Source organism: Streptomyces sp. NPDC035033 (assembly GCF_040636735.1).
Taxonomy (GTDB): Bacteria; Actinomycetota; Actinomycetes; order Streptomycetales; family Streptomycetaceae; genus Streptomyces.
Window position 1 is genome coordinate 1 of sequence record NZ_JBEZUZ010000056.1, and the last position, 49,008, is coordinate 49,008.

A 49,008-nucleotide genomic window follows, 5' to 3' on the forward strand; every position below is an offset into this window, starting at 1 on the left:
CCTCCGGGGCGCGGGCCGCCCCCCCCCCCCCCCCCGCCCGCGCCGCCCCGGCGGCGGCCGAGCGGGCCGGCCGGGGCGGCGGCCGTCAGTCCTTCCGAGGCCATCAGACCTTCAGGGCCTTGCCGGTCTCGTCCAGGAGGTGCTGCGCGGACAGCGGCCCGCCGAAGAGCCAGGTGCCCGGGTCGAGCGCCAGCACCTTGTCGTTCTTGACGAAGGGCAGGCCCTTCCACACCGCGTTGCCGGCGAGGTCGCCGGTGAACGGGTTGTCGTTGTCGGCGGCGACGTACAGGAAGGTCGCGTCCTTCTCGACCTGCGTCAGCCCCTCGATGCCGACGGTGGTCATGCCCCACGCGTCGGCCTGGCCCTTCCAGCCGTTCTTCAGGCCGGCGAGGTTGAGCACCTGCGGGGCGATGGCGCCGTCGGCGAGCATCCGGATCGAGGCGGCGCCGTTGGCGGTGAAGCCCTGCGCGAGGGCGTACTTGAGGCCGCCCTTGCCCGCCTTCTCCAGCCGGCCCTTGAGGTCGGCGGCCTTGGCGTCGATCCGCGCGTTGACCTCGGCGGCCTTGTCCTCCTTGCCGACCGCCTTGGCCAGCTCGGTGAAGTTCTTCTTCATCGTGGCGAGCTGGGGCTGGGTGGTGTACGTGAAGGACAGCACCGGGGCGATGGCCTGGAGCTGCTTCAGGTTGGCCTTGGAGCGGTCGTTGTCGATGACGATGAGGTCGGGCTGGAGCGCCTTGATCTTCTCCAGGCTGGGCTCGTTGCGGCTGCCGACGTCGGCGACCCCGGCCGGAAGGGCGGCGCCCTCGGCGGTGATCCAGGTGCCGTAGCCCTTGTTGTCGGCGTTGCCGATGGGGGGCAGGCCGATGGCGACGAGCTCCTCGGCGTACGTCCACTCCAGGGTGACGACCTTCACGGCGGGCTTGTCCAGCGAGACCTCGCCCTGCGCGGTGTCGACGGTGATCTTGGCGCCGGAGGTCGCGTCCCCGGTCTTCTTCCCGTCGTTCGTCTCGCCCACGGTGCCGCCGCCGCAGCCGGTGGCGGTCAGCGCGAGGGCCAGGGCGGCACCGCCCGTGGCGAGGGCGCGCAGCATTTTCTGCATGGTGAACATCTCCTTGTGGACAGGGCTGTACGGGCGGTGCGGACGCCGCTTCCGACGGAACGCCGGGAGGAACGCCGGTGCCCTCGGGGCGCGTTCGGGAGCGGTCAGGAAGCGGCGGAGGTCTCGGACCGCGCGGGGAAGCACGCGAGGTATCCCGTCGCGGGGTCGCGGACGACGTTGACGCGCAGGCCGAAGGCGCGCTGGATGACCTCGGGGTCGAGCACCTCGTCGGGGGTGCCGGAGGCGGCGACGCCGCCGTCGGCGACCACGACGACCTCGTCCGCGTAGGCGGCGGCCTGCATCAGGTCGTGCAGCACCACGCCGCAGGCGATGTCGTGTTCGCGGGCGAGCCGGCGGACGACGTCGAGGACGTCGAACTGGTGCCGCATGTCGAGGTAGGTGGTGGGCTCGTCCAGGAGGAGGACTCCGGCCCGCTGGGCCAACACCATGGCGAGCCAGGCGCGTTGGCGTTCGCCGCCGGACAGTTCGTCGAGCCGGCGGTCGACCAGGGGCCGCGCGTCGGTGACGTCGAGGGCCCAGTCGATCGCCTCGGTGTCCTCGGCGGTGTGCCGGGCGAGGGCGCCGCGGTGGGCGTAGCGGCCGTGGCGCACGAGTTCGCGGACCGTGACCCCGGCAGGCGCCTGCGAGGTCTGGGGAAGGAAGGCCAGGCGCTGGGAGAGCGCGCGGCGGCCGAGCGAGCGGAGCGGTTCGCCGTCGATGCGCACCTCTCCGCCGAGGGGCGGGAGCAGTCCGGCCACGGTGCGCAACAGCGTGGACTTCCCGCAGCCGTTGGGGCCGACCAGGACGGTGATCTCACCGACCCGTAACGACAGGTCCACCTGCTTCAGCACCGTGCGGCCGCCATGACCGACGTCCAGACCGTTCGCCATCAGGCGGACGTCTCCCATGGACACCACTGCCCTTCCCGTCGTCGAACCGACCGCGCCACCATACAACTTAGGTAAGGCACGCCTTAGGGATCGGGCAACTTCCGGCCCGGCTTGTGACCATGTCGAGATCTCCCGCACCTCCGTGCGCCCCTCCTCACCCGAGTAACCCCCTTGCCCTGCACTCCATATGGGGTAGGGCGGAGGCCGGCGACGGGCGCCCCAGGAGCCGGCCGACGCGGCCGACGTGGCCGTCCCGACCGGAGGCCGGCGGTCCGGGGCCCACCACCGGGCGGCCCAGCAAAACGTCTCCGGCGGGCACGCCCGGTACGGCCGTCGCCGGACGGATCAGCGCGACGAAGGGGGCCACCACCTCGCCCGGTTCGCGCCGCATCCGGTTCGCGCCTCACCCGGTTCGCGCCGCATCCGGGCCTCGACGCGCAGGCCGTCGAGAGAAGTGACGCGCTCGCGGACCTCCGCCACGGTGTCGACGAGGGCGCGGGCGACCGCCCGGGTGTTCGCCTCGATCTCCGGGTGGACGTCGTACGCGCCGAGGCGGACACACAGCGCCACGCGCATCCCCGCGACCGGCGCGGCGGAGTCGAGCAGGGCGCTGCCGGCCGCGGTCGCCCGAAGCGGTCAGCCGCGCCCTGGCCGCCATGCCCAGGAGCTTCGGCAAGGGGCGCGGGAATGAAGAGGTGGTGCCGTCGGCGGCCGCGCGGCTGCGGGGAGGGGCCGCTCATCCCTCCCCGCAACCGCGCGAACCACCGGAAGCCCGCCCTCGCCCTCCTTGCCCCTGCGCCCCCGGCCGGCGAGAGGGAAGCGCGGGTCAGCGCACGCGGCCCCGGGCCTTCAGCTGCGTCGCCGGGACCTCCGGCGCGTCCAGGCGGTCACCGTCGTACCCCTTCACCCCGCCGAAGCGGTCGCCCGTCATCCAGTCCTGCCGGGCCTTGCGGATCTCCTCGTCGGTGCGGCCGACGAAGTTCCACCACATGACGATCTCCTCCTCGAAGGGTTCGCCGCCGAGGAGCATCAGGCCCGCGTCGGAGTCGGCGCGGAGCGGGAGGGAGGCGCGGCCGCAGCCGAGGTAGAGCATGGAGCCGGGCAGGACGGGGACGCCGTCGACGTGGGCCTCGCCGGACATGGCGAGGACGGCGTACTCGAAGTCCGGGTCGAGGGGCAGGTCGGTCTCGGTGCCGGCGGTGAGCGCGAGGTCCGCGCCGACGATCGGGGTGTACGTGGTGCCGGGCGAGGCCGCGCCGTCGAGGGAGCCGAGGATCACCGTGGCGGTGAGGCCCGGGGCGGTGACCCTGGGCAGGTCGGCGTGGTGCTGGAAGTGCGGCTCGACGTGCCGGTGGGCGTCGGGCAGGGCGACCCAGAGCTGGGCGCCGTGCAGGAGGCGGGCGTGCGGCCGGGGGCTCTCCTCGGAGTGGGAGATCGCCCGGCCCGAGGTCATGAGGCCCAGCTCGCGGGGGCGGATCGTCTGGAGGCTGCCGGTGGAGTCGCGGTGCAGGACCTCGCCCTCGTGCAGCCAGCTGACGGTCTGCAGTCCCATGTGGGGGTGGGGCGGGACCTGCATGCCGGGCTCGTCGGCGATGTCGTCGGGGCCGTAGTGGTCGACGAAGACCCAGGCGCCGACCATCCGCCGGCCGAGGTTCGGCAGCAGCCTGCGCACCTGCGTCGACTCGCCGAGCTGGACGTGACGGGGGCTGAGGAGTTCACGTACGGGCTCGGCGACGACGAAGCCGCGGCCACCGCACACGGCGAGCTCGGCCTGACGGTCGAGGTTGCTCATGGGGATCGACACCTCTCCAGTGGGGGGACCGGCTCTCCAGCGGGGGATCCGGAGGAGGAAACCAGTGGTGGAATGTTCAACTACTCTTCGGTGTTGACGAGGGCGGACCACCCCACAGGGTGGCAGATCCGGCCCCCCGGAACAGGGAGAGCAAGTGAGCGACACGTACTACGAGTTCGGAACGGCCGCCGACCGCTGGAGCCGCGCGCAGCTGTTCTTCGACGCGAAGGAGTACCAGACCGCCGTCCGCATCCTGCGCGGCCTCGTCGCCGAGCACCCGGACCAGACGGCCCAGCGGCTGCTGCTCGCCCGCGCCTACTACCACTCGGCCCAGCTCCGGCTCGCCGAGGCCGAGCTCCGCGCCGTCCTGGAGCGCGACCCGGTGGAGCACTACGCCCGGCTGATGCTGGGCCGCACGCTGGAGCGGCAGGGCCGCGAGGCGGAGGCCGCCCCGCACCTGCGGATGGCCGCCGCGATGAGCGGCGAGCTGCCGTCCTGACGCGGATCTGATACCCCGGCACGGTATGGTCGGGCCCAGGAGGTCCTGATCATGCCCACACCCCGGCCGCGCCACGGCGAACGAGCGGAAGGTGCCCTCGCGCACCTCCTGCTCGTCGTCGTGCTCGCGCTCGGGGTGTTCATGATGCACGCGGTGGGACACCCCGAGGGGGCGTCCTCCGGCGACACCGCCCACGCGGGCAGCGGGGCGGTCCACGCGGCGGGCGCCGCGGGCGTCGGTGCCGCTCCTGGGGCCTCTGACGCCTCTGAGGCACCTGGCGCTTCTGACGCCCACGGCGCTTCTGACGCCCACGGCGCTTCTGACGCCCACGGCGCTTCTGACGCCCACGGCGCTCCTGACTCCCACGGCTCCGCCGATCGCGACGAGAGTCACGCGCCCGGTTCGGGGATGGACATGACCACGCTCTGCGTGGCCGTCCTCGCCGGCTGGCTGCTCGCCGGCCTCGTCCGGGCCGCGCTCCGCCGCCGCCCCGACTGGCTCGTCCTGCTCCTCGCGCGGCTCGCCCCCGCGTCCGGGCCGCACGCGCCGCCTCGCCGGCCGCCCGACCTCGCCCTGCTGTCCGTCCTGCGCATCTAGGCCGTACCGCCTCGCCGCGGGCCGCTTCGCGCCGCCCGCGTCCCACCGGTATGAGCCCATGACCGTACGTACAGCACACGAGGAATCACCATGCGTACCTTCCGCAAGCGCGCCCCCCGCACCCTCGCCCTGACCGGCGCCGCCGCCGCGGCCGCCCTGCTGCTCGCCGCCTGCGGCGACGACGAGCCGATGAACGGGATGGACCACGGCGGCACGAGCGCCTCGTCCTCCGCCTCCGCCCCGTCCTCCGCCGCCCCGTCGGCCTCCGGGTCCTTCAATGACGCGGACGTGATGTTCGCCCAGATGATGATCCCCCACCACCAGCAGGCCCTGGAAATGGCGAAGCTCGCCGACGGGCGCGCCGAGGACGCCGACATCAAGAAGATCGTCGCCGCCGTCGAGCAGGCGCAGGACCCCGAGATCCAGAAGATGAAGGCGTGGCTCAAGGGGTGGGGCAAGCCCGAGTCCGCCGGCGCGGGCCACTCGATGGCCGGAATGATGTCCGAGCAGGACATGAAGGACCTCGCCGCCGTCCAGGGCAAGGACTTCGACCGCAAGTTCGCCGAGCTGATGATCGCCCACCACGAAGGAGCCGTGGAGATGGCGAAGGAGGAGCAGAAGAACGGCCGCAACGCCGAGGCCAAGACCCTCGCCGGTGAGGTCGTCCGCGCCCAGGAGGCCGAGATCGCCGAGCTGAGGAAGATCCTCGACCGGCTCTGATCCACGCGGCCCCGGGCGGCTCCGGCCCGCCCTGACTCCTCGGGGCGGGCCCGCCCGGGTATTGGATCCAACATCCCGGATCCGGATCCAGGCTCTTGGATCCAAGAGCCAAGAGCCAGGCTTCTGAATTTTGGATCCAACATCCGAAATTTTGGACCCGGATTTCGGATCCGGGTTCCGGGATCCGGGATCCGGGATCCGGGATCCGGGATCCGGGATCCGGGATCCGAAGCCCTGGATACCGGATTTCGGATCCGCTCCTCCGCGACTTCCTCCCTCCTCCTCTCCCTCCCGGCAGACGAAAGAACCATGACCAAGCTCCGTCTCCCCCGGACCGCGACCGTCTCCGCCGCAGCCGCCGTCCTCTCCCTCTCCCTCGCCCTGACCGCCTGCTCACGGCCCGCCGACCCGGGCGACGAACCGGCCTCCGCCCTCAGCCACATCCACGGGCTCGGCCTCCGCGACGGCATCCTGTACGTCGCCACGCACGAGGGGATCCGCTCCCCCGGTGCCGGGGGCGCGCCCGTTCTCGTCGGTGACCGGCGGGACGACTTCATGGGCTTCACCGTGGCCCGCGACGGCACCTTCCTGGCCAGCGGCCACCCGGCCGCCGGCGGCGACGGCCCTTCCGACCTCGGGCTCATCGCCTCCACCGACTCCGGCCGCAGTTGGACGGAGAGGTCCCTCGGCGGCGAGGTCGACTTCCACTCCCTCGGCACGGCGGGCGGGACCGTCTACGGGTACGACAGCACGAACGGGCGGCTGCGGGTCACCCGCGACCAGAAGACCTGGGAGGACCGCGCCTCCCTCCGCGCCCTCGACATCGCCGTCTCCCCCACCGTCCCGGACACCGTGCTCGCCACCACCGAGACGGGCGTCGCCCGCAGCACCGACGGCGGCAGGACCTTCGCGCCCGGGGCCGGGCAGGTGCTCGCGTACGTCTCCTGGGGCGCGGCCGACGCGCTCTACGGCGTCTCGCCGGACGGGGAGCTCTTCCGTTCCGGGGACGGCGGCGCCGCCTGGAACCGGATCGGTCCCGTGCCCGGCGGCGCGCCGCAGGCGCTCACCGCCGTCGACGCGCGCCGGCTGCTCGTGGCGACGGGGGACGGCGTGTACGAGTCGAGGGACGCGGGCCGCTCGTTCGTCCGCCGGATGGAGGTGACGTCCGGGGCGGACGGGCACTGAGCGGAGCTCGTACGGGGAGGCGCGCCGGACGGCCCCGGCGCGCCTCCCGGGCTCACGCCCCCGTGACGTCCACCACGACCTCGCCGCCCACGACGACGGTCTCCGCGACCGTGCCGGGGATCTCGTCCGGGGCGATCCGCAGGATGTCCCGGGAGAGGACCACGAAGTCGGCGAGCTTGCCGACGGTCAGCGAACCCCGCTCGTGCTCCAGGAAGTTGGCGTACGCCGAGCCCATCGTGTAGCCCTCGACGGCCTCGGTGACGGTGAGGGCCTGGCCCTCCGTCCAGGGCTCGCCGCCGGCGAGCGGGCGGCGGGTGACGGCGGCGTGGATGCCGACCATGGGGTCCATCTCGGCGACGTTCCAGTCGCTGGAGAGGGCGAGCACGGCGCCCGCGTCCCGCAGGTCGCGCAGCGGCCACGCCTTGTGCCAGCGGTCGGGGCCGATGTTCTCGGCCCAGTCCTGGCCGGGGCCCGCGATGTCGGGGGCGGCGTGCCGGGGCTGCATGCAGGCGACGACGCCGAGCTCGGCGAAGCGCGGGGTGTCGTCGGGGTCGAGGCACTCGACGTGGACGACCTGGTGGCGGGCGTCGCGCGGGCCGTTGACGGCGCGGGCGTGGGCGACGGCGTCGAGGACCGTCCGGATGCCGCGGTCGCCGGTGGCGTGCACGAAGCACTGGAAGCCCCGGGCGTCGAGCCGGGCGAGCAGGTCGGCGAACTCCTCGGGCGGGTAGAAGGTGTCGCCCCGGTGGTGGGCGCAGCCGGCGTACGGCTCCAGGAGGGCGGCGGTGCGCGGTTCGACGACGTCGTCGATGTACAGCTTCAGCGGACCGACCCGGAAGCGGTCGTCGGCGTGGGCCCCGGCCGCCGCCTCGAAGGCGTCGAGGTCGGCGTCGGTGGTGCCGCGCGGGTGGAAGAGGGCGGCGACGATCCGGGAGCGGAGCCGGCCCTCGGCACGCGCGCGCGTGAAGAGGGCGAGGTCGTCGAGGGAGTTCTGGGGTTCGACGACGGTGGTGATGCCGAAGCGGATCGCGTCGTCGAGGCTCTTGGCGAGGCGGCCGTACTGGCGGTCGGGCGAGGCCCAGGGGACGCCGAGGTCGCGCAGGGCGCGGTGGCCGTCGCGGGAGAGGCCCTTGACGGCGAAGTCCTTGACGAAGCCGGTGGGTTCGCCGGTGGCGGGGTCGGTGACGGCGCGGCCGAAGGGCAGGTCGGTGCGGTCGCGGTCGACGCCGAGGGCGCGCAGGGCGGCGGTGTTGAGCCAGGCGGTGTGGACGTCGTAGCTGAGGACGAGGGCGGGGGTGTCGCCGGTGGCGGGATCGAGGTCGGCGGCGGTGGGCATGCGGCCGTCGGGGAGCGCGGAGTAGTCGAAGGCCTCGGCCTCGATCCAGGGGGCGTCCGGATGGGCGGTGCGCCAGGCCCGTACGCGCGCGTGGATCTCGTCGAGGGTCCGGGCGCCGGCGAGCTGCACGCAGGCGTCGTCGGAGCCGAGCCGGACGTGGTTGTGGGCGTCGACGAAGCCGGGCAGGACGAGCCGCCCGCCGGCATCGAGGACGCGGGTGCCGGGTCCGGCCCAGGCGGCCGCGTCCGCGTCGGCGCCGAGCCAGACGATCCGCCCGTCCCGTACGGCCAGCGCCTCCGCCTCCGGCAGGGCGGGGTCGACGGTGTGGACGCGGGCTCCGGTGAGGAGCAGGTCGGCGGGGGCGGGGGTGGTGCCGTTCATGCGGGGCGTGTTCCTTGTCGTACGGGAGGGGTGGCGGCCGTCGGCGGTCAGGCGGCCGGGTGCGGGGTGGCGGTGCGGCGGGCCAGGAGGACGTACACGAGTGCGGCGACGGGCGCGCCGAGCAGGGTGAGGTCGGCGCCGCCGAGCGGGGCGACGAGGGGCCCGGTCCAGAGGGCGGAGTCGCAGGTGAGGGCGGAGAAGAGGCCGCCGGTGAGGAGGGCGGCGGCGCCGGCGGGGTGCCAGCCGGAGCGGTACCAGTAGGCGCCGCCGGGGCCGGTGCGGTGGAGGGCCTCGGAGTCGTACCGGCAGCGGCGCATGACCATGTCGGCGAGGAAGACGCCGCCCCAGGGGGCGAAGACGATGATCAGGAGGGAGAGGAAGGAGAGGAGGGAGGTGGTGAAGTCGGTCAGGAAGAGGGCTCCGAGGGAGCCGGCGGCGGTGACGGCGGCGCTGACCGCGAGGGCGCGGGCGCGGCTCCAGGGGATGCCGAGGACCTGGAGGTTGAGGCCGGAGGAGTAGAGGGTGATGACCGAGTTGGTGACGGATCCGCCGAGGACGAGGGCGAGGAAGACCGGCCGGAACCAGCCGGGCAGCAGGCTCTCGGCGCCGGCGACCGCGTCGGTCATGTCGGTGCGGGTGGCGGCGGCGACGCCCGCGACGCCGAGGGCGACGGAGGAGAGGAAGCCGCCGAGGGCGCCGCTGACGGTGACGGCCCGCAGGCTCGTGGTGCGGGGCAGGTAGCGGGTGTAGTCGGCGGGCATCGGCAGGTACGAGAACGGGCCGGCGAGCATCACCACGAAGGCGAGGCTCCAGCCCGCGGCGCCGGGCCCGGTCGCGGGGGCCGAGGTGTCGGCGCCCGGCACCAGGAGGACGACGAGGACGCCGAAGCCCGCGGCGAGGACGTACGCCATCCAGCGCTCGGCGAACTGGACGGTGGCGTGGCCCCAGAAGGAGATCGCGAAGGTCAGGGCGAGGGTGACGGTGAGGGCCAGGGCTCGGGGCACGGGGCCGCCGGACCAGCCGAGGGAGGCGAGGAACGCCTCCAGGGCGAGGGTGCCGACGACGGTGTTGACGACCGTGTAGCCGATGCTGACGACCCAGTTGAGGGCGCCGGCGGGGCGGTTGCCGCGGGGCCCGAAGGCGGCGCGGGAGAGGACGAGGGTGGCGGTGCCGGTGCGGACGCCGCCGAGGCCGGCGGCGCCGATGGCGAGGAAGGAGAGGCCGCCGAGCACGACGACGGCGGTGGCCTGCCAGAAGGAGAGGCCGAAGGCGACGGCGAGGGCGCCGTTGATGACGTAGGTGAAGGTGAGGTTCGAGCCGAACCAGACCCAGAAGACGTCCTTGGCGCTGCCGTGGCGCTCGGCGTCGGGGATGGGGTCGATGCCGTGCTCCTCGACCTGGAAGACCTCGTCCCGGGGGGCGGTGCCCCGGGTGGGGGTCGTCGGCGCCGTCTCGTGATCGAGCACACCACGCTCCTCTGTTCGCATGCCTGCTCGCATGCCTTGATCTTGAATGACGTTCTAAGTTCTTGAACGGCATTCAAGATGGGCGACGGGTTCCGGCCACGTCAAGACCCCGGCGGAGATCCGGCTAAGGTCGGTGGCGTACGAGGACGAAGCCCCGGACGGGGCCCGAGCGAGGGAACGGGGTACGGCGGCGGTGGCAGGGGCGGCACGGCGGCGCGACGGACACGTCACCCAGGAGCGGATGCTGGAGGAGGCCATGGCGGCGATCGCCGAGGACGGCCTCGCCTCCCTCACCATGTCGGCGCTGGCCGAACGGCTCGGCACCAGCGGCGGCCACATCCTGTACTACTTCGGCTCCAAGGACCGGCTGCTGCTCGCCGCGCTGCGCTGGAGCGAGGCCGCGCTCGCCGAGGAGCGCCGGGCCCTGCTCGCCCGCCGAACCGCCGCCGAACGCAAGCTCGACGACTTCCTCCGGCTCTACCTGCCGCGCGGCCCCCGCGACCCCCGCTGGATGCTCTGGATCGAACTCTGGGCCAGGACCCCCGGCAACTCCGAACTCCGCGACGCACAGCGCGAGTTGGACGCCGACTGGCAGCGGGACCTGGAGGCCCTGCTCGCCGCCGGCGCGGCTCGCGGCCGCTTCGCCCCGCTCGACCCGGCGGCCCGCGCCTCCGAACTCCTCGCCCTCCTGGACGGTCTGAGCACCCGGGTCGTCCTCGGCCAGGACTCCGCCCCCGACCCCCGCCCGGCCCTGGAGACCGCCCGCGCGGCGGCGGCCCTGCTCGTTCCCCGCGCCTGACGGGGTGGGGCCGGCGGGCGGGGTAAAGCGGGGCGGGGCGGGGATCCAGGATCTCGGATGGTGGATCTCGGATCCTGGATCCAGAACTTTGGATCCAGGATCCGGAACTCCTGATCGTGGATCCAGGATTATGGATCCACGATCCTGGATCCTGGACCCAAACCCCGCCTAGCGAATCACTCCGAGTCCGCGCCGTCCCGGTATGCCTCCAGGAGCCGGAGCCAGACCTCGCTGAGGGTCGGGTAGGACGGAACCGCGTGCCACAGGCGGGCGATCGGCACCTCGGCGGTGACGGCGACGGTGGCGGCGTGGAGGAGTTCCCCGACGGCCGGTCCGACGAAGGTCGCGCCGAGCAGGACCTCGCGGTCGAGATCGACGACGAGGCGGGCCTGCCCCTGGTAGCCGTGGGCGTAGAGGCCCGCACCAGCGACCGAGCGCATGTCCACGTCGACCGCGCGGACCCGGTACCCGGCGCGTTCGGCCTCGGCCAGGCTGACGCCGATGGCCGCGGCCTCCGGGTCGCAGAAGACGACCTGCGGGACGGCCGCGTGGTCGGCGGTGGCGGCGTGCGGGCCCCAGGGAGCGGCGTCGGACGACGGGGTGCCGGCCGCGCGGGCGGCGATCGCGGCGCCCGCGATCCGTGCCTGGTACTTGCCCTGGTGGGTGAGGAGCGCCCGGTGGTTGACGTCCCCGACCGCGTAGAGCCAGTCGGTGCCGGTGACGCGGAGGCTGTCGTCGACGTCGAGCCAGGAGCCGGGTTCCATGCCGACGGTCTCCAGGCCGAGGTCCTCGGTGCGCGGGGCGCGGCCGGTGGCGAAGAGGACCTCGTCGCCCTCGACCGTGTCGCCGCCCTCCAGGACCACGGTGACGGGGCCGGTGCCGCCGTCCCGTACGACCGCCTCGACGTTCACGCCGGTGAGGACGTCGGCGCCGCGCGCCCGCAGGGCCTCGGCCACCCGTTCGCCGGCGAAGGGCTCCATGCGGGGCAGCAGCCGGTCGCCCCGGACGAGCATCGTGACGTGGGAGCCGAGGGCGTGCCAGGCCGTGGCCATCTCCACGCCGACGACGCCTCCGCCGACGACGACCAGGCGTCCCGGCACCCGGTCGGCGCTGGTCGCCTCGCGGCTGGTCCAGGGGCGGGCGCCGGCGAGTCCGGGCAGCGGGGGCAGGACCGCGCGGCTGCCGGTGCAGACGGCCACCGCGTGCCGGGCCGTCAGCACGTGGTGCTCGCCCTCGGGGCCGTCGACGGTGACCCGGCGGGGGCCGTGCAGGCGGCCGTGGCCGCGGTAGACGCGTACCCCGATCGAGTCCAGCCAGTCGACCTGCCCGTCGTCCTTCCAGTGGCCGACGGTCTCGTCCCGGTGCGCGAAGACGTCCAGGGCGTCCAGCGGGCCGTAGACCGCCTCGCGCAGGCCGGGGACCTTGCGGGCGTCGGAGCGGGCCAGGACCGGCCTGAGCAGGGCCTTGCTGGGCATGCAGGCCCAATAGGAGCACTCGCCGCCGAGCAGTTCGGCCTCCACGATCGCGGCGGTCAGACCGGCCGCCCGCACCCGGTCGACGACGTTCTCGCCGACCGGGCCCGCACCCAGGACCACCACGTCGTACACATGCTCGTGCTCGTTCGCCACCGTTCGCGTCATGGGGAACAGTCTGGCGGGTGGGGGCCGGAATAGCGCGGCCCGATACGCCGTTGTGCGGGGCGAGTCCCGAGGGGACCGTGAAGGCACCACCGGAGACCGGAAAGGCGGAAGCATGAGCACCATCGAGCTCACCAAGGACAACTTCGACGAGGTCGTGAGCGGAAACGACTTCGTTCTGATCGACTTCTGGGCTTCCTGGTGCGGACCCTGCCGTCAGTTCGGCCCGGTCTACGAGGCCGCCTCCGAGCGCCACCAGGACCTGGTCTTCGCCAAGGTCGACACCGAGGCGCAGCAGGAGCTGGCCGCCGCCTTCGAGATCCGGTCGATCCCGACGCTGATGATCGTCCGCGACAAGGTGGCCGTGTTCGCGCAGCCGGGCGCGCTGCCGGAGGCCGCGCTGGAGGACGTCATCGGCCAGGCGCGGAACCTGGACATGGACGAGGTCCGCAAGGCGGTCGCGGCCCAGCAGCAGTCCGAGTGACCCGGACGTCCCGCGTCCGGTGAGAGCCCCCGCTCCGGCGGGGGCTCTCCCGTGTCCGCGGGCCCGTCCCCCGCGGAGTCGTTTTCCTCGGAGTCGGTTCCCGCGGGTCCGCTCCCGTCAGCGTTCCAGGACCAGGGCCAGGCCCTGGCCGACGCCGATGCAGAGGGCGGCGAGGCCGGTGCCCGAGCCTGCGGCGGCGAGCTGGTGGGCCACCGAGCCCGCGAGACGGGCGCCGGAGGCGCCGAGCGGGTGGCCGAGGGCGATGGCGCCGCCGCGCGGGTTGACGACGGCCGGATCGAGCTCCGGCCACTCGGCGAGGCAGCCGAGGGCCTGGGCCGCGAAGGCCTCGTTGAGTTCGAAGGTGGTCAGGTCGGCGAAGGAGCGACCGGCCTTCGCCAGGGCGCGCTGGACGGCGGCCACCGGCCCGAGGCCGAAGAGCTGGGGCTCGATGCCGGTGACGGCGGAGGCGCGGATCCGGGCGAGCGGCTCACGGCCGGTCTCGCGCAGCCCGTCCTCGTCGACGAGGAGGAGGGCGGCGGCGCCGTCGTTGAGCGGGGAGGCGTTGCCGGCGGTGACGGTGCCGCCGTCGGGACGGAAGGCGGGCTTGAGGCGGCCCAGCGCCTCCAGGGAGGTGTTCTCGCGGACGCACTCGTCCCGGTCGAGCTCCGCGCCCGGGTACGGGACGACCTCGCCGTCGTACAGGCCCTTGGCCCACGCCTCGGCGGCCTTGCGGTGGCTGTCGAGGGCGAAGGCGTCCTGCCGGTCCCGGCCGATGCCGTGCTTGTCGGCGACGAGTTCGGCGCCCTCGCCGAGCGAGACGGTCCACTCGGCGGGCATCCTCGGGTTGGTCATGCGCCAGCCGAGGGTGGTCGAGTGGAGCTGCTGGTGACCGGCGGGGAAGGCGCGCTCGGGCTTCTGGAGCACCCAGGGGGCGCGGGACATGGACTCGACGCCGCCGGCGATCGCCACCGAGGCGTCGCCGAGGGCGATCGCGCGGGCGGCCTGGACGACGGCCTCCAGGCCGGAGCCGCAGAGCCGGTTCACGGTGACGCCGGGGACGGTGACGGGCAACCCGGCGAGCAGGACGGCCATGCGGGCCACGTCGCGGTTGTCCTCGCCGGCGCCGTTGGCGTCGCCGAAGTAGACGTCGTCGACGAGGGCCGGGTCGAGGCCGGGCGTGCGGTCGACGAGGGCCTTGACGACATGGGCGGCGAGGTCGTCCGGCCGTACGGAGGCGAGGCCGCCGCCGAACTTCCCGATCGGGGTGCGGACGGCGTCGACGATGTACACGTCGCGGATGCTCATCGGATCTCTCCCGGGTGACCGGCGGAACGACTCTGTTCGCCTGGTGAAACAAGTTTCGCGCTGGTGCGCGCGCAGAGTCTGGGCCCGCCGGTCCGCCCTGTCAACGGTCCCCCGCCCCGGGGCTCACGCGGCGGGGACGTCCCGGACCAGTGCGACGAGGCCGTAGTCCAGTTCCCGCCCGTCCACCAGGAGGGCCTCCACCGTGCGCGTCTCGGGGTCGACGTCGGCGACGACGCCGTGCCCCTCGTAGCGGGGGTACCCGGACTCGCCGTACCGTCCGGTCCGCTCCACGACCGCGGACCGGACGGCGCTGTCGGCGACGCTGGCCCCGCCCCGGTCCTCGACGTGCGCGGGCACCAGCAGGATCTCGTAACGCTTCGGGTCAGTGCTCATGCACCGACGCTAAGCGCTGCCCCCGTCTCCCGCCGGACGGCACGGCGGGCCGGGTCACGCGACGGCGGTGCCCTCCAGTTCGACCATCTGCCCGGGGACCGCCAGCCGGGTCACGCCGAGCATCGTGGTGGCCGGTGCCGCCCCGGCGGCGCCCAGCCGTGACGCCAGCACGCCGTAGTGCGGGAAGAGGAGGTCGACGTCGGTGGTGTAGACGGTGAGCCGGACGAGGTCCGCGAGGGACATGCCGGCCTCGCGGAGCACGGCCTCCAGGTTGTCGAAGCTCAGTGCCAGCTGCGCCGCCATGTCGCCGTCGTGCCGGGGCTCGCCGTCGGCGCCCATCGCGGTCTGCCCCGAGACGTACAGGGTCCGGGTGTGCCCGGAGACGAGCTCGCCCTGGTTGAATCCCATGTCCAATGACCAGGTCACCGGGTTGACCGCCGTTCGTTCCACTGCCATGTCAGCTCCCATGTGTTCATGCGCTCGTGCGCCTCGTGCGCTTCGTGCGGGTGCTGACGAGGCTTCCAACGAATCACGACACCCTTGGTCATGTATCGAGGCCGTGTCTTCGGATGTCATGCATTTCGGATGTCGTGTATTGGATACGGTTCTCGTATGCGCGCCGATCGGCTGGTCTCCCTGGTGCTGCTCCTGCGTCAGCGCGGCCGGATGACCGCGGGCGCGCTCGCCCGCGAGCTGGAGGTGTCCACCCGTACCGTGCTGCGTGACATCGAGGCGCTCTCCGCGGCCGGTGTACCGGTCTACGCCGAGCGCGGGCGGCACGGCGGGTTCGCGTTGCTGCCCGGCTTCCGGACCGAGCTCACCGGGCTCAACCAGGACGAGGCGCTCGCCCTGCTGACGGCCGGAGCGGGGCGGGGCGAGCAGGCGTTCGGCCTGGGCTCGGCACTCGCCTCGGCCATGCGCAAGGTGGTCGACGCACTGCCCGAGGGGCACCGGACCACCGCGAGCGACGCGGCCCGGCGCTTCCTCGTCGAGCCGGAGACCGATCTGCTCTCCCGCCGTACGGCCGCGGACGAGGTGTCCCGCCCCGCGATGGGCGAGATCCGGCGCGCGGTGCTCGCCGGTCACAAGCTGCGCCTCCACTACGCGGCCGCGGACCGGGAGCCCCGCTGGCGCACGGTGGACCCGATCGGCCTGGTCACCGTGCGCGACCGGGGCTACCTGCTGGCAACGCGAGCCGGCGCCGACCGCACCTACCGGCTGTCACGGGTACTGGCCGCCGAGGAGCTCCCCCAACCCGCGGAGCGGCCGGCCAGGGTCGACCTGGACGAGGCATGGCGGGAACGGTGCGCGCGGTTCCTCTCCAGCGACCACCTCACCGCGCTGGTACGGGTGAGGCCGGAGCGGAGGGAGGAGCTGCTGGCCACCGCGGTGGCCGTCCGGGCCCCCGAGACCGACACGGACGGCTGGCTGCGGCTGGAGGCGACGTTCCAGGACCTGTGGCACGCCGAATGGGCCCTCTGGCAGCTCGGCACCGACGCGGAAGCCCTGGCCCCGGAACCGCTGCGCGCCTCCCTGCGCGACCGGTCCGCCGCGATGGCCGCCCGCTACGGGGGCCGGACCTGAGAGATCCCGGGACCGGATCGCACCGCCTGGATCCCGAATTCGGATCCAGGACCCAGGGTCCCGGATCTTGGATCCACAATCCTGAATTTTGGATCCAAGATCCTGAATCCGAAATCCGAGCCCTTGGATCTTGGATCCAGGGTCTTGGATCCAAGATCCGGGACCCTGGGTCCTGGGTCCTGGATCCGGGATCCGGGATCCGGGATCCGGGATCCGGGATCCGGGATCCGGGATCCGGGATCCGGGATCCGGGATCCGGGATCCAACAGCCGGAAGTCAGCCGTCAGCTGGACTCACGCCGGATCACCCGCGAGTCCGAGAGGGAGCGGGTGCCCGTGCCGGTGGCGGTGCCGTTGACGGCGCCGTCGACCAGTTCGGCCAGGTCGTGGCCGGGGATCAGGTCGATGTGCACGGTGCTCAGCCGCGGCCGCAGGAGCCGGCCGAGGAGGAGGTCGTCGGCGCCGATGACGGCGGTCTCCCCGGGCACGGCCACGTCGGCGTCCTGGAGGGCCCGCATGAGGAGCATGGCGTACTCGTCGTTGTAGCCGAAGACGGCGTCGAGGCCGAGTTCGGGCCAGCGCGCGGCCAGTTCCGCGGCGGACTCCTCGGTGTAGGCGAGGGGCAGCGGTACGACGGTGGCGCCGGCGGCCCCGGCGGCGCGGCGGGCGCCCTCCAGGCGGGGGCCCGAGAACGTGCCGAGGCCCGGTTCCTCCGGCACGACGACGCCGATGCGGCGGCGGCCCGTCGCGACCAGGTGCTCGACGGCGACCTCGCCGATCCGCGGCTGGTCCAGGACGAGGGAGTGGGCGCCCTCGGTCCGGCCGGTCCCGAGGGTGATCACCGCCTTGACCCCGGAGCGCCGGAGGATGCCGACGGCCTCGGGGGTCACCTCGACCTCGCCGGTCGACACCACGGCGACGGGGCGCAGTTCGGCCCAGGCGCGGGCGGCGTCCTCGGGGTCGAGGCCGATGCTGCCGTACTGGACGACGGTGTAGTCGAGTCGGCGCAGGGCCCACTGAAGGTCGTTGAAGAACCCGCTGTAGAGCGGGCCCACGGGGACGTGGGCGGTGGGCAGGAGGACCATCCGGCTGTGGCCGGCGCGCAGGGTGCGGGCCGCCGCGTGGGGGACGTAGCCCAGTTCCCGGGCCGCCTCGCGGACCCGCGCGCGGGTCGGCTCGCTGATGCGGACGGCCGAGGCGTTGTTGAGGACGTAGCTGACGGTGGCCCGGGAGACGCCCGCGAGGCGCGCCACGTCGGCGCTGGTCGGCACGGCACGGGCGGGGGTGCGGCCCGGGGTGCCGCCGGCGGGCTGTTCGATCGACTGGCTCATCGCCTCGGCATCTTTCCAGAACACTCCGGCGCAGGGTCTGGCGGATGGCCGGAAGTGGGTGCTACACAATGGTGACACGAGTCACTGGCACGTGTCACCCTCCCCGAAACCACCCCTCGCCGCCCCCTCGTCGGCGTTCTCCCTGGAGGGCAATGTGGCCCTTTCCTCCCCCGGTACCGGAGCCGGCACGGGCACCGGCACCGGCTCCCCCGCCGCCTCCCGCCCCGCCCGTGGGCTGCTGCCGCTGCTACTCCTCGGCAACACCGCGATGTACGCGCTCTACATCGGCGTGCCGGGACTGCTGCTCGCGCTCCAGATCGAGGCCGTCGACCCGGCCGACAAGGTGGCCAACTTCGGCCTGGTCTCCGGCATATCGGCGATCTTCGCGACGGTCTTCAATCCGGTCGCGGGCGCGCTCTCCGACCGCTCCGGCCGCCGCAACCCGTGGATCCTGGCCGGGGGCCTGCTCGCCGTGCCGGTGATGCTGCTCCTCGGCGGCGTGCACACGATCCTGCTGATCACCATCGCCTGGTGTCTGGGCCAGGCCGTGATGAACGTCTACCAGGCGGCGATCACCTCCGTGGTGCCCGACCGGGTCCCCCTCGCCTCGCGCGGCAGGGCGTCGGCGGCCGTCGGCCTCGGGCTGCCGGTCGGCTCCACCGTCGGAGCCCTGATCGGCGCGGCCTTCTCGGAGGACTACCGGACCGGCTATCTGGTCCTCGGCGCGATCGTCGCCGTCACCGCCGTCGTCTTCACCGCGCTCGCCCGCGAGGAGCGGATGCCCGCCAGAGCCCCGATGCCGGTCAGGGCGCAGATCGCCGCCTTCGGCAGCGCCTTGAGGGACCACGACTTCCGGTGGGCGTTCATCGGCCGGGCGCTGCTCGTCCTCGGGTACTTCGCGGTGGCCGGCTTCCAGCTGTACGTCCTCAAGGACCACACCGACCTGCCGGCCGGGTTCTCGGCCGAGGAGGCCGTCGCCGTCCTCATGCCGGTCAACTCCCTCGCCATGGTGGTCTCCACGGTCCTGGGCGGCTGGCTGTCCGACCGCTTCGACCGCCGCAAGCTCTTCGTCGGCGCCTCTGCGGCGCTCGCGGCCAGCGCCCTGCTCGTCCCCGCGGTCACCACCAGCTGGGCCGGGATGCTCGCCTTCTCCGTCGTCAACGGCCTCGGTTTCGGCTGCTACATGGCGGTGGACACGGCCCTGGTGACGATGGTGCTGCCGAAGGCGGAGGACGCGGCCCGCGACATGGGCGTCCTCAACATCGCCAACGCCGGGCCACAGATCGTGGCGCCCTTCGTCGCCTCCGCCGTGGTCTCGGTCGGCGGCGGGTACACGCCCCTGTTCCTGGTGGCGGCCGTCCTGTCGGTCCTGGGCGCCCTGGCCGTCCGGCCGATCCGTTCCGTCCGCTGACCGGCGGGAACTGTCCGGCCGATCGACACCGTTTGGAAGCAGTACTTCTGACGTACCGTTCAGGCATGGACGAAACCTCGATGGACGGCTCGATGGTGGGACTGCTCGGCCGGGTGACCGGGACGATCGGGCCCGGGCTCGTCGGCGAGGTGATCCTCCGGATCCGCGGCGGCGCCGAGCACTTCCTCGCGTACGCCGCCTCGTCCGGGCAGCGGATCGAGGTCGGCACGCTCGTGACCGTGGTGGAACACCTCCCTCCGCGCACCGTCTACGTCACAGCCGTGTACGGCGTCTGACACGAGGTCCGGCACGACCGTTGAGCGGCGCGTCCGTCGGGCGCACACTCCCTTCACCGGGTCCGCACGGCTCCGGTGAAGGGGGATCCTGCCCATGGGCATCGGCATTCTGGCGGGCGCGGTCGTCGGCGCGCTCGTCCTCCTGATCGTCCTGTTCAAGATGATGTGGCGCGTCGCGGAACCCAACGAGGCGCTCATCATCTCCGGTTCCAACCACAAGAACGAGGGCCTCGGCGAGGGCATGGGGTTCCGCATCGTCACCGGCCGCGGCACCCTCGTGGTGCCCGGCGTGCAGGCGGTGCGGAAGCTGTCGCTGGACCTCAACGAGACGCAGCTGTCCGTCGAGTGCGTCACCCACCAGGGCATTCCGCTCAAGGTCCGGGGTGTGGTGATCTTCAAGGTGGGCGACGACTTCGTGTCGATCGCCAACGCGGCCCGCCGCTTCCTCGACCAGCAGAAGCTGATGAGCGAGCGGGTGCACATCGTCTTCGCCGGTCATCTCCGCGCGATCGTGGGCGGGTTGACGGTGGAGGACATGATCCGTGACCGGGAGAAGCTGACCGGGCAGGCGCGTTCGGCCTGTGGCACGGAGATGGAGAAGCTCGGGCTGATCGTCGACTCGCTCCAGATCCACGAGATCGAGGACCCGACCGGCTACATCAAGAACCTGGCCGCCCCGCACGCGGCCGCCGTCCAGCGCGACGCCCGGATCGCGCAGGCGGAGGCCAACCGGCGGGCCACCGAGGCCGAGCAGCAGGCGGCGGCCCGGATGTCGGAGGCCACCCGCGACAGCGAGATCCTCCAGGCCGGCTACCAGGCCGAGCGGGACCAGGCCAGCGCCCGGGCCCGGCAGGCCGGTCCGCTCGCCGAGGCCGCCTCCCGCCAGGAGGTGGTCGTCCAGGAGACCCGGGTCGCGGAGCTGGAGGGCCTCCGCAAGGAACAGCAGCTCCAGGCGGAGGTCCGCAAGCCGGCCGACGCGATGGCGTACGAGACGCGGACGCTGGCCGAGGCCGAGCGCGACGCCCGGATCTCGGCCGCGCAGGCCAAGGCCCGGGAGACCGAGCTGGCGAGCGCGGCGGCGGCGACGGCGACCCGGGTCACCGGTGAGGCCGAGGCCGCGGCGGCGCACGCCAAGGGTCTCGCGGTGGCCGAGGCCACCCGCGCGAAGGGTCTGGCCGAGGCGGAGGCGATCAAGGCGCGGGCGGCGGCCCTCGCGGAGAACCAGGAGGCCGTGGTCGCGCAGCAACTGGCCGAGAAGTGGCCGGAGATCGTCGAGGCCGGTGCGTCCGCCTTCGGGAACGTGGACCAGATGGTCCTCCTGAACGGCGCCGACGGCATGGCGGAGATGTTCGCCAAGGCCCTCACCATGGGCGGCACCGGCCTCGGACTCGCCCGTCAGCTGCTGGCCACGATGGGCCCGAACGCGACCGACCGGGCGGCCGGCGCCGTGCCGGGCGCGCGGGGCGCCGGGGAGGCGGCCGCGGTCGAGATCACCGTCGGCGACGACGACTGATCCGGGTGCCACGAAGGCCGGGGTCCGGTGCCGTGCCGGCGCCGGGCCCCGGCCCGTGTCCCCGTCTTCCCGGATCCCCGCACTTCAGTTGTGGCCGAACTTCCGCTCCTTGCGGTGGGACGCCGTCTCGATGACGGGGCGCGGCGACTCGGCGGCCGTGGTGCCGCCCTTCTCCTTGGCCGACGCCGTCTCGCGGTGCTCGTGACCGCCCGTCCGGGCGCCCTTGTTCACCCGGGTCTGTTTCCTGCCCACGATCGTGCCTCCCGTACGCCGGCTCTCGGACGCGGCTCGGACACGAGCCTGCGTCCTTTCAGGCTCGCACGGGGGTACGAAGCGCGCATTGCGGGATGAGCGGGGAAGAGGGGGATGGGGGCGGAGGATCAGGATATTGGATCCAATATCCGATGGAAGGCGGCGAGGGTGGGGCTCCCGGCGGCACGGTCCAGGACGGCGAAGACGACCTCGTCGAAGTGGCCGGCGAACCGCCCGTCGCCGGTCAGCAGCGCCTTGAAGGCGCCGGCCACCTCGGCCGGGTCGTTGCGGAAGACCCCGCAGCCCCAGGCACCGAGAACCAGCCGGTGGTAGCCCTCGGCCACGGCCGTCTCCAGGACCCGCTCGGCGCGGGAGGCCAGGGCGGCGGGCAGCCGGTGGGCCCGCTCGGGCTCGCGGCGGCGGACGACGCCGGCGTTGGGGGCGGGCGAGGTCAGGAAGCCGACCGCGAACGGGGAGGCGAGCAGGGCGCCGCGGTCGTCGCGGAAGACCGGGACCCGGGGCGAGTGGATCACCCGGTCGGTGTAGAAGGCGTCCCGGTCGTTCCGGTGGTGCTCGTAGTAGGCGGGGGCGCGGAGCAGGGTGGCGTAAAGGGCGGAGGAGCGGCACAGGGCCTCCTCCTGGGCCTGGGCCCCGTTGAGGTAGCCGCCGCCGGGGTTGCGGGCGGAGGCGAAGTTCAGGACGGCGACCGGCCCGTCCGGGTCGGCGGCGGTCATCCGGCGGGCGGCGGCGAGGCTGCTCTCGCCGGTGACCTCGATCCGGCCGGCGCGGTCGGTGGCGGGGGTGACGGGAACCGGCTCGGGGCCGTACAGACGGGTTCCGGCCAGGGCGGCCGCGAGGTCCTCCCGGAGGGAGACGGTCCGCCCGTCGGGGGCGGTGTAGGAGCCGGCGGCGACGATCGCCTCGGTCTGCCGCGCGATCTCGCGCAGTCGTGCACTCATGACCCGAAGAATGATCGTTTCGGCCTCTGCGGGACAAACGTTTTTCCATCGGCGCACGGCGGGGGCGCACCCAGTGCCGAGGGGCGCTTTACGGACGACCGGGGGCACAAGGGGCGCGTACGGGGGCGCCCGGGCGCTCTTGCACGCCGCCCGGCGGTGGCATTAGGTGGAAGGCAGCGGCTTCCCGAACGGTTCCGCGACCAGCACCTGGAGGTGCACGGATGACGACCGGCGGCACCCCGCGCGGCGGCCCGCCCCTCACCGAGGAGGCGGCGGAGGACCTGTTGCGCTGCATCTGCTTCAAGACCGGCCCGCCCCGAACCGTCGGCGCGGAGCTGGAATGGCTCGTCCACGACCTGCGCGACCCCCGGGAGCCGGTGCCTCCGTCCCGGCTGGCCGCCGCGCTCGACTCCGTACGGTCCCTGCCGCTGGTGTCGGCGCTCACCTTCGAACCCGGCGGGCAGCTGGAGCTCAGCTCGCGCCCGGCCGGTTCCCTGATGGAGTGCCTGGACTCGCTCGCCTCCGACCTGACGGCGGTGCGCGCGGCGCTGGGTCCGCTCGGCCTGACGCTGAGCGGGTACGGGGTCGACCCCTGGCACTCGCCGCGCGAGCGGGTGCTGCACGAACCCCGCTACGACGCGATGGAGGTCGCGCTCGCCCGGACCGGCCCGGCGGGCCGGGCCATGATGTGCGAGTCGGCCTCGGTCCAGGTCTGTCTGGACGCCGGCCTGGAGGAGCCGGGCCCGCTCGGCTACCGGCGGCGCTGGGAGCTGTCCCGGCTCCTCGGCGCGGTGCTGGTGGCGGTCTTCGCCAACTCCCCGCAGCACGGCGGACGGCGCACCGGCTGGCGCTCCACCCGGCAGGCGCTGTGGGCGGACCTCGATCCGCGGCGGACCCTGGCGCCCTCGGCGGACGGGGAGCCGCGCGCGGAGTGGACCGCGCACGTCCTGGACACGCCGGTGCTCTGCATCCGCACGGAGGACGGCCCGTGGCTGGTGCCGGAGGGGCTGACCTTCCGGGAGTGGCTGCGCACCGGGCGACCGCGCCGGGCCGACGTCGACGACCTGCGCTACCACATGACGACGCTCTTCCCGCCGGTCCGTCCGCGCGGTCACCTGGAGCTGCGGATGATCGACGCGCAGCCGGGCGCGGACGGCTGGATGGTGCCGGTGGCGGTGACGACGGCGGTCTTCGAGGACCCGGAGGCGGCCGAGCGGGTCCACCGGGCGGTACGGCCGCTGGCCGAGCTGGACGGACCGGAGCCGGCGCCCCGCAACCGGCTGTGGCTGCGGGCGGCCCGGGAGGGGCTCACCGATCCGACGCTGCACGCGGCCGCCCTGGAGGTCTTCGCGGCGGCCCGGCCCGCGCTGCGGCGGATCGGCGCGAGCGAGCCGGTGCGGCGGGCGGTGGACGCCTTCCGGGAGCGCTACGTGGACCCCGGGGGCTGCCCGGCCGACGAACTCCAGGTGATGACGTCATGACCGGTACGGCGGACACCGGCGCGGACACGGAGGCGCTGCGGACCCGCGCGCTGGAGGCGCTGACCGCAGCCCGGGCCCGCACCACGCTCCTCACCGACAGCGTGACGGACGGCGAACTGACCGCCCAGCAATCGCCGTTGATGTCGCCGCTGGTCTGGGACCTGGCGCACATCGGGAACCAGGAGGAGCAGTGGCTGTGGCGGGCGGCCGCGGGCCGGGAGGCGCTGCGGCCCGAGATCGACCCGCTGTACGACGCCTTCGCGCATCCGCGCTCCGAGCGGCCGTCGCTGCCGCTGCTGCCGCCGCCGGAGGCCAGGGCGTACGCCGCCGCCGTACGGGCCCGGGTGCTGGACGTGCTGGCCGGAGCGCGCCTCGAAGGGGCTCCGCTGCTGGATTCCGGCTTCGCCTTCGGGATGATCGCCCAGCACGAACAGCAGCACGACGAGACCATGCTGATCACCCATCAGCTCCGCAAGGGGCCGGCCGCGCTGGACGCTCCCCCGCCGCCGGCCCGTCCCCCGGGCCCGCTCCCGGCCGAAGTCCTGGTGCCCGGAGGCCCGTTCACGATGGGGACCTCGGACGAGCCGTGGGCGCTGGACAACGAACGGCCCGCGCACACCCGCACCGTGGCCGCCTTCCACATCGACACCGTGCCGGTCACCAACGGTTCCTATCTGGCGTTCATGGCGGACGGCGGCTACACCGACCGGCGGTGGTGGCATCCGGAGGGGTGGGCGCAGATCCGCGAACACTCCGTCGTGGCACCGCTGTTCTGGCGCCAGGAGGGCGGGCGGTGGCTGCGCCGCCGGTTCGGGGTGACCGAGCCGGTGCCGGAGGACGAACCGGTGGTGCACGTGAGCTGGTACGAGGCCGACGCGTACGCGCGCTGGGCGGGGCGGCGGCTGCCGACGGAGGCGGAGTGGGAGAAGGCGGCGCGGCACGATCCGGTGACCGGCCGCTCGCGCCGCTATCCGTGGGGCGACGCCGACCCGGGCCCGGACCGCGCCAATCTGGGCCAGCGGCACCTGCGGCCCGCGCGGGCCGGGAGCTATCCGGCCGGCGCCTCGCCGCTCGGGGTGCGGCAGTTGATCGGTGACGTGTGGGAGTGGACGGCGAGCGACTTCCTGCCGTACCCGGGCTTCCGGGCCTTCCCGTACAAGGAGTACTCGGAGGTGTTCTTCGGGCCCGGGCACAAGGTGCTGCGCGGCGGTTCCTTCGCGGTGGACCCGGTGGCCTGCCGGGGCACCTTCCGCAACTGGGACCTTCCGGTGCGGCGGCAGATCTTCGCGGGCTTCCGCACGGCCCGCTCCGCGGAGCTCGCCTGATGTGCCGTCACGTCGCCTACCTGGGCGGGCCGGTGGCGCTGGGCGACCTGCTCGTGCGGCCGCCGCACGGCCTGCTGCGGCAGGCGTGGGCACCGCGGACGCAGAGCAGCGGGGTGGTGAACGCGGACGGCTTCGGCGTCGGCTGGTACGCGGACGGCGACCCGGTCCCGGCCCGGTACCGGCGCACCGGCCCCATCTGGGGCGACCTCTCCTTCGCGGACCTCGCCCGGGTGGTGCGGAGCGGGGCGCTGCTCGGGGCGGTGCGGGGCGCGACGCTGCCGGGGGCGGACGGGGAGGCGGCGGCGGCGCCGTTCGCCTCGGGGCCGTGGCTCTTCAGCCACAACGGGGCGGTGCCCGGGTGGCCGGGGGTGCTGACGCCGCTGGCGGCGACGCTGCCGGCGGCCGAACTGCTCGACCTGGAGGCGCGGACCGATTCGGCGCTGTTGTGGGGGCTGGTGCTGCACCGGCTGCGGGCCGGGCAGGGGCCGGGCGACGCGCTCGCCGGGGCGGTGCTGGCGGCCGCCGAGGCCGCTCCGGAGGCGCGGCTCAACCTGCTGCTCACCGACGGCGAGCAGATCGCGGCGACGGCCTGGGGCAACAGCCTGTGGTGTCTGGCGGAGCCCGGCCGGGCGGTCGTGGCCTCCGAACCGTACGACGACGATCCGCGCTGGCGGGAGGTGCCCGGGCACACGCTCGTCACCGCCACCCGGGCGGACGTCACCCTCACCCCGCTCAAGGAGTCGTCCGCGTGAGCACGTTCCAGCTGACCCGCACCCTCGCCCCGGACGCGGCCGCCGCCGATCTGCGCGCCGACGTGCTGCACGGGCTGACCCGCTCGCCCAAGGAGCTGCCGCCGAAGTGGTTCTACGACGCGCGGGGCAGCGAGCTGTTCGACGCGATCACCCGGCTGCCCGAGTACTACCCGACCCGGGCCGAGCGGGAGATCCTGGCCGCGCGGGCGCCGGAGATCGCGGCGGCGACCGGGGCGCGGACGCTGGTCGAGCTGGGTTCCGGTTCGTCGGAGAAGACCCGGTTCCTGATCGACGCGCTGCTGCCGGGGCTGGCCGCGTACGTGCCGGTGGACGTGAGCGAGTCGGCGCTGACCGGGGCGGCCGGGGCGCTGCTCGCCGACCGTCCGGAGCTGCGGGTGCACGCGCTGGTCGCCGACTTCACCCGGGGGATCGCGCTGCCGGACGCCCCGGGGCCGCGCCTGGTCGCCTTCCTGGGCGGGACCATCGGCAACCTGCTGCCGGAGGAGCGGCGGGTCTTCCTGCGCTCGGTCCGGACGATGACGGCGCCCGGGGACGCCTTCCTGCTCGGCACCGACCTGGTGAAGGACGAGTCGACCCTGGTGGCGGCGTACGACGACGCCGCCGGGGTGACAGCGGAGTTCAACAAGAACGTGCTGGCCGTGATCGACCGCGAGCTGGGCGCGGACGCGGATCCGGACGACTTCGAGCACGTGGCCCGGTGGGACCGGGAGCGGGAGTGGATCGAGATGCGGCTGCGGGCCCGGCACGCCCTGACCGTGAAGATCCCCGATCTCGATCTGGCGGTGCCGTTCGCGGCGGGCGAGGAGCTGCGGACGGAGGTGTCGGCGAAGTTCCGTCAGGAGGGGGTGCGGGCGGAGCTGGCCGAGGCGGGGCTCGAACTGGTGCGGTGGTGGACCGACGACGGGGGCCGGTTCGCGCTGTCGCTGGCGACGGCCCGGTAGGCGGCGGCCGCCAGGAGCCTGCGGTCCGGATACTGGATCACGGATATCGGATCCAATATTCGTATCTCGGCGGTGAGTCCCCGGGTCCGCGCCACCCGCCACAGCGACGCGCCGAGCGGGTCCTCCCCCACGTACGCCGCCGCCCCGGTCGGCCGGTAGCCGATCCGTACCGGTTGGACATCGGATCCGGTGTCCACGGCGGCCTGGAAGAGGGCCGGGCGGAACCGGCCGCCGGCCCGCCCGCACCAGGTGGAGCCCTCCGGGAAGGCGGTCACCCGGCCGCCGGCCGCCAGCACCCCGGCGACCTCCCGCACCGTGCCGGGCAGCCGGCGCAGGCCGTCGCGGTCGAGGAAGACGGTGCCGCCGAGGGCGGCGAGCGCCCCGAGCACCGGCCAGCCGCGCACCTCCCGCTTGGCGACCATCCGGCCGGGCAGGACCGCGGCGACCAGGGGGATGTCCAGCCAGGAGACGTGGTTGGCGACCACGAGGAGGGGCCGCCCGGCGGGCACCCGGCCTCCGGTGACGGCCGGCCGGACGCCGAAGGCGCGGACGACCGCCCGGACCCAGAGCCGTACCAGGGCGAGCCGCGCGGCGGCCGGCAGCAGTGCCGCCACCGGCAGGAGGAGCACGCCGAGGAGGACCGCCGCGACCCCGGCCGCCAGGCGGACGCAGGCCAGCGGGACGGGCACGAGCGCGGGCCGGAGGGCGGCCCGTGCCGCCCGGCCGACCGCTCCCTCCGCCGCTCCCTCCGCCGCCCCCTCCGGCGCTTCCGGGGCGGGGGCCGGGCCGGGGTCCGGGTGGGCCGCGCAGTGGCGGCCCGGGGTGCAGGGCGCCGTGGGGAGCCACGGCGAGGGGGCCGGGACCGCGCCGTTCACGAGGCCGGGACGAGCGAGAGGAAGTGGCGCAGGTAGCGCGGGTTGGTCCGGCGGAGCGAGAGCAGCACGTAGAGGTCGGCGACGCCGAAGTCGGGGTCGTGGGCCGGGGCGCCGCAGACCTGGGCGCCGAGCCGGACGTAGCCGCGGAGCAGGGCGGGCAGCTCGGTGCGGCCCTCGGGGCGGGGGACGCCGTCGGAGTTCCACAGCCGGTGCGGGGTGACCCAGTACTCCTCGGGGGCGAGGTGCTTCGCCTTGACGGTGTCCCAGGTGGCGGCGGCCAGCGCGCCGCCGTCGGCGAGCGGGATCGAGCAGCAGCCGGCCAGCCACTCGTGGCCGGTGCGGGTCATGTAGCGGGCGAGGCCGGCCCAGATGAGGGCGATGACGGCGCCGTTGCGGTGGGCGGGGTGGACACAGGAGCGGCCGACCTCGACGAGGTCGTGGCGGAGGGGCGCGAGCCGGGTGAGGTCGAACTCGGTCTCCGCGTAGAGGCGCCCGGCCACGGCGGCCCGCTCGGGCGGCAGGATCCGGTAGGTCCCCACGACCTCGCCGGTGGTCTCCTCGCGGACCAGGAGGTGGTCGCAGTAGGCGTCGAAGGCGTCGGTGTCGAGGCCCGGCTCGGGGCCGTCGAGCCGGGCGCCCATCTCGCCCGCGAAGACCAGGTGGCGCAGGCGCTGGGCGGCGCGGACGTCGTCCTGGTCGCGGGCGAGTCCCACGAGGTAGCGGGGGGCGGGCTGCGCCCCGTCGGCCGGTCCGGGCTGCGCGGGAAGCACGGCGGCGGGGAGCTGGATGCCCGCCGGCACGGGGACGGCGGGGGCGGTGGAGTCGGCGAGCGCGTGCGAAAGGGCGGGCATGGCGGTCTCCTCCGGCGTACGGAAGGTGAAGGGTCGGCGCCGGTCCGCGAGCGGTACGGTCCGGCCCCTCGTTTCTTCCGCCGCCGACTGGATTCGACGTGACCGGCCGGGGGATCGCGGGTGTGGGAAGGCTGAATGCTCCGCTGCGCCCCCGGGCGGGAGCGCGGCGGTGGGGTCTACTCGGCCAGGGTCGTGGTGATCGCCTCCGAGGCGGTGCGGGCCGCCTTCCTGGCGTCCTCGCCCTCCAGGACGGCGGTCATGAAGGGCTTGATGGGGTTGTCGCCCTCGACGCTCGCCCACTGCGGGGAGTTGGGGGTGGCGCGGCCGTTGGCGGCGCCGACGGCCATGACGGCGGTGGCCTCCTGGCCGGAGACGACGGAGGCGAGGCCCTTCTTGTTGGGCACGTAGCCCATGGCGCGGGCGAGTTCCGTCTGCCACTTCTCGCCCGCCAGCGCCTTGACGACCTCCAGGGCCGCGCCGCGGTCGGAGGCGTTCTCCGGGATGATCAGGTCGGAGCCGCCGGTGAAGACCGCGCCGGGGGTGCCGGCCTTCTTGCCGGGGACGGGGAAGTAGCCGAGCTTGTCCTTGAGGCCGGGGTTGGCCTTGAGGATGGCGGAGACGGCGCTGGGCACCGCGACGATCTGGGCGACGTCGCCGCGGGCGAAGACCTCGGCCTGCGGCGGGTTCTGCTCGTCGGCGTTCTTCGGGCCGGAGCCGAGGGACTGGAGCTCCTTGTAGAACTCCATGCCGCGCAGGGCCTGGGGGCTGTCGAGGGCGCCGGTCCACTGGCCGCCCTTGTCGACGGCGAGCTCGCCGCCCTCGTCCCAGATGAAGCCGGCGAGGGTGTACCAGTCCTGGCCGGCCAGGTAGATGCCCTGGGAGCCCTGACGGTTGAGCTTCTCGGTGTCGCGGAGCCACTCCGCGCGCGTGGCGGGCGGTTCGTCGACGCCGGCCTCGGCGAAGAGGTCCTTGTTGTAGATGACGATGCGGTTGGCGGCGTACCAGGGGATGCCGTACTGGGAGCCGCCGATGCGGCCGGGTTCGGCGAGGCCGGGCAGCCAGTCCTCGCTGCCGAGGTCGCGGACGGACTCCAGGGTGAGGTCGAAGAGCCGGCCGGTGTCGGCGTACTGGGCGACCTGGGTGTTGCCGACCTCGATGAGGTCGGGCCCGCCCTCGCCCTCGATGGCCTCGGTGACCTTCTTGCCGATCCCGGTCCAGTCCTGGATGGTGACGTTGAGCTCGACGTCGTCGTGCTCGTCCTCGTACGCCTCGGTGAAGCGCTTCAGGAAGTCCTCGCTGACGCTGTCCCGCATGAGCCATATGTCGACCGTGCGGGTCTCCTCCCCGCCGCCCGGCAACAGCCCGCAGCCCCCGAGGGCGAGTGCGGTGGCGGCGGCCAGAGGGCATGCGAGGAAGCGGTTCTTCACGGGGTCACCTTCGGTTCAGTACACGGCGGTGCGGCAGGGGGGACTGACCCGACGTGGGGGGACCGAACGGGTTGTTCGCGCGGGTATGTGGCACTGGATTCTGGTCTGGACCAACCAAGTGGTCAAGTCCTTGACCATCACGTTCCCGGTGAGGGCGGGGCGATCGACGCGGTTACCCACGGGTAGGGGCGAAGCGGGCCGACCGCCCGCTCCGTGTCGCGCGGCGCCCGGCCCTGGGGCACGGTGGAGGGACCGTACGAGAGGAGTCCGGCCCCCATGTCGAACCACACCTACCGCGTCACCGAGATCGTCGGCACCTCCACCGAGGGCGTCGACCAGGCCATCCGCAACGGCATCGAGCGCGCCTCGCAGACGCTCCGCGGCCTCGACTGGTTCGAGGTCACCCAGGTGCGCGGACACCTGGTGGACGGGCGGATCGAGCACTACCAGGTCGGCCTGAAGGTCGGCTTCCGCCTGGACGACGGCGCCTGACCCGGCACGCGCGCGCCCGGCACGCGCACGCCCGGCCCGGCACGGTGTACGGCGCTCCCGGCCCGGCGTACGGCGCCGGTACGCGCGTGCCCGCGGGCCTCAGGTCCGGCCCTCGCGCTCCTGGGCCTCCCTCAGCTCCCCGGACGGGATCGCCCAGCGGGCGCGGACGACCGTGAAGCCCGCCTCCTCCGCGGCGGCGCAGACGAGTTCGTCGTCGTCGACGAGCATCCGGACCTCGCGGTCGGCGCCGAGCCGCCGCAGGATCTCCACCTTGGTGACCCGAGCGGGCCGGAAGTCGCGGTGCCGCCGCATGTGGAGCGGCCCCTCGGGGAGCCCGTGCTCCGCGAGCCAGGCGAGGGTGTCCCGCCGGCAGCGCTCCGGACGGCCGGTGAGGTAGACCACCTGGCACTCCTCGGCCGCCGACCGGCACAGGGCCACCCCCTCGTCCAGCGGCGGGTCGTCGGGCGCCGCCGCGAAGAAGGCGTCCCAGTCCCGGGGCCTGCGCTTCAGGAAGTGCTCCCGGTGGGCGGTCCCGGCGAGCGTGTTGTCGAGATCGAAGACGGCCAGCGGCCGGTTGTCGCCTGTCACGGCGCCAGCCTAGGAGCCACCGCCGACAACCGCCCCGCCGACCGGGCGGCCTCCCCCGCCGACACCCTCCGCCCTCCACCCTCCACCCGGCCCCCGGCCCCCGGCCCCCGGCCCCCGGCTCCCGGCTCCCGGCTCCCGGCTCCCGGAAGCGTGGGCCGTCCCGGCGCGTTGGAACCGGCATGAGCACTCTGCCCCCGGGCTTCCCCGTCTCGGTCCTCGACCGCTCCCGCGCGCGTGAGGGCGAGGAACCGTCCCAGGCCCTGCGCGACACCGTCCGGCTCGCCCGGGAGGCGGAGGCGCTCGGCTACCACCGCTTCTGGGTCTCCGAGCACCACGGCGTGCCCGGGGTGGCCGGTTCCGCGCCGACGGTGCTGGCGGCGGCGGTGGCCGCCGCCACCTCCGCCATCCGGGTGGGCACCGGAGGGGTGATGCTGCCCAACCACCGGCCCATGGTGGTGGCCGAGCAGTTCGGGGTCCTGGAGTCGCTGTTCCCCGGCCGGATCGACATGGGCCTCGGCCGCTCGGTGGGGTTCACCGACGGGGTGCGGCGGGCACTGGGCCACGAGAAGGACGAGGCCGAGTCGTTCCCGGAGCGGATCGAGGAGCTGCTCGGCTGGTTCACCGGCACCCAGACGGCCCACCCGGGGGTCCACGCCCGGCCGGCCGAGGGGCTGCGGGTGCCGCCGTTCGTCCTGGCGACGGGCGAGGGCGCCCGGATCGCGGCGGAGGCGGGGCTGCCGCTGGTCGTCGGCGACCTGCGGCGGCGCGGCCGGCTGCTCGCCGCCGTGGACGCGTACCGCGCCGCCTTCCGGCCCTCCGCGTGGGCCGCGGAGCCGTACGTCGTCGTCGCCGGCACGGTCGTGGTCGCCCCGACCGAGGCGGAGGCGCGCCGGCTGCTCGTGCCGGAGGCCTGGGCCCTGGCCCACTCCCGCACCCGCGGGAAGTTCCCGCCGCTCGCGCCGCCCGAGCGGATCGAGGGGCTGGCGATGACGGACCGCCAGCGGGGCTTCTACGAGGACGGGCTCGCGGGCCATCTCCACGGCACCGAGGAGCGGGTGGCCGAGGAGCTGGCGCTCGCGGTGAAGGAGACCGGGGCGGACGAGGTCCTGGTGACGACGAGCACCTACGACCGGGAGGCCCTGCTCGCCTCGTACCGGGGGCTGGCCCGCGCGGCGGGGCTCACGCCGCGCGGCGCCGGGGGCGAGCCCCGGGACGGCGGGGAGGGTGTCCCGGGAGTCGCGCCCCGGAACGGTGGGGAGGGCGTCCTGGAGGGCACACCCCGGAACGGCGAAGAAGCGGATATTGGATAAAATCTCCGAATGCTGGATCCCGTCTCCGCCCACGACCCCTTCGTCCGCGTCCGCGGCGCCCGCGAGCACAACCTCCGGAACGTGGACGTCGACATCCCCCGCGACACCCTCACCGTCTTCACCGGGGTCTCCGGGTCCGGGAAGTCCTCCCTCGCCTTCGGGACGGTCTACGCGGAGGCCCAGCGCCGCTACTTCGAGTCCGTCGCGCCCTACGCCCGCCGGCTGATCCACCAGGTCGGCGCGCCGAAGGTCGGGGAGATCACCGGGCTGCCCCCGGCGGTCTCCCTCGAACAGCGCCGCGCCGCCCCGACCGCCCGCTCCTCCGTCGGCACCGTCACCACCCTGTCGAACTCGCTGCGGATGCTCTACTCCCGCGCCGGCGCCTATCCGGCCGGGGCGCCCCGCCTCGACTCCGACGCCTTCTCCCCCAACACGGCGGCCGGCGCCTGCCCGTCCTGCCACGGCCTCGGCCGGATCCACGAGACCAGCGAGGAACTGCTCGTCCCCGACCCGGACCTGTCGATCCGGGAGGGGGCCGTCGCCGCCTGGCCGGGCGCCTGGCAGGGCAAGAACCTCCGGGACGTCCTCGACGCCCTCGGGTACGACGTCGACCGGCCCTGGCGCGAGCTGGCCCCGGAGGACCGGGAGTGGATCCTCTTCACCGACGAGCAGCCGGTCGTCACCGTGCACCCGGTCCGCGAGGCCGGCCGGATCCAGCGCCCGTACCAGGGCACGTACACCGGCGCCCGGCGGCTCGTCCTGCGCACCTTCTCCGAGTCGAAGAGCCCCGCCCTCCGGGCGAAGGCGGAACGCTTCCTCACCAGCGCCCCGTGCCCGGTCTGCGGCGGCAGCCGGCTGCGTCCCGAGGCGCTGGCCGTCACCTTCGCGGGCCGGACCATCGCCGAACTGGCCGCGCTGCCGCTGACGGACCTGGCCGGGGTGCTGGCGCCGGCCGCCGCGCCCGGCGGCCCGGAAACGGAGACCGCCCGCGTCCTCGCCGGGGACCTGCTCGCCCGGATCGCCACCGTCACCGAACTCGGCCTCGGCTACCTCAGCCTGGACCGCACCACCCCCACCCTCTCCAGCGGCGAACTCCAGCGGCTGCGGCTCGCCACCCAGCTCCGCGCCGGGCTCTTCGGCGTCGTGTACGTGCTCGACGAACCCTCCGCCGGTCTCCACCCCGCCGACACCGAGGCCCTCCTCGTGGTCCTCGACCGGCTGAAGGCGGCGGGCAACACGGTCTTCGTGGTCGAGCACCACCTCGACGTCGTCCGGCACGCCGACTGGCTCGTGGACGTCGGCCCGCGCGCCGGGGAGCACGGCGGCCGGGTGCTGCACAGCGGCCCGCCCCGGCTCCTCGCGGACGTCGGGGAGTCGGTCACCCGCCGCTTCCTCTTCGACCGGACGCCCGTGCCCGAGCGGCCGGCCCTCGCACCGGAACGATGGCTGCGGACCGGCCCCGTCACCCGGCACAACCTGCGCGGCGTGGACGCCGCCTTCCCCCGGGGCGCCCTCACCGCCGTCACCGGCGTCTCCGGCTCCGGCAAGTCCACCCTCGTCGGCGCCCTCACCGAGGAGACGGAGGGCGTGGGACGCATCGTGACGGTGGATCAGAAACCGATCGGCCGCACCCCGCGCTCCAACCTGGCCACCTACACCGGCCTCTTCGACGTGGTGCGCAAGCTCTTCGCGGAGACCGAGGAGGCGCGGGCGCGCGGCTACAAGGCCGGCCGCTTCTCCTTCAACGTGGCCGGGGGCCGCTGCGAGACCTGCCAGGGCGAGGGGTTCGTCTCGGTGGAGCTGCTCTTCCTGCCGAGCACGTACGCGCCCTGCCCGGACTGCCACGGCGCCCGCTACGACCCCGAGACCCTCCGGGTGCGGCTGCGCGGCCTGACGATCTCCGAAGTCCTCGACCTGACGGTGGAGTCGGCGGCGGAGTTCTTCGCGGACGTCCCGGCGGCGGCCCGCAGCCTGCGGACCCTCCTCGACGTCGGCCTGGGGTATCTGCGGCTCGGCCAGCCCGCCACCGAGCTGTCCGGCGGCGAGGCCCAGCGGATCAAGCTCGCCTCCGAGCTCCAGCGGCCGCGCCGCGCCCACACCCTGTACGTCCTCGACGAACCGACCACCGGGCTGCACCCGGCCGATGTCGAGGTGCTGGTGCGGCAGTTGCGCGGCCTGGTGGGCGGCGGGCACACCGTGGTCGTCGTCGAGCACGACATGGACGTGGCGGCCGGGGCGGACTGGGTGGTCGACCTCGGTCCGGGCGGCGGCGAGGCCGGCGGCCGGATCGTCGCCGAGGGCCCGCCGGCCCGGGTGGCGCGGGCGGCGGGCAGCCGCACCGCGCCGTACCTGGCCCGGGCCCTCGGGCTGGACGGTTAGCCCCTCCGGTCAGCCCCGGTCAGCCCCACCGGTCAGCCGTTCCGGCCGGTGGTGGAGGCGAAGCCGAGCCAGGTGTGCCGGTTGTTCCACCAGCACCAGCCGACCTTGGGGGCGCCGCGGCGCTCCTTGCCGTCCCGGCCGGTGCCGTTGCTGATCCAGACGGCCGGAGTGCGGGCGTCGAAGGCGCCGTTGGGCTTGCGCAGGCGCGAGGCGATCGTCATGAAGCACTTGTTGCGCTCCAGGACCTCGGGCCGCTGGAGCAGCCAGTGGATGCCCTCGGAGAGGACCAGCGGCGTCCGCCCGGCGGCGGTGATCGCCGGAAGGGCCTCCTCGGGGCTCCAGTTGCTCATGTGGTCACCCCGGTCCAGGTCGTGGACCAGGTAGAACGGCCCGTCGGGGAGCTCCACGCCCTGCGGGGCGAAGTCGTCCGCGTCGGGCATGTCGACCACGAGGAAGCCCGGCTTGTCCGCGAGCCTGAGCAGCGGGGTGAGGACGGAGACGGGCGCGGCGGCCGGGTGGACGGCGAGCAGCGCGCCGGGCGGGGCGCCGGCGGCGGCCTTCTCGGCGTAGGCGCGCAGCTCGCCGGCGTCGATGCCGGTGAGGGCGGGCACCCCCAGCCCGATCAGCCGCTCGGCCTGGTCGGCGAGCGGGGGCAGCGGGAACGGGGTGGTGAAGGCGGACGGGGTGGTGGTGGGCGCGTCGGGCAAGGTTCTCCTCGGTCGGGAAGGCGTCGGCCCGGGGGTAACGGGCCGGGCCGGCGCTTTGTTCCCGGCGACGGGGGTTTTCCCGGGTCCTTCTCACCTCACCTTGCGCCGGGCCCGCAGCCATTCCTTGTTCATGGCGGCGATCGACGGCAGCGGGATGCCCTTCGGGCAGGCCGTGGCGCACTCGCCGGTGAGGGTGCAGCCGCCGAAGCCCTCGGCGTCCATCCGGGCGACCATGTCGAGGACCCGGGTCTCGCGCTCCGGGGCGCCCTGCGGCAGCACGTTGAGGTGGTTGACCTTGGCGGAGGTGAAGAGCATCGCCGAGCCGTTCGGGCAGGCGGCCACGCAGGCGCCGCAGCCGATGCACTCGGCGTGCTCGAAGGCGGAGTCGGCGTCGGCCTTGGGCACGGGGGTCGCGTGGGCCTCCGGCGCGGAGCCGGTGGGGGCGGTGACGTAGCCGCCGGCCTGGATGATGCGGTCGAAGGCGGTGCGGTCGACGACGAGGTCCTTGACGACCGGGAAGGCGGCGGCGCGCCAGGGCTCGACGTCGATGGTGTCGCCGTCGCGGAAGGAGCGCATGTGGAGCTGGCAGGTGGTGGTGCGTTCGGGGCCGTGGGCGTCGCCGTTGATGACGAGGCTGCACGCGCCGCAGATGCCCTCGCGGCAGTCGTGGTCGAAGGCGACGGGGTCCTCGCCGCGCAGGATGAGTTCCTCGTTGAGGGTGTCGAGCATCTCCAGGAAGGACATGTCGGGGGAGATCCCGTCCACCTCGTAGGTGGCCATGGTGCCCTCGGCACCGGCGTTCTTCTGGCGCCAGACGCGCAGGTTGAGCTTCATGCGTAGCTCCGCTGGGTGGGGTGGACGTACTCGAAGGCGAGGGCTTCCCGGTGGAGGACGGGGGCGGCCCCGGTGAACTCCCAGGCGGCCGCGTACGAGAACTCCTCGTCGCGGCGGGCGGCCTCGCCGTCCGGGGTCTGGGACTCCTCGCGGAAGTGGCCGCCGCAGGACTCCTCGCGGTGCAGCGCGTCGAGGCACATGAGTTCGGCGAGTTCGAGGTAGTCGACGATCCGGTTGGCCTTCTCCAGCGACTGGTTGAACTCCTCGCCGGTGCCGGGGACCTTGATCCGGCGCCAGAACTCCTCGCGGATCTCCGGGATCCGGCGGAGCGCGGTGCGCAGCCCCTCCTCGGTGCGGGCCATGCCGCAGAACTCCCACATCACCTCGCCGAGTTCGCGGTGGAAGGAGTCGGGGGTGCGGTCGCCGTCGACGGCGAGGAGGAGGTTCAGCCGGTCCTCGGTCTCGGCCAGCGCCTCGCGGACGGCCGGGTGGCCGTCGGTGACGGGCTCGGCCTTCGGGTGCCGGGCCAGGTAGTCGTTGATGGTGGCGGGCAGGACGAAGTAGCCGTCGGCGAGGCCCTGCATGAGGGCGGAGGCGCCGAGCCGGTTGGCGCCGTGGTCGGAGAAGTTGGCCTCGCCGACGGCGAAGAGGCCGGGGACGGTGGTCTGGAGGTCGTAGTCGACCCAGAGCCCGCCCATCGTGTAGTGGACGGCGGGGTAGATCCGCATGGGGACCTCGTACGGGTTCTCCGCCGTGATCCGCTCGTACATGTCGAAGAGGTTGCCGTACTTGGCCTCGACGGCGGCGCGGCCCATCCGGGCGATGGCGTCGGCGAAGTCGAGGTAGACGCCCTGGCCGCCGGGGCCCACGCCCCGGCCCTCGTCGCAGACGTTCTTGGCGGCGCGGGAGGCGATGTCGCGGGGGACGAGGTTGCCGAAGGAGGGGTAGATCCGCTCCAGGTAGTAGTCGCGCTCGGCCTCGGGGATCTCGGCGGCGGGGCGGGTGTCGCCCTTGGCCTTCGGCACCCAGATGCGGCCGTCGTTGCGCAGCGACTCGCTCATCAGGGTCAGCTTCGACTGGTGGTCGCCGGTGCGCGGGATGCAGGTGGGGTGGATCTGGGTGAAGCAGGGGTTGGCGAAGTACGCGCCGCGCCGGTGGGCCCGCCAGACGGCGGTGGCGTTGGAGTTCATCGCGTTGGTGGACAGGTAGAAGACGTTGCCGTAGCCGCCGGTGGCGAGGACGACCGCGTCCGCGAAGTGGGTGGAGACCGCGCCGGTGATCAGGTCGCGGGCGACGATGCCCCGGGCCCGTCCGTCGACGACGATCAGGTCCAGCATCTCGGTGCGGGCGTGCATCTCGACGTTGCCGGCGGCGATCTGCCGGGACAGCGCCTGGTAGGCGCCGAGCAGGAGCTGCTGGCCGGTCTGGCCGCGGGCGTAGAAGGTGCGGGAGACCTGGACTCCGCCGAAGGAGCGGGTGTCGAGGAGTCCGCCGTACTCGCGGGCGAAGGGCACGCCCTGGGCGACGCACTGGTCGATGATCTCGACGGAGATCTGCGCGAGCCGGTGGACGTTGGACTCGCGGGCGCGGAAGTCGCCGCCCTTGACGGTGTCGTAGAAGAGGCGGTGGACGGAGTCGCCGTCGTTGCGGTAGTTCTTGGCGGCGTTGATGCCGCCCTGGGCCGCGATGGAGTGGGCGCGGCGCGGCGAGTCCTGGAAGCAGAACTGGACGACCTGGTAGCCCTGTTCGGCGAGGGTGGCGCCGGCGGATCCGCCGGCGAGGCCGGTGCCGACGACGATGATCCGGTGCTTGCGCCGGTTGGCGGGGTTGACCAGCTTGGCCTGGAAGCGGCGGGTGTCCCACCGCTCGGCGATCGGGCCGGCCGGGGCCTTGGTGTCGGCGATCGGCTCGCCGACCGTGAAGTCGAGGTAGTCCATGGTCAGTTCACCACTCCGGTCATGACGCCGACGGGGACGGCGATGAAGCCCGCGGTCAGGACGAGCGCGAGGGCGTTCGCCAGGAGGCGCAGGGCGCGTTCGCGGCGCGCGTTGCCGACGCCGAGCGTCTGCGCGGCGCTCCAGAAGCCGTGGCGGACGTGGAGGCCGACGGCGAGCATGGCGACGATGTAGATGACGTTGCCGTACCAGGTGGAGAAGGTGTCGATGACGTTCTGGTAGGGCCGGCCCTCCTCGAAGCCGCCGGGGTGCACGGTCCCGGTGGTGAGGTCGAGGACGTGCCACACGATGAAGAGCGCGAGGATGATCCCGCCCCAGCGCATGGTGCGGGTGGCGTAGGAGGAGCCCTTGCGCCGGTGCGCGTACCGGGTGGGGCGCGCCCGGATGTCGCGCCTGCTGAGCTGGTACGCGGAGACCGCGTGCGCCCCGACGGCGGCGAGCAGCGCGATCCGGGCGAGCCACAGGCCCCACCCGTGGTGCAGGACCGGCGCGCCCATCACGCGCAGCCAGTGCCCGTAGCCGTTGAACTCCTCCGGGCCGAAGAAGACCTTGAGGTTGCCGGCCACGTGGGCGACCAGGTAGGCGAGCATGATCAGGCCGCTCACGGCCATCACGGTCTTCTTGCCGATGGTCGACGACCAGAAGCCGCGGGAGGGGGTGCGGGACGGCGGGCGGGCGGGCGCCGCCGGGTCCTTGCTGGGTGCCAGAGCCATGCCCTCGACGCTAGGGCCGAAGGACCCGAGAGGTCCAAGACATGGTGTGGCTGATCTCCATAGGCTGAAGCTATGCAGGTGGCCTAGGCTGGGATCCATGCAGTTCCAGCAGCTCCTCTACTTCGTGGCCGTGGCCGAGACCCGCCACTTCACCCGGGCCGCCGAACGCGTCCACGTCTCGCAGCCCTCGCTCTCCCAGCAGATCAAGGCGCTGGAGCAGGAGCTGGGCGCGGCGCTGTTCAGCCGGGCCCGGGGCAACATCGCGCTCACCGACGCCGGCGAGGCCCTCCTGCCGCTGGCCCGCCGGATCCTCGCCGACACCGAGACGGCCCGCCGCGAGGTGCAGGAGCTGGCGCAGCTCAAGCGCGGCCGGGTGCGGCTCGGCGCGACCCCCAGCCTCTGCACCGGCCTCCTCCCCGACGTGCTGCGCGCCTTCCACGACCTGCACCCGGGGATCGAGCTGCTCATCGACGAGGGCGGCTCGCACGACCTGGTGCGCAAGCTGGCCCGGGGCTCCCTCGACCTCGCCCTCGTCGTGCTGCCGCTGCCGTCCCCGTCGCCGGCGCTGACGACGGTGGAACTGCTGCGCGAGGACCTGGTGGTGGTCTCGGCGGCCTCCGCGCCGCCGCCGCGCCGGCCGGTGCGGATCACCGACCTGCGCGACCAGCCGCTCGTGATGTTCCGGCACGGCTACGACCTGCGGGAGCTGACCGTGGGGGCCTGCCGGGCGGCCGGCTTCGAGCCCGCCTTCACGGTGGAGGGCGGCGAGCTGGACGCCGTCCTCGGCTTCGTGCGGGCCGGCCTCGGCCTCGCCGTCGTCCCCGCCATGGTCGCCGCCCGGGCCGGCCGCGACCTGCGCGTCACCGCCCTCGCCCGCCCGGGCCTGCGCCGCACGATCGCCCTGGCGCACCGCAGCGACGTGGCCCCGCCCCGGGCCGCCCGCGAGCTCCAGAAGCTGCTGATGGCCTCGCGGCGCGGGAGGACCGGCGCGGACGCGCCGTGAGCGGGGCCTCAGGGCTCGATGAGCCCCGCCCGGATCGCGTACCGGGTCAGTTCGAGACGGTCGCGCAGCCCGAGCTTCTGCAGGATGTTGGCCCGGTGCCGCTCCACCGTCTTCGGGCTGATGAAGAGCAGGTCGCCGATCTCCTTGGAGGTGTGTCCCTCCGCGACCAGCTTGAGGATCTCCTCCTCCCGCTCGGTGACCGGCCGCTCGGGCAGCCCCGCGCCGGACCGCGCCCGGTCCAGGTAGCTGCGGATCAGCGCGGTCTCCGCGCCCGGGTAGATGAACGGTTCGTCGCGCAGCGCCGCCCGGCAGGCCTCGACCAGGTCCCGGTCGGCGACGGACTTCGGCACGTACCCGTTGGCGCCGGTCCGCAGCGCCTCGAAGAAGTACTCCTCGTTGTCGTACATCGTCAGCATCAGGATCCGCAGTCCGGGCCGGAGCCGGGCGAGCTCGCGCGCGGCCTGGAGCCCCGTCATCCGGGGCATCGCGATGTCGAGGACGGCCAGGTCGAGCCCCTCGTCCCGGCGGGCGGCGGCCACGGCCCCGGCCCCGTCCCCCGCCTCGGCGACGACCTCCAGGTCCGGCTCGGCGTCGAGGATCAGCCGGACCCCGCGCCGCACCAGCGCGTGGTCGTCGACGAGGAGGATCCGGGCGGGCGGACGGGCGGGGGAGGTCATCGCTCGTGTCCAGGGGTCGGGGCGGGGGACGAGGACGGAGGCGGTGACGGAGGCAGGGACGGTACGGGTACGGGTACGCCCCCGGGCGCGGCGGCCGGAACCGGAGCCGGGGCGGTCGCGCGCCGCGCCGGCAGGTCGAGGCGCACCTCCGTGCCCCCCGCCTCCCCCGGCCCCACCCGCAGCTCCGCGCCGACGAGCAGGGCGCGCTCCCGCATGCCGCCGATGCCGGCGCCCTCGGCGGCGCCGCCCGTGCCCCGCCCGTCGTCGCGGACGAGGAGGCGGGTGCCGCCTCCCGGGGCCGGGCCGAGGCGGAGCTCGACGTGCCCGGCGCCGGAGTGGCGGGCCGCGTTGGTCAGGCCCTCCTGGGCGACCCGGTAGACGACGAGTTCCGTCGCGGGGTCCAGCGGGACCGTGCCGGGCGCGAGGTGCGTGGTCACCCGCAGGCGGGAGGTGGAGAGCTCGCCGGCGAGGGAGCGGAGCGCGCTGTGCAGGCCCAGTTCCTCCAGGACCCCGGGGCGCAGGCGGCGGGCGATCCGGCGGATCTCCTCCAGGCTCGCCCGGGTGGTCTCCTGCGCCTGCCGCAGGTCCTCCCGCAGCTCCCCGGGGGCGTGGCCGGCGGCGTGCTTGAGCTGGAGGAGCACGGCGGTGAGGGTCTGGCCCACCTCGTCGTGCAGCTCGCGCGCGATCCGCTGCCGCTCCGCCTCCTGCGCGGTCAGGACGCGGCCGCTGCTGGTGGCCCGTTCGGTCTCCAGGCGGTCCAGCATGGCGTTGAAGGCGGCGGTCAGATCGGCGATCTCGCCGCGGCCGGTGACCTCGGGGCGGGTGCCGGGCCGGCGGAGGTCGGCCGTCGCCATGGCGCGGCCGAGCCGCCCGAGCGGGGCGAGGCCCACCCGCAGCAGCACCGCGTTGAGGACGAGCATCAGCACGAGCCCGCAGAGGACGACGACCGCCTCGCCGAGGAGCACCGGGGTGGAGACCGTGACGGGCCCCAGGAGGAGCCCGGCGGCGAGCACGAGGACGGCCGCGTTGAGGAGGAAGATCCGTCCGTACAGTGACACCGTCCCGCTCCCCTGCCTGCGCCGACCTCGCTCGAACCCGTCCGGCCGGCTCCGTCCGTACCGCCTGACCTGCGAGGGAGCCTACGTCCCCGGCTCATCCTGGGCGGTGGCCGGGGCCCCTGTCCATCCGTGCCGACACCCATGTGCGAAGGCCCCCGGAGATGCCACCATGGTCCGGCCGCGGCCCCGGACCGCCCGTCCGCGCACGGGGGCGCCGGCCTCCTCGCCGCGAGCCCGCGCACCACAGACGACACGAGGAGTCCGGGCCGTGCCCACTTCACGGATGAGCTCGACGCCGCTGCCCGGCATCGGCGTCCAGTACGACCTCACCACCCGGGAAGACCGGCACCTGTCGGTCATCGCCCACCGCGACGGCACCCGCACGGTCAACGTCTACCGGTCCGACGACCCCGACGCCTGCCTGCAGTCGCTGCGCCTGACCGCCGGGGAGAGCGCCGCGTTCGTCGACGCCCTGCTGCCCGCCCACCACAGCCCGAACCTGCTGCACACCACCGAACTGGGCCTGGTGGCCGAGCGGTTCGAGCTCTCCGCCCACTCGTACTGGAACGGCCGGACCCTCGGCGAGACCCGGATGCGCACGGAGACCGGCGTGTCGATCGTGGCCGTCCTGCGCCGCGCGGACGCCGTCCCCTCCCCCGGCCCCGGCTTCCGCCTCGCCGGCGGGGACACCCTCATCGTCATCGGAACCCACGAAGGCGTCGACGCCGCCGCCGCGATCCTGGGAAGGGAGTGATCGGTGCACTCGTCCGCCGTCTTCCTCATCGAGTTCGGAGCGATCATCCTCGGCCTCGGCCTGCTCGGCCGGATGGCCGGGCGGCTGAAGTTCTCGCCCATACCCCTGTACCTCCTGGCCGGGCTCGCCTTCGGCGAGGGGGGACTGCTGCCGCTCGGCGCCAGCGAGGAGTTCGTCGCCATCGGCGCCGAGATCGGCGTCATCCTGCTGCTCCTGATGCTCGGTCTGGAGTACACGGCGACCGATCTGGTCACCAATCTGCGGACGCAGTACCCGGCCGGGCTCGTCGACGGGGCGCTCAACGCGCTGCCCGGGGCGGCGACGGCCCTGCTGCTCGGGTGGGGGCCGGTGGCGGCGGTCGTGCTGGCGGGGGTCACCTGGATCTCGTCCTCCGGCGTCATCGCCAAGGTCCTCGGCGACCTCGGCCGGCTCGGCAACCGCGAGACGCCGGTGGTGCTGAGCATCCTGGTCCTGGAGGACCTGGCGATGGCGGTCTACCTGCCGATCGTCACCGCGCTGCTCGCCGGCGCGGGGCTCGCGGCCGGCAGCGTCACCCTCGCGATCGCGCTGGGCGTCGCCGGGCTCGTGCTCTTCGTCGCCGTCCGGTACGGGCGGCTGATCTCCCGCTTCGTCTCCAGCGACGACCCGGAGAAGCTGCTCCTGGTCGTCCTCGGCCTGACGCTCCTCGTCGCCGGCATCGCCCAGCAGCTCCAGGTCTCCGCGGCCGTCGGCGCGTTCCTCGTCGGCATCGCGCTGTCCGGGGAGGTCGCCGAGGGCGCGCACAACCTGCTCAGCCCGCTGCGGGACCTGTTCGCCGCCGTCTTCTTCGTCTTCTTCGGCCTGCACACGGATCCGGCGAGCATCCCGCCGGTGCTGCTGCCCGCGCTGGCCCTGGCCGTCGTCACCTCCGGCACGAAGATCGCCACCGGGTACTGGGCGGCGCGGCGCAACGGCGTCTCGGCGAAGGGCGCCTGGCGGGCGGGCGGGACGCTGGTCGCGCGCGGCGAGTTCTCCATCGTCATCGCGGGCCTGGCCGTCTCCGCCGGGATCGAGCCCTCGCTCGGTCCGCTGGCCACCGCGTACGTCCTGATCCTGGTCGTCGCCGGTCCGCTCACCGCCCGCTTCACCGAGCCCGTCGCCACGTGGCTGACCGCCCGGCGCCGCCGGGGCGCCCCGGAGCCCGCGCCCGGGCCCGTGGAGGAGCGGCTCCCGCTGCCCGAGCCCGTCCGCCACGAACGCTGAGCGGACGCCCCGGCCGTCGCGGGGCCGCCGCGGGGCGCCCGAAATCCGCGTGCGGAGCGGTCCGGCGGGCTGCGAGCATCGCGGGATGGACCACGCTCTCGAACGTCTGCTCGTCCGGCACTCCCTCCGTCTGCCCGTCCCCTCCGGTCCCGCCGGGGACGGCTCCGCCGCCGCCCTGCGGTTCGACGCCGCGCTGCGGACGGCGGGGTTCGCCCTGTCCTCCGCGCTGCTGAGGGAGCTGTCCGGGCGGTCCGCCGGGACCGTCGTCGAGCTGGCCCGGTGGGCGCTGGAGGCGGTCCGCGAGCGGGTCGGCGACCACGTCCGGCACAACGCGTACTTCATCGACTTCCCGGCCAACGTCCCCGACACGGCGGAGTTCTGGCTGTCGTGCGTGCGGCGGGCGCTCGACGACCCCGGGGCCCGGGAGGCGGTCGAGGCGCAGCTCAGCGCCGGCGTCCTGAACCTGCTGACGCTGCCCGCCTACGGCCGCTACCAGCACACGTACGAGGAACTGCTCGCGGCGCACGAGGAGTTGACGCCCGGGAGCGGCGACCGGCTGACCGTGCTGCACCTCGGCGGCCCCCTCGAGGAGGAGCTCGGGGCCCTGTACCGGTCCCTGGCGGGGGCCGTGACGCCGCTGGGCGAGGAGCACCTGGCCGATCTGGCGGTGCTCGCCGCGCACTGCGCGGACGGGCCGCAGCCGGCGGAGATCCCGGTCCGGGAGAACCGGGCGGTGGTCAACGCGGCCCGGCTGCGGGCCGGCGCGGCGCCGCTGCTCGACACGGCCACCGACGTGCTGCGGCTGGCGTGCGCGCTGTCGGACGGGGACGTGACGCTGCGGGAGCGGACCCGCTTCCGCGCGCTGTCCCGGCCGTGGCGGCGGGCGCTGCTCGCGGGCCTCGACGCCGTGGTGGCGGGGGCGCCGGAGAAACTGGCCGACGTGGGGCGGCACCGGGAGGCGTGGAAGCGGCTCGGGGAGCGGCTGCACCCGCACGAGCACCCGGCGTGGCCGCACGCCGCCGAGGTGTTCGCGGTGGCCCGGGGCGAGCTGCGGGCGCCGTCGCTCGACTCCCGGGTGGAGGCGCTGCTCGCGGCCGGCGACGTGCCGGGGGCGGCGGAGCTGCTGGCGTCGGCCGCGCCCGGGCGGCTGTTCCGGGCGCTGGACCGGCTGCTGCGCTCCGCGGCGGACGGGGCCGCGCGGGAGGCCGTGCTGGCGGCGGCGGAGCGCGTCGCGCCGCGGGTGGCGGGCCGGGTGGTGCTGTCGGTGCGGGAGCACCTGCAGAACCGGCACGACGCGTCGGGCGCGCCCCGGCGCCTGTTCGTGAACCGGAACGGCACCGCGTGGGTGACGGCGGACGTCCGCCGCGACCTGCCGAGGGACGCGCAGCGGCGGCTGCTCGCGCTGCTCGACGGGGAGACCCGGCGGCGGCTTCCCGCGACCGGGCGCCTGCTGGTCGACCCCGCGGTCCTGGACGTGGCGCTGCCGCTCGGCGGCCGGGCCCCGTCCGGCGGGTTCGGCGTGCTGCCGCGCGGCTCGGTCTCGCCGGTCGACGGCGAGCTGCTGCGGTTCTTCATGTACTGGAAGCAGGCGCGGCACCGCACCGACCTGGACCTGTCCGCGCTGCTGCTCGACGAGCGGTACGCGACGGTCTCCTGGCTGTCGTACACGGAGCTGACCACGGTGGAGGGGCGGCACTCCGGGGACGTCACCGAAGCCCCGGACGGCGCCTCGGAGTTCATCGAACTGCGGCTCGGTGCCGTGCGCGGCTCCTTCGTGGTGCCGCACGTTCACGTGTACGCGGGCGAGACCTTCGAGGAGACGGCCGAGTCCTTCTTCGGGTACATGCTCCGCGAGGGCGAGCAGGGCGGGCGTCCCTTCGAGCCGCGCACGGTCCGGATGAAGTCCGACCTGCGCGGGCCGGGGCGGGTGGCGCTGCCGGTGGCCTTCCGGCGGGACGGGGAGGGGCGGTGGCACGCGCACTGGCTCCACCTGTGCCTGCGGGGCACGCCGCACGCCAACCGGGTCGAGGACCACCGGGTCTCGATGGCGGTCCTGCTGCGCGGGGCGGTCGAGCGCACGGCGGTGACGGTGCGTCATCTGGTCGCTCTGATGCGGGAGTCGGGGGCGGAGGTCACGGAGTGGTCCGGCGGCGCGGTGCCGGCGGAGCCGGTGACGTACCTCGGCCTGGCCGTGCCCGAGGGGCTGGCCCCGGGCTCCCGGGTGGTGACGCCGGAAAACCTGCGCGACCTGGTCCCGGCCTGAGTGCTACGGTCGTTCCGGGGGCGAGGCCATGAAGGGGCTTCCTTCTCATACTCCTGATGACATAGCCCCTTCGCTCTCCTCGCCCCCCTCGCGCTCCACCGCTGTGGGCCCGGTCCTCAGGAGGACCGGGCCCACGCGTGTGCGCGCTCAGACCGCGTCGGCGAGGACCAGCGAGTGGATGCGGTCCGGGGCGCCGGGGCGGGCGTAGTACCAGCCCTGGGCGGTGTCGCAGCCGATCTCCCGGAGGCGTTCGGCCTGGGCGGCGGTCTCCACGCCCTCGACGGTGACGGCGAGTTCGAGGCTGTGGGCCAGGGAGACGATGCCTTCGACGATCTTCAGGTCGACGGGGTCCACCGGGTGCTGCTGCATGCCCCGGGTGAAGGAGCGGTCCAGTTTGAGGACGCTCACCGGCAGGCGGCGCAGGTTGGCCAGGTTGGAGTAGCCGGTGCCGAAGTCGTCGAGGGCGATGTCGACGCCCATCTCGGCGAGTTGGCGCAGCGGTTTGAGGAGGTCCTCGTCGGCGCCGATGAGGGCGGACTCGGTGACCTCCAGGCAGAGCGCGCCCGGTTCGAGGCCGGCGCGCTCCAGGACGTCGACGGTGTCGGCGACCAGCCGGGGGTGGTGGAGCTGGGTCGGCGACAGGTTGACGTTGACGCGGAGCGGGCCGCCGGGGCCGGGGCCGGGGACCTGCCAGGAGCGGGCCTGCCGGACGGCCTCCTGGAGGACCCAGCGGCCCAGCGGGACGATGAGGCCGGTGTCCTCGGCGAGCGGGATGAAGCGGTCGGGGCCGAGGACGCCGTGCTGGGGGTGGCTCCAGCGGACCAGGGCCTCGGCGCCGTGGACGCTGCCGTCGTCGAGGTGGACGAGCGGCTGGTACTCGATGAAGAACTCGCCGCGTTCCAGGGCGGTCGGCAGGGCGGTGGTGAGGCCGTGCCGGGTGATGGCGCGGGCGTCGGCCTCGGGGTCGGCGAGCGCGAAGCGGTTGCCGCCGGCGGACTTGGCCCGGTACATGGTGATGTCGGCGCTGCGCAGCACCTCGGCGGGGGTGCGCTCGCCGGCCGGTCCCTCGACGACGCCGAGGCTGCCGCGCACGGCGAGTTCGCGGCCGTCGACGCCGACGGGGGTGGCGAGGGCGGCGAGGATGCGGTCGGCGAGGGCGGTCGCGTCCCGCTCGCCGCCGCTGCCGGTGGTGAGGGCGACGAACTCGTCGCCGCCGAGCCGGGCGACCATCTCGCCGGGGCCGGTGGCGCAGGCCTGGAGCCGGTCGGCGACCTCGACGAGGAGCCGGTCGCCGACGGAGTGGCCGAGGCTGTCGTTGATGGCCTTGAAGCCGTCGAGGTCGAGGTAGCAGAGGCCGAAGCGGCCGTTCTCGCCGGACGGGCCGGGGGCGAGGGCCTTCTCCAGGCGCTCGAAGAAGAGCGTCCGGTTGGGCAGTCCGGTGAGGGCGTCGTGGGTGGCCTCGTACCGCAGGCGCAGGTGGAGCAGGCGCCGTTCGGTGATGTCCTCCATGAGCGCCAGCTGGTACTGGGGGCGGCCCTCGGCGTCCCGCAGGAGGGAGACGGTGAGGTTGGTCCACAGGACCGTGCCGTCGCTGCGGTAGTACGGCTTCTCCACCCGGTACTGCTCGCGCTCGCCGCGCACCAGCTCCTCGTACAGCCGCCAGACGTGCGGCCCGTCCTCGGGGTGCACCCACTCGCTGACGTTGCGGCTGCGGACCTGGGCCTCCACGCCGCCGAACATCCGCGTCATGGTGTCGTTGACCTCCACGACGCGGCCGTCGAGGTCGGCGATGCCGATGCCGATGGCGGCCCCGTCGAAGACGGCCCGGAAGCGGCTCTCGGTGGCGTGCAGGGCGATCTCGGCGGCGCTGCGGGCGGCGAGCGCGGAGCGGGCGATGGCCTCCTGCTCGGCGCGGGTCCGTTCGCGCAGGGCCTGGGCGTAGCCGGTGGCCATGGCGTGCTGGAGGCGGGAGCAGCGGACCCGCAGTTCCTCGGCGGTGAGTTCGGGGTCCGCGCCGCAGTACAGGACGAGGTACGAGTCGACCACGCCGAGGCTGCGGCCGAGGGCGTCCGGGTCGGTGCAGTGGGCGTCGACGAGGCCGGCGCCGGCCCGCTGGGCGGGGGCCGTGTCGAAGGGCCGGGCGAGCAGCGCGCCGCTCAACAGGCGGGCGAGCGGCAGGAGGTGGCCCTCGAACTCGGTACGGGTGAGGGAGGTGGCGGTCACCGGGAAGATGGCCCGGCTCCAGATGGTGACGAACCGCCTGAGTCTGTCCTCCGGGCCGTCGGCTTCCGCGGTCCCGGACGGCTGCGACGGCACCTTCACGCCTTGCGCCCCACGCCCGCGAACCCGGAGAAGGCGTACGGGTCCTCCTCCTCGGCCGGACCGTCCGGCCGCCAGAGGGGCATCGGGACGAGGCCGGGCTCGACGAACTCCGTGCCGTCGAAGAAGCGGGCGATCTCCTCGCCGGAGCGCATCACCAGCGGGCTGCGGGTGCTGCGGTAGACGTCGACGGTGCCGCCGGCGCGCTCCTGGTCGACCGGAACGCCCTCGTACGAGGCGTGGGTGACGACCAGGAGGCTGCCGGGGGCGAGCGCGTCGAGGAGTTCGGAGACGGCCGCGTGCGGGCCGTCGGCGTCCTCCAGGAAGTGCAGGACGGCGACGAGCAGCAGGGCGACCGGCCGGTCGAGGTCGAGCAGGCCGGTGACCTCGGGGCTGTGCAGGATGTCGGCCGGCTTGCGGAGGTCGGCGGGGACGACGGCCGCGCCGTCGACGCCCTCCAGGACGGCCCGGCTGTGGGCGACGGCGACGGGGTCGTGGTCGACGTAGACGATCCGGGCGGCGGGGTCGGCGGCCTGGGCGACCTCGTGCACGTTGCCGAACGTCGGTATGCCGGAGCCGATGTCGAGGAACTGGGTGACGCCGCCCGCGACGGCGAAGCGGACCGCGCGGCGCATGAACGCCCGGTTCGCCTGCATGATCTTGGGAAGGCCCGGCATGAACTCCATGGCCTTGCGGGCCGCTTCCCGGTCCACTTCGAAATTGTGCGAGCCGCCCAGATAGAAGTCGTACATACGGGACACGCTCGGCACCGAAATGTCGATGCCGGGCGGAGCCCAGGCGGGACGCTCCATCAATGTCTCCAACAAGTCGCCATGGGGGATGCGGCCCGGTGTTCGCGGCCGTGTTCGAGGTGAGGCTACTGATCGCCCGCCGAGAGAGCGAGTAGAAACGGAAATTAGCGATCCGTTCTTGGTCACACGTCTTTGACGCGTCCTGCCGGAACGAAGAGTTCACGCCTTCGGCCTGTGCATATTCACGTGCATATGAGCGTGCGCCGGTTCTCCGGCCCCGCGCCGGACGGCACCCGCGCGTCCCCGCACCCGCCCGCACCTCGGCGGTCGGCGCGGCCGGGCCCGCCCGCCGGCGCGGGGC

The 49,008-nt window shown here is 74.1% G+C and carries 46 protein-coding genes; 21 read left to right on the forward strand and 25 right to left on the reverse strand.

Annotation, left to right across the window (positions count from 1 at the left end; translation table 11 throughout):
• Nucleotides 1-103: 103 nt before the first annotated feature.
• The 4 genes from AB0E83_RS22135 to AB0E83_RS22150 all read right to left on the reverse strand — a co-directional run bounded on the left by AB0E83_RS22135 (nucleotide 104) and on the right by AB0E83_RS22150 (nucleotide 3,781).
• The gene (locus tag AB0E83_RS22135) at nucleotides 104-1,099 is read right to left on the reverse strand and encodes an iron-siderophore ABC transporter substrate-binding protein (protein ID WP_362114379.1); all 996 of its coding nucleotides are present in this window, start codon (nucleotides 1,097-1,099) and stop codon (nucleotides 104-106) included.
• A 104-nt stretch (nucleotides 1,100-1,203) separates the two neighbouring features.
• Nucleotides 1,204-2,007, reverse strand: coding sequence for an ABC transporter ATP-binding protein (locus tag AB0E83_RS22140; RefSeq protein WP_362114382.1), 804 nt, complete (start codon nucleotides 2,005-2,007; stop codon nucleotides 1,204-1,206).
• Nucleotides 2,008-2,334: 327 nt separating this feature from the next.
• Nucleotides 2,335-2,559, reverse strand: a complete 225-nt coding sequence (locus AB0E83_RS22145) for a hypothetical protein (protein WP_362114385.1) — start codon at nucleotides 2,557-2,559, stop codon at nucleotides 2,335-2,337.
• 256 nt (nucleotides 2,560-2,815) lie between these two features.
• Nucleotides 2,816-3,781, reverse strand: coding sequence for a pirin family protein (locus AB0E83_RS22150; protein ID WP_362114388.1), 966 nt, complete (start codon nucleotides 3,779-3,781; stop codon nucleotides 2,816-2,818).
• A gap of 154 nt (nucleotides 3,782-3,935) precedes the next feature.
• Between AB0E83_RS22150 and AB0E83_RS22155 the strand changes: the two genes are divergently transcribed.
• The 4 genes from AB0E83_RS22155 to AB0E83_RS22170 all read left to right on the forward strand — a co-directional run bounded on the left by AB0E83_RS22155 (nucleotide 3,936) and on the right by AB0E83_RS22170 (nucleotide 6,782).
• On the forward strand, nucleotides 3,936-4,280 hold the full coding sequence (locus AB0E83_RS22155; protein WP_362114391.1) for a tetratricopeptide repeat protein: 345 nt from the start codon (nucleotides 3,936-3,938) through the stop codon (nucleotides 4,278-4,280).
• 414 nt (nucleotides 4,281-4,694) lie between these two features.
• Nucleotides 4,695-4,877 carry a hypothetical protein gene (locus AB0E83_RS22160; RefSeq protein WP_362114394.1) on the forward strand — a complete coding sequence of 61 codons (183 nt, stop codon included), beginning with the start codon at nucleotides 4,695-4,697 and terminating at the stop codon, nucleotides 4,875-4,877.
• 90 nt (nucleotides 4,878-4,967) lie between these two features.
• Nucleotides 4,968-5,597, forward strand: a complete 630-nt coding sequence (locus tag AB0E83_RS22165) for a DUF305 domain-containing protein (RefSeq protein ID WP_362114397.1) — start codon at nucleotides 4,968-4,970, stop codon at nucleotides 5,595-5,597.
• A gap of 309 nt (nucleotides 5,598-5,906) precedes the next feature.
• A complete protein-coding gene (locus AB0E83_RS22170; protein WP_362114400.1) occupies nucleotides 5,907-6,782 on the forward strand; it encodes a F510_1955 family glycosylhydrolase in 876 nt (291 codons plus the stop codon).
• A 52-nt stretch (nucleotides 6,783-6,834) separates the two neighbouring features.
• Here AB0E83_RS22170 and AB0E83_RS22175 read toward each other — a convergent pair whose 3' ends face one another.
• Nucleotides 6,835-8,499, reverse strand: coding sequence for an amidohydrolase (locus AB0E83_RS22175; protein ID WP_362114403.1), 1,665 nt, complete (start codon nucleotides 8,497-8,499; stop codon nucleotides 6,835-6,837).
• Between the two features lie 47 nt (nucleotides 8,500-8,546).
• A complete protein-coding gene (locus AB0E83_RS22180) occupies nucleotides 8,547-9,965 on the reverse strand; it encodes a cytosine permease (protein ID WP_362114406.1) in 1,419 nt (472 codons plus the stop codon).
• Between the two features lie 193 nt (nucleotides 9,966-10,158).
• Between AB0E83_RS22180 and AB0E83_RS22185 the strand changes: the two genes are divergently transcribed.
• A complete protein-coding gene (locus tag AB0E83_RS22185; RefSeq protein ID WP_362114409.1) occupies nucleotides 10,159-10,764 on the forward strand; it encodes a TetR/AcrR family transcriptional regulator in 606 nt (201 codons plus the stop codon).
• A 176-nt stretch (nucleotides 10,765-10,940) separates the two neighbouring features.
• Here AB0E83_RS22185 and AB0E83_RS22190 read toward each other — a convergent pair whose 3' ends face one another.
• A complete protein-coding gene (locus AB0E83_RS22190) occupies nucleotides 10,941-12,404 on the reverse strand; it encodes an NAD(P)/FAD-dependent oxidoreductase (RefSeq protein ID WP_362114412.1) in 1,464 nt (487 codons plus the stop codon).
• Between the two features lie 112 nt (nucleotides 12,405-12,516).
• Between AB0E83_RS22190 and trxA the strand changes: the two genes are divergently transcribed.
• Entirely contained in the window at nucleotides 12,517-12,885 is a 369-nt protein-coding gene (gene trxA, locus AB0E83_RS22195) for a thioredoxin (protein WP_362114415.1), read from the forward strand.
• Between the two features lie 117 nt (nucleotides 12,886-13,002).
• Here trxA and AB0E83_RS22200 read toward each other — a convergent pair whose 3' ends face one another.
• The 3 genes from AB0E83_RS22200 to AB0E83_RS22210 all read right to left on the reverse strand — a co-directional run bounded on the left by AB0E83_RS22200 (nucleotide 13,003) and on the right by AB0E83_RS22210 (nucleotide 15,033).
• On the reverse strand, nucleotides 13,003-14,190 hold the full coding sequence (locus AB0E83_RS22200; protein ID WP_362114418.1) for a thiolase family protein: 1,188 nt from the start codon (nucleotides 14,188-14,190) through the stop codon (nucleotides 13,003-13,005).
• A 123-nt stretch (nucleotides 14,191-14,313) separates the two neighbouring features.
• Nucleotides 14,314-14,583: a hypothetical protein gene (locus AB0E83_RS22205; RefSeq protein ID WP_362114421.1), complete on the reverse strand. Its 270-nt coding sequence runs from the start codon at nucleotides 14,581-14,583 to the stop codon at nucleotides 14,314-14,316.
• Between the two features lie 54 nt (nucleotides 14,584-14,637).
• Nucleotides 14,638-15,033: a RidA family protein gene (locus AB0E83_RS22210; protein WP_362114504.1), complete on the reverse strand. Its 396-nt coding sequence runs from the start codon at nucleotides 15,031-15,033 to the stop codon at nucleotides 14,638-14,640.
• A 162-nt stretch (nucleotides 15,034-15,195) separates the two neighbouring features.
• On the opposite strand from AB0E83_RS22210, the gene AB0E83_RS22215 reads away from it, so the two are divergent.
• Nucleotides 15,196-16,167: a WYL domain-containing protein gene (locus AB0E83_RS22215; RefSeq protein WP_362114424.1), complete on the forward strand. Its 972-nt coding sequence runs from the start codon at nucleotides 15,196-15,198 to the stop codon at nucleotides 16,165-16,167.
• A gap of 283 nt (nucleotides 16,168-16,450) precedes the next feature.
• Here the strand turns inward: AB0E83_RS22215 and AB0E83_RS22220 are convergent, their stop codons facing one another.
• Nucleotides 16,451-17,497: a LacI family DNA-binding transcriptional regulator gene (locus AB0E83_RS22220; protein WP_362114427.1), complete on the reverse strand. Its 1,047-nt coding sequence runs from the start codon at nucleotides 17,495-17,497 to the stop codon at nucleotides 16,451-16,453.
• 154 nt (nucleotides 17,498-17,651) lie between these two features.
• On the opposite strand from AB0E83_RS22220, the gene AB0E83_RS22225 reads away from it, so the two are divergent.
• From AB0E83_RS22225 to AB0E83_RS22235, 3 genes are all read left to right on the forward strand, one after another.
• Nucleotides 17,652-18,908 (forward strand): MFS transporter, encoded by a 1,257-nt coding sequence (locus tag AB0E83_RS22225; RefSeq protein ID WP_362114430.1) that lies wholly within the window; start codon nucleotides 17,652-17,654, stop codon nucleotides 18,906-18,908.
• 65 nt (nucleotides 18,909-18,973) lie between these two features.
• Complete coding sequence (locus AB0E83_RS22230) at nucleotides 18,974-19,204, forward strand: hypothetical protein (protein WP_362114432.1); 231 nt, start codon at nucleotides 18,974-18,976, stop codon at nucleotides 19,202-19,204.
• A 94-nt stretch (nucleotides 19,205-19,298) separates the two neighbouring features.
• Nucleotides 19,299-20,717: an SPFH domain-containing protein gene (locus tag AB0E83_RS22235; protein WP_362114435.1), complete on the forward strand. Its 1,419-nt coding sequence runs from the start codon at nucleotides 19,299-19,301 to the stop codon at nucleotides 20,715-20,717.
• Nucleotides 20,718-20,801: 84 nt separating this feature from the next.
• Here the strand turns inward: AB0E83_RS22235 and AB0E83_RS22240 are convergent, their stop codons facing one another.
• Both AB0E83_RS22240 and AB0E83_RS22245 read right to left on the reverse strand, forming a co-directional pair.
• Entirely contained in the window at nucleotides 20,802-20,969 is a 168-nt protein-coding gene (locus tag AB0E83_RS22240; RefSeq protein ID WP_362114438.1) for a hypothetical protein, read from the reverse strand.
• 128 nt (nucleotides 20,970-21,097) lie between these two features.
• A complete protein-coding gene (locus AB0E83_RS22245) occupies nucleotides 21,098-21,928 on the reverse strand; it encodes a TIGR02452 family protein (protein WP_362114441.1) in 831 nt (276 codons plus the stop codon).
• Nucleotides 21,929-22,149: 221 nt separating this feature from the next.
• Between AB0E83_RS22245 and egtA the strand changes: the two genes are divergently transcribed.
• Genes egtA through egtD form a run of 4 tightly spaced genes read left to right on the forward strand, consistent with a single transcriptional unit; the run spans nucleotide 22,150 to nucleotide 26,448 of the window.
• Nucleotides 22,150-23,409, forward strand: a complete 1,260-nt coding sequence (gene egtA, locus AB0E83_RS22250) for an ergothioneine biosynthesis glutamate--cysteine ligase EgtA (protein WP_362114444.1) — start codon at nucleotides 22,150-22,152, stop codon at nucleotides 23,407-23,409.
• On the forward strand, nucleotides 23,406-24,734 hold the full coding sequence (gene egtB, locus AB0E83_RS22255; protein ID WP_362114447.1) for an ergothioneine biosynthesis protein EgtB: 1,329 nt from the start codon (nucleotides 23,406-23,408) through the stop codon (nucleotides 24,732-24,734). Before egtA ends, egtB begins: the two co-directional genes overlap by 4 nt.
• Nucleotides 24,734-25,486 (forward strand): ergothioneine biosynthesis protein EgtC, encoded by a 753-nt coding sequence (gene egtC / locus AB0E83_RS22260; protein ID WP_362114450.1) that lies wholly within the window; start codon nucleotides 24,734-24,736, stop codon nucleotides 25,484-25,486. The genes egtB and egtC overlap by 1 nt, the downstream gene beginning before the upstream one ends.
• Entirely contained in the window at nucleotides 25,483-26,448 is a 966-nt protein-coding gene (gene egtD / locus AB0E83_RS22265; RefSeq protein WP_362114453.1) for an L-histidine N(alpha)-methyltransferase, read from the forward strand. The genes egtC and egtD overlap by 4 nt, the downstream gene beginning before the upstream one ends.
• Here egtD and AB0E83_RS22270 read toward each other — a convergent pair.
• The 3 genes from AB0E83_RS22270 to AB0E83_RS22280 form a co-directional block, all read right to left on the reverse strand.
• A complete protein-coding gene (locus AB0E83_RS22270) occupies nucleotides 26,343-27,323 on the reverse strand; it encodes a lysophospholipid acyltransferase family protein (RefSeq protein WP_362114456.1) in 981 nt (326 codons plus the stop codon). The genes egtD and AB0E83_RS22270 overlap by 106 nt on opposite strands.
• Nucleotides 27,320-28,174 carry a GNAT family N-acyltransferase gene (locus tag AB0E83_RS22275; RefSeq protein ID WP_362114459.1) on the reverse strand — a complete coding sequence of 285 codons (855 nt, stop codon included), beginning with the start codon at nucleotides 28,172-28,174 and terminating at the stop codon, nucleotides 27,320-27,322. The genes AB0E83_RS22270 and AB0E83_RS22275 overlap by 4 nt, the downstream gene beginning before the upstream one ends.
• Before the next feature lie 176 nt (nucleotides 28,175-28,350).
• The gene (locus tag AB0E83_RS22280; protein WP_362114462.1) at nucleotides 28,351-29,601 is read right to left on the reverse strand and encodes an extracellular solute-binding protein; all 1,251 of its coding nucleotides are present in this window, start codon (nucleotides 29,599-29,601) and stop codon (nucleotides 28,351-28,353) included.
• 276 nt (nucleotides 29,602-29,877) lie between these two features.
• On the opposite strand from AB0E83_RS22280, the gene AB0E83_RS22285 reads away from it, so the two are divergent.
• Entirely contained in the window at nucleotides 29,878-30,093 is a 216-nt protein-coding gene (locus AB0E83_RS22285; RefSeq protein ID WP_031014923.1) for a dodecin, read from the forward strand.
• Between the two features lie 99 nt (nucleotides 30,094-30,192).
• On the opposite strand, the gene AB0E83_RS22290 is transcribed toward AB0E83_RS22285, so the two are convergent.
• Nucleotides 30,193-30,681 (reverse strand): hypothetical protein, encoded by a 489-nt coding sequence (locus tag AB0E83_RS22290; protein WP_362114465.1) that lies wholly within the window; start codon nucleotides 30,679-30,681, stop codon nucleotides 30,193-30,195.
• Nucleotides 30,682-30,860: 179 nt separating this feature from the next.
• Between AB0E83_RS22290 and AB0E83_RS22295 the strand changes: the two genes are divergently transcribed.
• Together AB0E83_RS22295 and AB0E83_RS22300 are read left to right on the forward strand one after the other, a co-directional pair.
• Nucleotides 30,861-31,991 carry an MsnO8 family LLM class oxidoreductase gene (locus tag AB0E83_RS22295; RefSeq protein WP_362114468.1) on the forward strand — a complete coding sequence of 377 codons (1,131 nt, stop codon included), beginning with the start codon at nucleotides 30,861-30,863 and terminating at the stop codon, nucleotides 31,989-31,991.
• Between the two features lie 9 nt (nucleotides 31,992-32,000).
• Entirely contained in the window at nucleotides 32,001-34,370 is a 2,370-nt protein-coding gene (locus AB0E83_RS22300; RefSeq protein ID WP_362114471.1) for an excinuclease ABC subunit UvrA, read from the forward strand.
• A 32-nt stretch (nucleotides 34,371-34,402) separates the two neighbouring features.
• Here AB0E83_RS22300 and AB0E83_RS22305 read toward each other — a convergent pair whose 3' ends face one another.
• The 4 genes from AB0E83_RS22305 to AB0E83_RS22320 form a co-directional block, all read right to left on the reverse strand.
• Complete coding sequence (locus AB0E83_RS22305; protein WP_362114474.1) at nucleotides 34,403-35,077, reverse strand: DUF5701 family protein; 675 nt, start codon at nucleotides 35,075-35,077, stop codon at nucleotides 34,403-34,405.
• Nucleotides 35,078-35,167: 90 nt separating this feature from the next.
• Nucleotides 35,168-35,911, reverse strand: coding sequence for a succinate dehydrogenase/fumarate reductase iron-sulfur subunit (locus AB0E83_RS22310; RefSeq protein ID WP_362114477.1), 744 nt, complete (start codon nucleotides 35,909-35,911; stop codon nucleotides 35,168-35,170).
• Nucleotides 35,908-37,848, reverse strand: a complete 1,941-nt coding sequence (locus tag AB0E83_RS22315) for a fumarate reductase/succinate dehydrogenase flavoprotein subunit (protein ID WP_362114480.1) — start codon at nucleotides 37,846-37,848, stop codon at nucleotides 35,908-35,910. Before AB0E83_RS22315 ends, AB0E83_RS22310 begins: the two co-directional genes overlap by 4 nt.
• Before the next feature lie 2 nt (nucleotides 37,849-37,850).
• Nucleotides 37,851-38,477, reverse strand: a complete 627-nt coding sequence (locus AB0E83_RS22320) for a succinate dehydrogenase (RefSeq protein WP_362114507.1) — start codon at nucleotides 38,475-38,477, stop codon at nucleotides 37,851-37,853.
• A 199-nt stretch (nucleotides 38,478-38,676) separates the two neighbouring features.
• On the opposite strand from AB0E83_RS22320, the gene AB0E83_RS22325 reads away from it, so the two are divergent.
• The gene (locus tag AB0E83_RS22325) at nucleotides 38,677-39,582 is read left to right on the forward strand and encodes a LysR substrate-binding domain-containing protein (RefSeq protein ID WP_362114483.1); all 906 of its coding nucleotides are present in this window, start codon (nucleotides 38,677-38,679) and stop codon (nucleotides 39,580-39,582) included.
• A gap of 8 nt (nucleotides 39,583-39,590) precedes the next feature.
• On the opposite strand, the gene AB0E83_RS22330 is transcribed toward AB0E83_RS22325, so the two are convergent.
• Entirely contained in the window at nucleotides 39,591-40,259 is a 669-nt protein-coding gene (locus tag AB0E83_RS22330; protein WP_362114486.1) for a response regulator transcription factor, read from the reverse strand.
• Nucleotides 40,256-41,317, reverse strand: a complete 1,062-nt coding sequence (locus tag AB0E83_RS22335; RefSeq protein WP_362114489.1) for a HAMP domain-containing sensor histidine kinase — start codon at nucleotides 41,315-41,317, stop codon at nucleotides 40,256-40,258. The genes AB0E83_RS22330 and AB0E83_RS22335 overlap by 4 nt, the downstream gene beginning before the upstream one ends.
• Before the next feature lie 283 nt (nucleotides 41,318-41,600).
• Here AB0E83_RS22335 and AB0E83_RS22340 point away from each other — a divergent pair, with 283 nt between their 5' ends.
• The 3 genes from AB0E83_RS22340 (at nucleotide 41,601) to AB0E83_RS22350 (ending at nucleotide 45,576) form a co-directional block, all read left to right on the forward strand.
• On the forward strand, nucleotides 41,601-42,071 hold the full coding sequence (locus AB0E83_RS22340) for a TrkA C-terminal domain-containing protein (RefSeq protein WP_362114510.1): 471 nt from the start codon (nucleotides 41,601-41,603) through the stop codon (nucleotides 42,069-42,071).
• Between the two features lie 3 nt (nucleotides 42,072-42,074).
• Entirely contained in the window at nucleotides 42,075-43,313 is a 1,239-nt protein-coding gene (locus tag AB0E83_RS22345; RefSeq protein ID WP_362114492.1) for a cation:proton antiporter, read from the forward strand.
• A gap of 85 nt (nucleotides 43,314-43,398) precedes the next feature.
• Nucleotides 43,399-45,576, forward strand: a complete 2,178-nt coding sequence (locus AB0E83_RS22350) for a hypothetical protein (RefSeq protein ID WP_362114495.1) — start codon at nucleotides 43,399-43,401, stop codon at nucleotides 45,574-45,576.
• 147 nt (nucleotides 45,577-45,723) lie between these two features.
• Here the strand turns inward: AB0E83_RS22350 and AB0E83_RS22355 are convergent, their stop codons facing one another.
• Nucleotides 45,724-47,898: an EAL domain-containing protein gene (locus tag AB0E83_RS22355; protein ID WP_362114498.1), complete on the reverse strand. Its 2,175-nt coding sequence runs from the start codon at nucleotides 47,896-47,898 to the stop codon at nucleotides 45,724-45,726.
• Nucleotides 47,895-48,707, reverse strand: a complete 813-nt coding sequence (locus AB0E83_RS22360) for an SAM-dependent methyltransferase (RefSeq protein ID WP_362114501.1) — start codon at nucleotides 48,705-48,707, stop codon at nucleotides 47,895-47,897. Before AB0E83_RS22360 ends, AB0E83_RS22355 begins: the two co-directional genes overlap by 4 nt.
• Nucleotides 48,708-49,008: the final 301 nt, after the last annotated feature.

What these genes read in the sequence shown, in the direction of transcription:
- AB0E83_RS22300 (WP_362114471.1), top strand. Translation starts at nt 32,001, where the DNA reads ATGCTGGATCCCGTCTCCGCCCACGACCCCTTCGTCCGCGTCCGCGGC.
- egtA (WP_362114444.1), top strand. Translation starts at nt 22,150, where the DNA reads ATGACGACCGGCGGCACCCCGCGCGGCGGCCCGCCCCTCACCGAGGAG.
- AB0E83_RS22165 (WP_362114397.1), top strand. Translation starts at nt 4,968, where the DNA reads ATGCGTACCTTCCGCAAGCGCGCCCCCCGCACCCTCGCCCTGACCGGC.
- AB0E83_RS22315 (WP_362114480.1), bottom strand. Translation starts at nt 37,848, where the DNA reads ATGGACTACCTCGACTTCACGGTCGGCGAGCCGATCGCCGACACCAAG.
- AB0E83_RS22135 (WP_362114379.1), bottom strand. Translation starts at nt 1,099, where the DNA reads ATGCAGAAAATGCTGCGCGCCCTCGCCACGGGCGGTGCCGCCCTGGCC.
- AB0E83_RS22245 (WP_362114441.1), bottom strand. Translation starts at nt 21,928, where the DNA reads ATGAGTGCACGACTGCGCGAGATCGCGCGGCAGACCGAGGCGATCGTC.
- trxA (WP_362114415.1), top strand. Translation starts at nt 12,517, where the DNA reads ATGAGCACCATCGAGCTCACCAAGGACAACTTCGACGAGGTCGTGAGC.
- AB0E83_RS22140 (WP_362114382.1), bottom strand. Translation starts at nt 2,007, where the DNA reads ATGGGAGACGTCCGCCTGATGGCGAACGGTCTGGACGTCGGTCATGGC.
- AB0E83_RS22350 (WP_362114495.1), top strand. Translation starts at nt 43,399, where the DNA reads ATGGACCACGCTCTCGAACGTCTGCTCGTCCGGCACTCCCTCCGTCTG.
- AB0E83_RS22205 (WP_362114421.1), bottom strand. Translation starts at nt 14,583, where the DNA reads ATGAGCACTGACCCGAAGCGTTACGAGATCCTGCTGGTGCCCGCGCAC.
- AB0E83_RS22215 (WP_362114424.1), top strand. Translation starts at nt 15,196, where the DNA reads ATGCGCGCCGATCGGCTGGTCTCCCTGGTGCTGCTCCTGCGTCAGCGC.
- AB0E83_RS22325 (WP_362114483.1), top strand. Translation starts at nt 38,677, where the DNA reads ATGCAGTTCCAGCAGCTCCTCTACTTCGTGGCCGTGGCCGAGACCCGC.
- AB0E83_RS22150 (WP_362114388.1), bottom strand. Translation starts at nt 3,781, where the DNA reads ATGAGCAACCTCGACCGTCAGGCCGAGCTCGCCGTGTGCGGTGGCCGC.
- AB0E83_RS22295 (WP_362114468.1), top strand. Translation starts at nt 30,861, where the DNA reads ATGAGCACTCTGCCCCCGGGCTTCCCCGTCTCGGTCCTCGACCGCTCC.
- AB0E83_RS22330 (WP_362114486.1), bottom strand. Translation starts at nt 40,259, where the DNA reads ATGACCTCCCCCGCCCGTCCGCCCGCCCGGATCCTCCTCGTCGACGAC.
- AB0E83_RS22220 (WP_362114427.1), bottom strand. Translation starts at nt 17,497, where the DNA reads ATGAGCCAGTCGATCGAACAGCCCGCCGGCGGCACCCCGGGCCGCACC.
- AB0E83_RS22175 (WP_362114403.1), bottom strand. Translation starts at nt 8,499, where the DNA reads ATGAACGGCACCACCCCCGCCCCCGCCGACCTGCTCCTCACCGGAGCC.
- AB0E83_RS22190 (WP_362114412.1), bottom strand. Translation starts at nt 12,404, where the DNA reads ATGACGCGAACGGTGGCGAACGAGCACGAGCATGTGTACGACGTGGTG.
- AB0E83_RS22360 (WP_362114501.1), bottom strand. Translation starts at nt 48,707, where the DNA reads ATGGAGCGTCCCGCCTGGGCTCCGCCCGGCATCGACATTTCGGTGCCG.
- AB0E83_RS22230 (WP_362114432.1), top strand. Translation starts at nt 18,974, where the DNA reads ATGGACGAAACCTCGATGGACGGCTCGATGGTGGGACTGCTCGGCCGG.
- egtC (WP_362114450.1), top strand. Translation starts at nt 24,734, where the DNA reads ATGTGCCGTCACGTCGCCTACCTGGGCGGGCCGGTGGCGCTGGGCGAC.
- AB0E83_RS22160 (WP_362114394.1), top strand. Translation starts at nt 4,695, where the DNA reads ATGACCACGCTCTGCGTGGCCGTCCTCGCCGGCTGGCTGCTCGCCGGC.
- AB0E83_RS22340 (WP_362114510.1), top strand. Translation starts at nt 41,601, where the DNA reads ATGAGCTCGACGCCGCTGCCCGGCATCGGCGTCCAGTACGACCTCACC.
- egtB (WP_362114447.1), top strand. Translation starts at nt 23,406, where the DNA reads ATGACCGGTACGGCGGACACCGGCGCGGACACGGAGGCGCTGCGGACC.
- AB0E83_RS22285 (WP_031014923.1), top strand. Translation starts at nt 29,878, where the DNA reads ATGTCGAACCACACCTACCGCGTCACCGAGATCGTCGGCACCTCCACC.
- AB0E83_RS22170 (WP_362114400.1), top strand. Translation starts at nt 5,907, where the DNA reads ATGACCAAGCTCCGTCTCCCCCGGACCGCGACCGTCTCCGCCGCAGCC.
- AB0E83_RS22235 (WP_362114435.1), top strand. Translation starts at nt 19,299, where the DNA reads ATGGGCATCGGCATTCTGGCGGGCGCGGTCGTCGGCGCGCTCGTCCTC.
- AB0E83_RS22320 (WP_362114507.1), bottom strand. Translation starts at nt 38,477, where the DNA reads ATGGCCGTGAGCGGCCTGATCATGCTCGCCTACCTGGTCGCCCACGTG.
- AB0E83_RS22200 (WP_362114418.1), bottom strand. Translation starts at nt 14,190, where the DNA reads ATGAGCATCCGCGACGTGTACATCGTCGACGCCGTCCGCACCCCGATC.
- AB0E83_RS22275 (WP_362114459.1), bottom strand. Translation starts at nt 28,174, where the DNA reads ATGCCCGCCCTTTCGCACGCGCTCGCCGACTCCACCGCCCCCGCCGTC.
- AB0E83_RS22310 (WP_362114477.1), bottom strand. Translation starts at nt 35,911, where the DNA reads ATGAAGCTCAACCTGCGCGTCTGGCGCCAGAAGAACGCCGGTGCCGAG.